51 protein-coding genes and 1 pseudogene (1 of these 52 running past the window's edge) are annotated in these 57,275 nt (G+C 67.9%); 29 read left to right on the top strand and 23 right to left on the bottom strand.

The features are described from left to right. Positions 1-596: the 3' portion of a class II fructose-bisphosphate aldolase gene (locus tag ACYVN4_RS28160; protein WP_460725032.1), read on the top strand. It extends 232 nt beyond the left edge of the window; only the last 596 of its 828 coding nucleotides appear in the window; its start codon lies off the left edge, out of view; the stop codon is at positions 594-596. 19 nt (positions 597-615) lie between these two features. Here the strand turns inward: ACYVN4_RS28160 and ACYVN4_RS28155 are convergent, their stop codons facing one another. Next, positions 616-1,404 carry a DeoR/GlpR family DNA-binding transcription regulator gene (locus tag ACYVN4_RS28155; protein WP_460725031.1) on the bottom strand — a complete coding sequence of 263 codons (789 nt, stop codon included), beginning with the start codon at positions 1,402-1,404 and terminating at the stop codon, positions 616-618. A 250-nt stretch (positions 1,405-1,654) separates the two neighbouring features. Between ACYVN4_RS28155 and ACYVN4_RS28150 the strand changes: the two genes are divergently transcribed. From ACYVN4_RS28150 to ACYVN4_RS28140, 3 genes are all read left to right on the top strand, one after another. Then, positions 1,655-2,494: a transglutaminase-like domain-containing protein gene (locus ACYVN4_RS28150; protein ID WP_460725030.1), complete on the top strand. Its 840-nt coding sequence runs from the start codon at positions 1,655-1,657 to the stop codon at positions 2,492-2,494. A 114-nt stretch (positions 2,495-2,608) separates the two neighbouring features. After that, positions 2,609-2,941 (top strand): hypothetical protein, encoded by a 333-nt coding sequence (locus ACYVN4_RS28145; protein WP_460725029.1) that lies wholly within the window; start codon positions 2,609-2,611, stop codon positions 2,939-2,941. Between the two features lie 77 nt (positions 2,942-3,018). Further along, on the top strand, positions 3,019-3,432 hold the full coding sequence (locus tag ACYVN4_RS28140; protein ID WP_460725028.1) for a hypothetical protein: 414 nt from the start codon (positions 3,019-3,021) through the stop codon (positions 3,430-3,432). 12 nt (positions 3,433-3,444) lie between these two features. On the opposite strand, the gene ACYVN4_RS28135 is transcribed toward ACYVN4_RS28140, so the two are convergent. From ACYVN4_RS28135 to ACYVN4_RS28085, 11 genes are all read right to left on the bottom strand, one after another. After that, the gene (locus ACYVN4_RS28135) at positions 3,445-4,068 is read right to left on the bottom strand and encodes a hypothetical protein (protein ID WP_460725027.1); all 624 of its coding nucleotides are present in this window, start codon (positions 4,066-4,068) and stop codon (positions 3,445-3,447) included. Between the two features lie 13 nt (positions 4,069-4,081). Continuing rightward, a complete protein-coding gene (locus ACYVN4_RS28130; protein ID WP_460725026.1) occupies positions 4,082-5,035 on the bottom strand; it encodes an MlaD family protein in 954 nt (317 codons plus the stop codon). A gap of 8 nt (positions 5,036-5,043) precedes the next feature. Next, the gene (locus tag ACYVN4_RS28125; protein ID WP_460725025.1) at positions 5,044-6,129 is read right to left on the bottom strand and encodes an MlaD family protein; all 1,086 of its coding nucleotides are present in this window, start codon (positions 6,127-6,129) and stop codon (positions 5,044-5,046) included. After that, positions 6,126-7,223 carry an MlaD family protein gene (locus ACYVN4_RS28120; RefSeq protein WP_460725024.1) on the bottom strand — a complete coding sequence of 366 codons (1,098 nt, stop codon included), beginning with the start codon at positions 7,221-7,223 and terminating at the stop codon, positions 6,126-6,128. The genes ACYVN4_RS28125 and ACYVN4_RS28120 overlap by 4 nt, the downstream gene beginning before the upstream one ends. Beyond that, the gene (locus tag ACYVN4_RS28115) at positions 7,223-8,281 is read right to left on the bottom strand and encodes an MlaD family protein (protein WP_460725023.1); all 1,059 of its coding nucleotides are present in this window, start codon (positions 8,279-8,281) and stop codon (positions 7,223-7,225) included. The genes ACYVN4_RS28120 and ACYVN4_RS28115 overlap by 1 nt, the downstream gene beginning before the upstream one ends. Further along, positions 8,266-9,285 carry an MlaD family protein gene (locus ACYVN4_RS28110; RefSeq protein ID WP_460725022.1) on the bottom strand — a complete coding sequence of 340 codons (1,020 nt, stop codon included), beginning with the start codon at positions 9,283-9,285 and terminating at the stop codon, positions 8,266-8,268. The genes ACYVN4_RS28115 and ACYVN4_RS28110 overlap by 16 nt, the downstream gene beginning before the upstream one ends. Next, a complete protein-coding gene (locus ACYVN4_RS28105; RefSeq protein ID WP_460725021.1) occupies positions 9,282-10,334 on the bottom strand; it encodes an MlaD family protein in 1,053 nt (350 codons plus the stop codon). The genes ACYVN4_RS28110 and ACYVN4_RS28105 overlap by 4 nt, the downstream gene beginning before the upstream one ends. A 4-nt stretch (positions 10,335-10,338) precedes the next feature. After that, positions 10,339-11,205 carry an ABC transporter permease gene (locus ACYVN4_RS28100; RefSeq protein WP_460726701.1) on the bottom strand — a complete coding sequence of 289 codons (867 nt, stop codon included), beginning with the start codon at positions 11,203-11,205 and terminating at the stop codon, positions 10,339-10,341. After that, positions 11,202-12,056, bottom strand: coding sequence for an MlaE family ABC transporter permease (locus ACYVN4_RS28095; protein ID WP_460725020.1), 855 nt, complete (start codon positions 12,054-12,056; stop codon positions 11,202-11,204). Before ACYVN4_RS28095 ends, ACYVN4_RS28100 begins: the two co-directional genes overlap by 4 nt. Before the next feature lie 63 nt (positions 12,057-12,119). Beyond that, on the bottom strand, positions 12,120-13,670 hold the full coding sequence (locus ACYVN4_RS28090; protein WP_460725019.1) for a flavin-containing monooxygenase: 1,551 nt from the start codon (positions 13,668-13,670) through the stop codon (positions 12,120-12,122). After that, positions 13,663-14,571 carry an SDR family NAD(P)-dependent oxidoreductase gene (locus ACYVN4_RS28085; protein WP_460725018.1) on the bottom strand — a complete coding sequence of 303 codons (909 nt, stop codon included), beginning with the start codon at positions 14,569-14,571 and terminating at the stop codon, positions 13,663-13,665. The genes ACYVN4_RS28090 and ACYVN4_RS28085 overlap by 8 nt, the downstream gene beginning before the upstream one ends. A 241-nt stretch (positions 14,572-14,812) precedes the next feature. Here ACYVN4_RS28085 and ACYVN4_RS28080 point away from each other — a divergent pair, with 241 nt between their 5' ends. The 6 genes from ACYVN4_RS28080 to ACYVN4_RS28055 are packed head-to-tail and all read left to right on the top strand — an operon-like array spanning position 14,813 to position 21,019. Further along, positions 14,813-15,862: an alpha/beta hydrolase gene (locus ACYVN4_RS28080; RefSeq protein ID WP_460725017.1), complete on the top strand. Its 1,050-nt coding sequence runs from the start codon at positions 14,813-14,815 to the stop codon at positions 15,860-15,862. A 22-nt stretch (positions 15,863-15,884) separates the two neighbouring features. Further along, the gene (locus ACYVN4_RS28075; RefSeq protein ID WP_460725016.1) at positions 15,885-16,877 is read left to right on the top strand and encodes an SDR family NAD(P)-dependent oxidoreductase; all 993 of its coding nucleotides are present in this window, start codon (positions 15,885-15,887) and stop codon (positions 16,875-16,877) included. After that, positions 16,874-17,851: an SDR family NAD(P)-dependent oxidoreductase gene (locus ACYVN4_RS28070; RefSeq protein ID WP_460725015.1), complete on the top strand. Its 978-nt coding sequence runs from the start codon at positions 16,874-16,876 to the stop codon at positions 17,849-17,851. The genes ACYVN4_RS28075 and ACYVN4_RS28070 overlap by 4 nt, the downstream gene beginning before the upstream one ends. After that, the gene (locus ACYVN4_RS28065) at positions 17,848-18,504 is read left to right on the top strand and encodes a class I SAM-dependent methyltransferase (protein WP_460725014.1); all 657 of its coding nucleotides are present in this window, start codon (positions 17,848-17,850) and stop codon (positions 18,502-18,504) included. The genes ACYVN4_RS28070 and ACYVN4_RS28065 overlap by 4 nt, the downstream gene beginning before the upstream one ends. A 34-nt stretch (positions 18,505-18,538) precedes the next feature. Further along, positions 18,539-20,140 carry a flavin-containing monooxygenase gene (locus ACYVN4_RS28060; protein WP_460725013.1) on the top strand — a complete coding sequence of 534 codons (1,602 nt, stop codon included), beginning with the start codon at positions 18,539-18,541 and terminating at the stop codon, positions 20,138-20,140. Between the two features lie 24 nt (positions 20,141-20,164). Beyond that, positions 20,165-21,019, top strand: a complete 855-nt coding sequence (locus tag ACYVN4_RS28055; protein WP_460725012.1) for a winged helix-turn-helix domain-containing protein — start codon at positions 20,165-20,167, stop codon at positions 21,017-21,019. A gap of 23 nt (positions 21,020-21,042) precedes the next feature. On the opposite strand, the gene ACYVN4_RS28050 is transcribed toward ACYVN4_RS28055, so the two are convergent. Continuing rightward, the gene (locus ACYVN4_RS28050; RefSeq protein WP_460725011.1) at positions 21,043-21,774 is read right to left on the bottom strand and encodes a spermidine synthase; all 732 of its coding nucleotides are present in this window, start codon (positions 21,772-21,774) and stop codon (positions 21,043-21,045) included. A gap of 119 nt (positions 21,775-21,893) precedes the next feature. On the opposite strand from ACYVN4_RS28050, the pseudogene ACYVN4_RS28045 reads away from it, so the two are divergent. Continuing rightward, positions 21,894-22,996, top strand: a pseudogene (locus ACYVN4_RS28045) (AMP-binding protein). On the opposite strand, the gene ACYVN4_RS28040 reads toward ACYVN4_RS28045, so the two are convergent. Next, complete coding sequence (locus tag ACYVN4_RS28040; RefSeq protein ID WP_460725010.1) at positions 22,985-23,728, bottom strand: helix-turn-helix transcriptional regulator; 744 nt, start codon at positions 23,726-23,728, stop codon at positions 22,985-22,987. The pseudogene ACYVN4_RS28045 and the gene ACYVN4_RS28040 sit on opposite strands and share 12 nt — an antisense overlap. Before the next feature lie 130 nt (positions 23,729-23,858). On the opposite strand from ACYVN4_RS28040, the gene ACYVN4_RS28035 reads away from it, so the two are divergent. The 3 genes from ACYVN4_RS28035 to ACYVN4_RS28025 all read left to right on the top strand — a co-directional run bounded on the left by ACYVN4_RS28035 (position 23,859) and on the right by ACYVN4_RS28025 (position 27,313). Beyond that, the gene (locus tag ACYVN4_RS28035; RefSeq protein WP_460725009.1) at positions 23,859-25,151 is read left to right on the top strand and encodes a transcriptional regulator; all 1,293 of its coding nucleotides are present in this window, start codon (positions 23,859-23,861) and stop codon (positions 25,149-25,151) included. 87 nt (positions 25,152-25,238) lie between these two features. Then, positions 25,239-26,762 (top strand): aldehyde dehydrogenase, encoded by a 1,524-nt coding sequence (gene adh, locus ACYVN4_RS28030; protein ID WP_460725008.1) that lies wholly within the window; start codon positions 25,239-25,241, stop codon positions 26,760-26,762. Beyond that, positions 26,762-27,313, top strand: a complete 552-nt coding sequence (locus ACYVN4_RS28025) for a DUF779 domain-containing protein (protein ID WP_460725007.1) — start codon at positions 26,762-26,764, stop codon at positions 27,311-27,313. The genes adh and ACYVN4_RS28025 overlap by 1 nt, the downstream gene beginning before the upstream one ends. Here the strand turns inward: ACYVN4_RS28025 and ACYVN4_RS28020 are convergent, their stop codons facing one another. Next, positions 27,314-27,799 (bottom strand): hypothetical protein, encoded by a 486-nt coding sequence (locus tag ACYVN4_RS28020; RefSeq protein ID WP_460725006.1) that lies wholly within the window; start codon positions 27,797-27,799, stop codon positions 27,314-27,316. 521 nt (positions 27,800-28,320) lie between these two features. On the opposite strand from ACYVN4_RS28020, the gene ACYVN4_RS28015 reads away from it, so the two are divergent. Continuing rightward, positions 28,321-29,796, top strand: a complete 1,476-nt coding sequence (locus tag ACYVN4_RS28015) for an FAD-binding oxidoreductase (protein ID WP_460725005.1) — start codon at positions 28,321-28,323, stop codon at positions 29,794-29,796. Between the two features lie 79 nt (positions 29,797-29,875). Next, positions 29,876-31,333, top strand: coding sequence for a flavin-containing monooxygenase (locus tag ACYVN4_RS28010; RefSeq protein ID WP_460725004.1), 1,458 nt, complete (start codon positions 29,876-29,878; stop codon positions 31,331-31,333). Here ACYVN4_RS28010 and efeB read toward each other — a convergent pair. From efeB to ACYVN4_RS27995, 3 genes are all read right to left on the bottom strand, one after another. Continuing rightward, positions 31,326-32,558: an iron uptake transporter deferrochelatase/peroxidase subunit gene (efeB, locus tag ACYVN4_RS28005; RefSeq protein WP_460725003.1), complete on the bottom strand. Its 1,233-nt coding sequence runs from the start codon at positions 32,556-32,558 to the stop codon at positions 31,326-31,328. The genes ACYVN4_RS28010 and efeB overlap by 8 nt on opposite strands. A gap of 22 nt (positions 32,559-32,580) precedes the next feature. Next, on the bottom strand, positions 32,581-34,659 hold the full coding sequence (gene efeU / locus ACYVN4_RS28000) for an iron uptake transporter permease EfeU (protein ID WP_460725002.1): 2,079 nt from the start codon (positions 34,657-34,659) through the stop codon (positions 32,581-32,583). A gap of 64 nt (positions 34,660-34,723) precedes the next feature. After that, on the bottom strand, positions 34,724-35,209 hold the full coding sequence (locus ACYVN4_RS27995) for a GtrA family protein (protein ID WP_460725001.1): 486 nt from the start codon (positions 35,207-35,209) through the stop codon (positions 34,724-34,726). Positions 35,210-35,426: 217 nt separating this feature from the next. Between ACYVN4_RS27995 and ACYVN4_RS27990 the strand changes: the two genes are divergently transcribed. Next, entirely contained in the window at positions 35,427-37,640 is a 2,214-nt protein-coding gene (locus tag ACYVN4_RS27990; protein ID WP_460726699.1) for a phosphocholine-specific phospholipase C, read from the top strand. A 4-nt stretch (positions 37,641-37,644) separates the two neighbouring features. On the opposite strand, the gene ACYVN4_RS27985 is transcribed toward ACYVN4_RS27990, so the two are convergent. After that, on the bottom strand, positions 37,645-38,397 hold the full coding sequence (locus ACYVN4_RS27985) for a hypothetical protein (protein WP_460725000.1): 753 nt from the start codon (positions 38,395-38,397) through the stop codon (positions 37,645-37,647). A gap of 475 nt (positions 38,398-38,872) precedes the next feature. On the opposite strand from ACYVN4_RS27985, the gene ACYVN4_RS27980 reads away from it, so the two are divergent. The 5 genes from ACYVN4_RS27980 (at position 38,873) to ACYVN4_RS27960 (ending at position 44,344) form a co-directional block, all read left to right on the top strand. After that, positions 38,873-41,137, top strand: coding sequence for a sensor histidine kinase (locus tag ACYVN4_RS27980; protein WP_460724999.1), 2,265 nt, complete (start codon positions 38,873-38,875; stop codon positions 41,135-41,137). Then, on the top strand, positions 41,134-41,781 hold the full coding sequence (locus tag ACYVN4_RS27975) for a response regulator (protein ID WP_460724998.1): 648 nt from the start codon (positions 41,134-41,136) through the stop codon (positions 41,779-41,781). The genes ACYVN4_RS27980 and ACYVN4_RS27975 overlap by 4 nt, the downstream gene beginning before the upstream one ends. 85 nt (positions 41,782-41,866) lie before the next feature. Then, the gene (locus ACYVN4_RS27970) at positions 41,867-42,232 is read left to right on the top strand and encodes a hypothetical protein (RefSeq protein ID WP_460724997.1); all 366 of its coding nucleotides are present in this window, start codon (positions 41,867-41,869) and stop codon (positions 42,230-42,232) included. A gap of 94 nt (positions 42,233-42,326) precedes the next feature. After that, a complete protein-coding gene (locus ACYVN4_RS27965) occupies positions 42,327-43,484 on the top strand; it encodes a radical SAM protein (protein WP_460724996.1) in 1,158 nt (385 codons plus the stop codon). Continuing rightward, positions 43,457-44,344: a hypothetical protein gene (locus tag ACYVN4_RS27960; RefSeq protein WP_460724995.1), complete on the top strand. Its 888-nt coding sequence runs from the start codon at positions 43,457-43,459 to the stop codon at positions 44,342-44,344. The genes ACYVN4_RS27965 and ACYVN4_RS27960 overlap by 28 nt, the downstream gene beginning before the upstream one ends. Here the strand turns inward: ACYVN4_RS27960 and ligD are convergent. Beyond that, on the bottom strand, positions 44,341-45,324 hold the full coding sequence (gene ligD, locus ACYVN4_RS27955) for a non-homologous end-joining DNA ligase (protein ID WP_460726697.1): 984 nt from the start codon (positions 45,322-45,324) through the stop codon (positions 44,341-44,343). The two genes, ACYVN4_RS27960 and ligD, sit on opposite strands and share 4 nt — an antisense overlap. A 91-nt stretch (positions 45,325-45,415) precedes the next feature. On the opposite strand from ligD, the gene ACYVN4_RS27950 reads away from it, so the two are divergent. The 5 genes from ACYVN4_RS27950 (at position 45,416) to ACYVN4_RS27930 (ending at position 52,614) form a co-directional block, all read left to right on the top strand. Further along, positions 45,416-47,020: an FAD-binding protein gene (locus ACYVN4_RS27950; RefSeq protein WP_460724994.1), complete on the top strand. Its 1,605-nt coding sequence runs from the start codon at positions 45,416-45,418 to the stop codon at positions 47,018-47,020. An 80-nt stretch (positions 47,021-47,100) separates the two neighbouring features. Beyond that, positions 47,101-48,720: an adenylate/guanylate cyclase domain-containing protein gene (locus ACYVN4_RS27945; RefSeq protein WP_460724993.1), complete on the top strand. Its 1,620-nt coding sequence runs from the start codon at positions 47,101-47,103 to the stop codon at positions 48,718-48,720. Positions 48,721-48,848: 128 nt separating this feature from the next. Further along, positions 48,849-50,264 (top strand): nucleobase:cation symporter-2 family protein, encoded by a 1,416-nt coding sequence (locus ACYVN4_RS27940; RefSeq protein WP_460724992.1) that lies wholly within the window; start codon positions 48,849-48,851, stop codon positions 50,262-50,264. 92 nt (positions 50,265-50,356) lie between these two features. Continuing rightward, a complete protein-coding gene (locus ACYVN4_RS27935; protein ID WP_460724991.1) occupies positions 50,357-51,850 on the top strand; it encodes a cytochrome P450 in 1,494 nt (497 codons plus the stop codon). Further along, positions 51,847-52,614, top strand: a complete 768-nt coding sequence (locus tag ACYVN4_RS27930; RefSeq protein WP_460724990.1) for a TetR/AcrR family transcriptional regulator — start codon at positions 51,847-51,849, stop codon at positions 52,612-52,614. Before ACYVN4_RS27935 ends, ACYVN4_RS27930 begins: the two co-directional genes overlap by 4 nt. Here ACYVN4_RS27930 and ACYVN4_RS27925 read toward each other — a convergent pair. After that, the gene (locus tag ACYVN4_RS27925; protein ID WP_460724989.1) at positions 52,512-53,567 is read right to left on the bottom strand and encodes a bile acid:sodium symporter family protein; all 1,056 of its coding nucleotides are present in this window, start codon (positions 53,565-53,567) and stop codon (positions 52,512-52,514) included. The two genes, ACYVN4_RS27930 and ACYVN4_RS27925, sit on opposite strands and share 103 nt — an antisense overlap. An 82-nt stretch (positions 53,568-53,649) precedes the next feature. On the opposite strand from ACYVN4_RS27925, the gene ACYVN4_RS27920 reads away from it, so the two are divergent. Both ACYVN4_RS27920 and ACYVN4_RS27915 read left to right on the top strand, forming a co-directional pair. Then, positions 53,650-54,519 carry a LysR family transcriptional regulator gene (locus ACYVN4_RS27920; protein ID WP_460724988.1) on the top strand — a complete coding sequence of 290 codons (870 nt, stop codon included), beginning with the start codon at positions 53,650-53,652 and terminating at the stop codon, positions 54,517-54,519. Positions 54,520-54,768: 249 nt separating this feature from the next. After that, complete coding sequence (locus ACYVN4_RS27915) at positions 54,769-55,992, top strand: glycosyltransferase 87 family protein (protein ID WP_460724987.1); 1,224 nt, start codon at positions 54,769-54,771, stop codon at positions 55,990-55,992. Here the strand turns inward: ACYVN4_RS27915 and ACYVN4_RS27910 are convergent. Then, positions 55,979-56,401: a tautomerase family protein gene (locus ACYVN4_RS27910; protein WP_460724986.1), complete on the bottom strand. Its 423-nt coding sequence runs from the start codon at positions 56,399-56,401 to the stop codon at positions 55,979-55,981. The genes ACYVN4_RS27915 and ACYVN4_RS27910 overlap by 14 nt on opposite strands. A 32-nt stretch (positions 56,402-56,433) precedes the next feature. Beyond that, positions 56,434-57,135 carry an SDR family oxidoreductase gene (locus ACYVN4_RS27905; protein WP_460724985.1) on the bottom strand — a complete coding sequence of 234 codons (702 nt, stop codon included), beginning with the start codon at positions 57,133-57,135 and terminating at the stop codon, positions 56,434-56,436. Positions 57,136-57,275 lie beyond the last annotated feature (140 nt).

Genomic DNA, 57,275 nt, shown 5'->3' with positions numbered 1-57,275 from the left:
TGCACCTCGACCACGCCACCGACCCGGAACTGATCCGGGTGGCCGTCGATACCGGCATCGCCTCGGTCATGTACGACGGTTCGACGCTCGACTACGCCGAAAATGTCGCCGCCACAGCCGAAATCGCGCAATGGTGCCGGGCGCGCGGGGTCTTCGTCGAGGCCGAGCTGGGTGAGGTGGGCGGCAAGGACGGTGCGCACGCCCCCGGTGCACGGACCGATCCAGCCGAAGCCGCCGCGTTCGTGGCCGCCACCGGCGTGGATGCCCTGGCCGTCGCGGTCGGCTCCGTGCACGCCATGCACTCCCGCGACGCGACCCTCGACGACGCGCTGATCGCCACGCTGGCCGAAACCCTGTCCGTGCCATTGGTTCTGCACGGCTCCTCAGGTGTCCCGGACGACGGCCTGCGCTCGGCGGTCCGGCACGGCATGACGAAGATCAATATCGGCACCCGCCTGAACATCGCGCTCACCGCCGCGGTCCGCACCGCCCTCGGCGACTCCCCCACCGTGTCCGATCCCCGGAAGTACCTGGGCCCCGGCCGAACCGGCATCGAACGCGATGTCGCGCACTCCCTCCGCGTGCTCGCCGGGTGAATCCGGTTGCGCCCGGGCGTCACACCAGATCGACCCGCACTCCCGCGGCACGGATGGCGGCGACCGCCTCGGCGTCGGCATCGACATCGGTGACGAGCCGGGAAACCTGGCCGATATCGCAGATTTTGGCCAGCGCCGCCCGGCCCACCTTGTCCGCGGCGGCCACCACGATGACCTCCTGGGAGCGGCGCACCATCTCGGAGCTGACCCCGGCCTCCCCGAGGTGGCGGCATTGCGCGCCGCCCTCGGCCGTGACCGCGTTGACGCCCAGAATCAGTGTGTCGAAGCGCAATTCGGCCAGCGACCGCTCGGCCAGCGGGCCGTACAGCTCGTAGGATTCGCGCCGCGCCGTGCCGCCCAGGCAGATGGTGCGCAGGTGCGGACGCAACACCAGCTCCGCCGCGATGTTCAGGGCATTGGTGACGATGGTCAGCTGGTCGTCCCCGGAGCCGGTCAGGTCGGAGCGTCCGGCCAGCGCCCGGGCCATGGCCGTGGTGGTCGTCCCGCCATTGATACCGACCACGCAGCCCGGTTTCACCAGTGCGGCCGTGTAATCCGCGATGCGCTGCTTGGCCTCGTCGCCGTGCCGGTAACGGACCGGCAGGTCGTAGGCGACGGCGCTGGCCACGATGCCGCCGTGGGTGCGGGTCGCCAACTGCTGTTCGGCGAGCGCGGTGAAGTCCCGCCGGACGGTCGCCAGGGAGACCCCGAGCTGCTCGGCGGCCTCCTCCACCGACAGCCGCCCGGTCTCGGCCAGCAACTCCAGCAACCGGTTCCAGCGCTGCGACCGGTCGATCGAGGCGGTCATCTCGGGGCCGCCGCGGTTGTTCCGGCAACCGGGCAGCGGCCGGTCAGGGTGAAGGAGAGGGCAACGGGCACGATCTCAACAGTAGAGCCGCCGGGCGATTTCACCGCCATCCGGTGGCCTCCCCGTCGCGTGGGCCGCACGCCGAGCCCGCCGGGTGCCGACCGTTATTTCATCGCGGCAGGTCAGGACGGCTGAGACACACCGTGATTCGGTGGTCGCGGACTAGACTGGAGGTGATGACGGAGTTCCGATGACCACCGACTGGGCGATGGATCGGATCCAGCCCGTACGGCGCGACGTGTCCGCGACGCTCGACATCACCGTCCATGCCGACACCGTGCTCGAATTCCAGATCGCGGTCGCCTACCAGCCGGGCATCGAGCTGATCGAATCCCTGGAATTCCTGCTGGACGGCCGGGTGCTGCAGGCCGAGGAGCTACTCGGGGCCCACCGCACCCGCATTCATGTGGTGCACTCACCCGCCGGTGCGCTGCGGGCGAGCTACCGCGCCACCGCGCTGGGGTCCGCGATCGCCGAACCGGTCTCCGCCTACGACCGCTCGATGTACCTGCGGCCCAGCCGATTCGCCGAATCCGACAAGTTGCTCGGCTTCGCCGCCACCGAATTCGGTTGTGGAATAGGCGATCCCGGCATGCCCGCCCGAGTCGTCGACTGGGTCGGCCGTCGCATCACCTACCTCGCGGGCAGTAGCCTCCCCATCGACGGGGCGGTGGAGACCATGCTGGCGGGTGCCGGGGTGTGCCGCGACTTCACCCATCTGGTCGTCGCTCTCCTGCGAGCCGTCGGCGTCCCCGCCCGGGTAGCCGCCGTCTACGCCCCCGGCTGCGTCCCGATGGACTTCCATTCCGTCGCGGAGGTCTACGTCGACGGCGCCTGGCAAACGTTCGACCCCACCCGCCTCGCCCCACGCTCCGCCATGCTGCGCATCGCCACCGGTCGCGATGCCTCCGACATCGCCTTTCTCACCAAGCACGGCGGCGACATCACCCTGCAGGGGCCCTATGTGACCGCCTTCATCGACGGCCCACTGCCCCTCGACGATTTCCATACGCCCAGCACAATCGGCTGACGGACCCGTCGACGGGTGTAGCGTGAGAGCCACGGTGATTGCTCCGGCGCCGCCGACCGGGCGGCTCCATCGCCGAGCATCCAGACCGCACGCGGTCGGACGGGAGCGTCCGACGTGACGCCTTTCCACCACAGCTCCACTGCCACCACCGATTTGACCGACGACGACCGCGGCGTGAACGCCTTCCTCACCCTCGGCGACGACCTGGTCCGCACCCTGGCCGACGCCCTGCAACGCCTCGACCTGCTCCGCGGCATCCTCGAGGACACCGAAGTGCCCCTACCCCAGCAACATTCGGCCAGATCGAAGGCCCGCGACCTGATCGCGGCCGTGGAACTCGACATCCGCTCCGCCAACAGCGCCATGCTCGACATCACCGGCGACTGGCTCATGTCCGCCCCGGGCCGCTCCGGCCCCCTCGCCCTCCGCTCCGCTCCCCTGCCTTGATCGGCCGGAAATGAAGGACGGGACAGGATATGACAGACTGTCCCAGACAAAGTATCCGGCAGCCAGGAGGAGCGACGATGGGTAGCAGGAAGCGCAAGCGGCAGGCGGCTCAGGCCCTGGTCGAGGGCAAGACACCCAAGAACCCCGTGGTGATCAATGCGCGCACGCCCGACAGCACCGCGGCGCGACTGTTCGGTCTGGGCCTGGCGGGCACCGGCGCGGCCCACTTCACCGCCCCGGCAGCCTTCGATCGCCTGACGGCCGTGGCCTTCCCGCGCTCGACGCGCAACTGGACCTACCGCAACGGGGCCTCCGAACTGCTGCTCGGCCTGGCCATCACGATTCGCCGCACCCGGGTGCTCGGCGTGATCGGGCTGGCCGCCTACGTGGCCTTCCTCGGCAGCCGCGTGGCCGGGGGCCGTGGGGCCACCGCCGAGACCCCGGATGCCGCGCCGAGCACGCCCGAGACGGCCGTCTCCTCGGGAGTCTGACCGGGCCGCAAGCTATTTCAGCGGCAGGGCCGCATTGGTGCCACCGACGTCGGTGATCTTCCAGTCCGCGTTCTTGTCGACGGTGATGCTGTAGGTGACGGTGGTCTGCGCGCCCTGCGGGTTCTGGGTGTTGGTCGAGTTGACGTTGAGGAAGACGTTCACCTTGTAGACGCCGCCGGTGGCCGTGTCGACCTTGGCGGCGATCGGGGTAGCTGTGGACGTCCACTGCAGCGGAACCATGAGTTCCTGCAGTTTCGGCGCGGTGGCGTCGAAGGTGCTCGACAGCTTCGGCACGGTGTCGGACTTCAGTTTCGCCAGCCAGGTGTTGAAGTCCTTGTAGTTGATGGTGGCCGCACCGACGGCGTAATCGGTCGCGACCTGTTCGGCGTGCTTGTCGTCGGCGGCCGCCGCCCGCGTATCGGCGAGATCCGAATGCGACTGCCACAGTAGGAATCCCAGTACACCGGCGACGAGCACCAGCACCACGCCCAGGGCCGAGGCGATGAGCGTGGACACCGGCAGCGACAGACTCACGGTCTGTTTGCCCGGCCGCGGGGACTCCTTTGCCGCGGTGACGGTTTCAGCGGTGGCGACGGTGTCGTCGTCGGTGGTTTCGGTCTTGGCGAGGGTGGTCATTGGTTCTCCCGAGCTATTTGACTTGGATCTGCAGCCGGATGCCACCATCCGGTTTCACCGACTGCAGTGCCTGTGCGATCAGTGCCGAAAGGTCGATGCCGGGCAGCGAATTGACGGCCTGGGTGAGCAAGGGCGCAACGACCGGATAGGCCGCGCCGAGATCAGGGCCGATGGTGCGGAGGTAGTCGGTGATCTTCGGCAGCACCACCAGGATGCCGTCGCCGGTGGTGTAGGCGTCCGGCACCGGGCGGGCGTTCATCACGACCTCCAGCGATTTCACCAATTCCTGTACCTTCACCCCGAATTCGCCCCACTTGGGTCCCGCCGCAGCCATATCCGCGCCGGCCTTGGCGACATCGGGTCCGGGCACCTGCATGTTCTGCAACAGGGTGTCGAGCTGAGGCGCCCGGCTGAGCAGAGTGGCGGCCAGCAGGTTCGACGCCCGGATCAGATCCGGCATGACCGCCTCGGTGCCCGACATGGACTGCGAGAAGGTGGTCACCAGCGAACCCAGCGACTGCGGGTCGAACTGCTCGAGCAGCCGGGTGACCGTACCGGCCATCTCCGGGATGGACACCGGCTGCCGGATCGACGTGGAGTCCACGTGCGCACCGTTCTTCAGATACGGTGCGCCCGCCCGCTGCGGCTGGAATTCGAGATACGGCTCCCCCAGCGCAGAGAGATATTCGATGGTGACGATGCTGTCCACCGGGATCCGGTATTCGCTGCGCACCCGGAAATTCACGTGCACCCCACCGGCCGAATTCTGTACCTCGGTGACCTCACCGACCCGTAAGCCGGACAACAGGATCGGCGAGCGCGGCACCAGGTTGAAGGCATCACTCATCTCCAGGGAGGCGGTGGTGTACTGCTGGAACCAGCCCACCCGCGCGATGCCGAAGGTGAGATACGCAGTACCGACTACGAAGATCGCCGCGATGGCGCTCAGCGAGAGCACCGAACTCATGCGGGCCCTCATCGCACCATTCCGATCATTCGCAGGGTCGCGATCATGGTGGCCACCTGTTGATCGGTCGAGACCGGCTCGCCCTCGACCGACAGACCGGTGACACCGATCTTCGGCCCTTGCTCGAAGAAAGGAATCAGCTTGTCGCGCAACAGATCCGTGAGCATGTTCAGGTTGGACGGGGCGCTCAGGTTCAGCGGGCGGGCCTGGTTGAACAGCAGCGGCACGAACGCCTCGGCGGCCGCGTCGCCGGCCTGGAGCAGCGGGGTGACCCACACCAGGGCGTGGGCGATGCCGCCGATCGCGCCGATGATGCCGATGGCATGGATCATCGTCTGCGCCAGCGCGGTGATGTCCTTGCCGCCCTGCGGCGTGAGCAGGACATCGAGGGCTTCCCGATTGTTCTGGATCGCGGCCAGGTTCGACTGCAGCCCGGCAATGAACGCATCGGACTGGTCCAGGTGCTGGGAGACGTCGATGACATCGTCTTTCAGCACCGAGGCAACCCGCGCGGTGTCGGCCGGATCCTGCGGCAGTGCGGAATTCAGCTTGTCGACGATGTCCTGCGCCGACCGCAATGCGCCGCCGGAGACGAAGGTGGCCAGACCCGAGATGACGTCCTCGATCTGCAACGCCGGCACCGTCTGCCCGACCGGAATGGTGGCGCCGGCCCGCAGTGTGCCGGACCCGGCGGGCACATTGGTGTCCAGCGCGATGTAGATGTCACCCAGGACGGTGTCCTGCCGCAGTTGGGCGCGGGTCGCGGTGGGCAGTGAGATCGCCTGCTGGATATCGACCTGCGCGGTCGCCGATCCCGGCCCGGAGGCGGTGGGATCGGCGACGACGACCTTGTTCAGCTGCCCGATCCGCGCACCGTTGACCACCACCTTCGCCCCCGACGGCAGGTTGAGCGCACTGCTGAACTGGATGTCGATCCGATACGTCGGCCCCGAGACGCCCGCACCCGGCAGGGTGAAGCGGGCGGGGTCCACCGCACATCCGGCCACGCCCAGCAGCGCCGCCTGCGCGACGGCCAGCGCGGCGACCGCGCGTCGTAATCCGCTGCCGCGCACTGTCTTCGAAGGGACTCTCATCGCACACCTAACGATCCGAGCACCAGTGGCACCAGGTCCACGGAGGTCATGCCGTCCGTCGCGTCCGCACAGCGGCCCGGCAGCACCGCGTTCAGTACCCCGCACACCTGCTGGGCCTGCTCCGGCGCAAGCGCCACCCGCGGCGGGGCGTAGCTCACCGCGACCGCACCGGTTTGCGGATCGGTGACGTTGCGGAACATCGAGGCGACCGCGGGGATCATGCCGACGAGCTGTTGCAGGCTGCCGACATTCGCGCCGAGCAGATGCAGCAGCGGCACCGAGGAGTCCAGCAGTCGCAGGATCGGGTCACCGTATTTGGTGGTGAAGTCGTTGAGCCACGGCAGGATGGTCACGATCGAATTCACCAGCTCGACCACCTCGTCCCACACGAAGTTGACGGTCTCGAGGATGGGCGCGAAGCCGTCGAGCATCTGGCGCAGATCACCCCAGTTGTTCGCGACACTGGCGACCAGTCCGTTGAGCTTGTCGATCAGCGATCCGATGTGGTCGACGGCCGCGTCGGGGCTGTGCAGGGCCGCGCCCAACTGCATGACGATGTCGTTCAGCTTCGGTCCGCTGCCCGCGGTCGCCTTGTCGAACAACGAAATCGCGTCCTTGACGCGGTTCTGCTCGGCCGGATCACCTCCGCCCTGGAGCTCGTCGGCGACCTTGGACATGGCGGTGAAGACCTGGGTGAGGCTCTTGGGCGTCACCGTTTCGGTGACGCAGGTCCCCGGGTTCCAGTCCGCCCCTGCGGTGCCGAAGATCGCCAGTGTGCGGTCGGCGACAATACTGTCCGACACGGTCGTGGCACTGGCCTTCCCACGCAACGGATGTGTGGCGTCGACCGCGAAATCCACGCGGATCCCGGTGCCCTCGGGTCGCAACGCGGTGACGGTCCCGACCTTCATGCCGCGCATTTTCACGTCATTGCCCTGGTAGAGGCCGATGGCGTCGGGCATGATCGCGCAATACCCGATCGCCTTTCGCATCGGCTGGAGGAAATACACCGCGGCGGCCGCGGCCACGATCACCGCGAGGACACCCGCCATGATCGAGACGAAGGCGCGGGAGGCGACGAGTCGGTGCAGCATCAGCAATCCCTCCCCGGCATCGGAAGGCAGAACGAGGTCGCGGAAAGCGCTGGAGCCGACAGGGTTCGGCCCGACTGGTCGATCGCGATCCCACCCTGCGGGCCGGTCATCCCCTGCAATTTGGCCCCCAGCTGCTGCAGCGAACCGATGACGTCGCCGAGGCGCTCCCCGAGCTTGTCCAGGGACGGCTTGGTTTCGACGAGCTTGTCCAGCAACGGTTCCAGATGCGTGCGGTACGCCGGTTCGATGGCGGCAATGCGCGAGACGAGCTCGACCACGACCCGCAGCGCGTCCAATACCTCGGCGCGCCTGTTGAGCACCGTGGTTTCCATGATGCCGATCTTGGTCAGCATGGCGCCGATCGCCGTCTTGTACTCGCCCAGTAGCCGGACGTACTCGTCGGCGACGTCGAGTGCCTTGTTGACCTCGCTGTTCTGCCGGTTCACCACATCCACGAAAGAGGCCATGGCATCGGTCATCTGGCCGATCGCGCCGGGGCTCTTCTCCAGTGCGCCGGTCAGGGCGTCGAGGTTGGCGCGCAGCGTGGTGCCGTCGATGGTCGCCAGCGGCCGGGCGGAATCCTGCATCGCCTTGGCGAGACTGTAGGGCAGCGTGACATGGTCGGGTGGAATTTTCTTCTCGCCCAACGGATTACTCCCCACCGTGTGGACCGCGACATAGTGACCGCCGATGGCGGTGAGCATGCGAATGTCCAGGGTGGTCTGGTCACCGACGAAGATCTGCTGCTCGACGGTGAAGGTCATGCGCACCGCATCGTCCAGCAGCGTCAGGCCGGTCACCGAGCCCACCGTGATCCCCGCGATGCGGACCTCGTCACCCACCCGAATACTGCCCGCCTCGGTGAGATCCGCTGTGTAGGTGGTCTTTCCGATCGGCAGGAAGAACACGACGGCGCTGGCGATCGCCAGCACGACGGTGACGGCCATCCCGCCGAGGCCGAGCAGCAGCTGCCGCCGCAGCGCGGTCGCCTCGTGCCGGTCGTTACCGAGGACGAAATCCGTGAACCCGCCGATCGCGCGCCTCAACCGTTGTTGCATACGGCGATCCTTTGCCCCGAGATCAGAATGTCCGCCACGGCCGGCAGCTGGGCCTGGCCGTGCGAGCAGGTGAAATTGACGCCCGCTCGCACCGGGACGGCCGCCGTCAGCGATTGGATGAAGGCGGGAAGCTTGCCGATCGTGTCCAACAGCGTCTGCGGATCCGGGAACAGCGACCGCAGGTCCGCGTCCAGATCCGGATTGCCGGGATGGGTGAAACCCAGCGCGGCCAGCAGATTATTGAGTGCACCCAGCACCGGCGGCGCGACATCGACGGCGTCCATCAGGCCGTCGAACTGCTTCTGCAGATTCACGAACACGGTCGAGATGCCGTCGATGAGCAGGCCCGCCTCCGGCGACTTCCCGCCGATCTGCTGCGCGATCTGATCGAAGTTGTGCAGCAGCGCCGAGATCACCGCCTGCCGGTCGGTCGCGTACGCGGACAGCACGCCGACGGCGTTCAGGGTCGCCCCGACCCGGCTGCCGTCGCCCTCGAGCACCGCGCGCGCGTTGACGGCCAGCTGGTTCACCGCCTCCGGGGAAAATTCCTTCAGCACCGGCTCCATGCCGTTGAAAAGCGTTGTGATATCGAAGGAGCCGCTGGTGTGCTCGAGCCCGATGGTGGTTCCCGATCGGGCAGGAGCACCCGCCCGGTCGGGCTGCTGAATGTCGATGTAGCGCTGTCCCGTCAGATTCTGGTACCGGATGGCCAACCGGCTGGCCTCGTACACCGGCCGATCGTTCTGCACACTGAAGCGGACCCGGGCATTGCCGCCGTCCAGGTCGATGTCGGACACCTTGCCGACGGCCACGCCGTACATGCGCACATCCGAGCCCGTGCGCAGACCGCTGACATCGGTGAACAGCGCGTCGAACGAACGCGCGCCGCCCGCGACCGGCCGCTGGATCGCGGCCACGATGCCCACCAGCAGCACGACCATGACCGTCGCGAAAATGCCGAAGCGCACGGCGATTCCGAGTAGCGACGCCTTCTGCCGTCTCATCGCGGTCCCTCCGCATTCGCCGGTGCCGCGGGCAGCGGTCGTCCGCCCAGCAGCGGTACCGCCACCGCGGGCACACCGCGCAGTACGACGTCGATACCCAGTTGGGGACCGTCGGGTGTGTCCTGGAAGGAATTGCCCAGGCGGGTCAGCAGTTCGGTGAGATCGGCGCTCGACTGCGCGGGCGTGGGCACCATTTTCGCCAGCTGGTTCACCACCACCGCCAGGCTGTCGGTCCAGCCGTTGAGTCCGTCCTTGGCCGTCCAGCCCAGGTTCGCGATCTGCGGCAGCAACTGGTCGACCACCAGCCCGACACCGATATCGAACCGCGGATCCCGCAACGCGTCCATGTGGTAGATCTCGTTGATCAATTTCACGGTGTTCTCGGCGAACAGACCCGTCCCGTTGAGGAACGATGCGATCTGTCCGATCAGGAACGACGACGGGTACCGCTGGGTGTCGGCGACCGAACGACTCACCGTGACCAGTGTCTGGATCAGCGGTGTGAACGCCGCGATATTCGAACCCGCCTGGGTGAGCAGCTTGGTCATTTCCGGGGTCAGGACATCGGTGGTGGTGGCCGCCAGCTGTCGCAGCAGACTGCCCATGGTCACGTCGTGCACCCGGCCCGCGGTGGTGAGGTCGATCAATTCGCCGCCGCGCAGCGCGTTTCCGCCGCCACGCCGCTTCAGGGTCACCTCACTGATCCCGAACAGGTTCGACGGCGAGTAGTCCACATCGAAACTGTCGGTGAGACCGAATAATTCGGACGCTCGCAGCGACAGCGTGACCAGCTGCTGGCCATTGGGCTGACCGGCGATCTCGTCGATCCGGCCGACCCGTACCCCGTTCAGCCGCACCTCGGCCCCCGGGATCACGCCGTCCCCGATCCCATTGGTGCGCAGCTGAATTCGCATGTCATCCGGGGTGCGCAGGCTGCCGGATGCCTGCCACGCGACGACCAGCACGACCGCAAGCAGCGCCGCGATCAATCCCGCTATCCGAGAATGGCGTGCGGACGTGGTGACACCGGGCATTCCATAAGACGGCATCGGTCTACCCCGTGACCACGATCGGCGAATTCAGACCCCACAGCAGGATCGTCAGCACCATGTCGAGGGTGATGATCGAGATGAAGCTGGCGCGTACCGCGCGACCGGACGCGATCCCCACTCCTTCGGGACCACCGGTGGCGAAAAAGCCTTGATAGCAATGGATCAGAATGACCGCGGTACTGAACACCAGCACCTTGATCACCGCCGCGACGATGTCCCAGCCGCTCACGAATTGAAAGAAATAGTGGTCGTACACGCCGCTGGACTGACCGTGCACCACCAGCGTCACCGCCGAACACGACAGGTAGCTGAGCAGCAGCGCCACCAGGAAGGTCGGTACCACCGTGACCGCCCCGGCGATGAGCCGCGTGGTCACCACGAACGGCACCGATTTCAGGCCCAGGGACTCGATCGCATCGATTTCCTCCGAGATGCGCATCGAACCGATCTCGGCGGTCATGCGGCATCCGGCCTGCGCGGCGAATCCGATCGCCGCCGCGATCGGCGCGAGCTCACGGGTATTGGCGAAGGCCGAGACCACACCGACCATCGGCCCCATGCCCAGCATGTTCAGCACCGGCACCGCACCGATCGCGACGCCACCGCCCATGGCGATGCCGAGCACCACCAGCACCGGCACCGTGCCGCCACCCACGATCACCGAGCCCCGACCCCAGGTCAGGTCGGTGATCGCGCGCATGGTCTGCCCGCGATAGCGCCTCAACGTCAAGGGAATCGAGGAGAACACCTGCCAGACGAAACCGAGGATGAAACCCAGATTGTCGATCGGGCCGAAGAGCACGTTCTTGCTCCGGACGACACGGTAGGCCCGCCCCAGGCCCAGTGGCACATACGGCGCGGCCATCAGGCGATCCTCACCGGTAGGAACATCATGGTCAGCTGGGTGATGCCGACATTCACCACGGCGATGGCCAGCACCGACAGCACCACCGAGGCATTGACGCCATCGGCCACACCGCGCGGGCCGCCCTTGGCCTCGAGGCCGCGCTGACAGGCCACGATCACCACGATGAAGCCGAAGAGCATCGCCTTGAACATGGAGATGTAGACGTCGTTCATGGACGCGAAGGCGCCGAAGCTACCCCAGTAGCTGCCCGGGGTCACCCCCTGCACGCCGGTGGCCATCGCATACCCGGCGACCACGCCGGTGAACATGATCAGGATATTGAGCAAGGGCGCGACGATGAGCATGGCCGTCATGCGCGGAATCACCAAGCGGTGCAACGGCGAGATGCCCATGGTGTCGAGCGCGTCGATCTCCTCGCGGATCTTGCGCGCCCCCAGGTCGGCGGCGATGGTCGCGGTTCCCGCGCCGCCCAGCAGCAGCCCGGTCGCCATCGGCGCGCCCTGCTGGATGACACCCATCCCGCCGGCCGCGCCGAGCAGCGAATCCGCACCCACCTGGTGGATGAGATTGCCGACCTGCACCGACACCACCACCCCGAAGGGCACCGCCATCAGCACCGCAGGGATGGCGGTGACGGTGACGAGATACCAGCACTGACGCAGCATTTCGCGCCACTGGAAGCGGCCGGTCACCACATCGGTGACCGCACCGATGACCGACTCCAGCGCCATGGCGACGACCCGGCCGAAGGTGCGCAGTGACGACAGCACGGTGTCGGACACATTGCGTCGCGCGAGCCGCACCAAAGTTCCACTACCGGAAACCCTTTCGGGCACCTCTGTCACCGCCATGTCGATCTCCGTGTAACTGGTCCCACTCCGAGCCCCCCGATAGGTACTGCGTCACAACTGATTTCAGGCAAACGAAGGGATCCCGGCCGTTGCCAGCGCAGGACGTGTGGTGAAGGCGTAGTGGCGGAACGGGAAGTGCCGGTTGCCCCACCACTGGTTGAGTCCGGTGGTGGGCCGGATCGCCAGTTCACCTTGGTAATTCACGTAGTACGTGTTCGAGCCCGCACAGGGCGCGGTGACCCACATCGAACCCTCGGTGCGGTCGGTGCAGAATTTCGCCCAGTCGTCGTAGGCCGCCCGGTTCACATCCACCTTGGTGGCGCCCCGGCGGCGCGTCTCGACGATCGCGCGCCGGGCATGCGCGGCGGTGTTCTCGATGGTCACCAGGATCGAGCTGGGGATGATCGAGTTCGGGCCGCAGCCGACCATGAACAGATTCGGCCAGTTCGGCACGCTCACGCCCTGATAGGCGTGGTAGCGATGCTCGTGCCAGTAGTCGCCGAGTTCCTCGCCGGTCTCGCCGTAGAGGTGGAAGGCGGGCGCGAAGCCGCGCTCGCAGACCCGGAACCCGGTGGCGCACACCAGGACATCGATCTCGTGCTCGACACCGTCGGCGGTCAGCACACCCTGCTCGGTGATCCGCACGATCTTCTCGGTGATCAGTGCGACCCGGTCCTTCTGCTTGAAGGTGCTGAAGTACTCGTTCGACATGGACGGGCGCTTGCAGCCGGGAGCGTAGGTGGGCGTGAGCTTTTCGGCGAGCTCGGCATCGCGCAGCCACAGCTTGTACAGGGCCCCGCCCGCCTTGGTGACGTACGGCATGGCCCTGGGCATCCGCCGCAGCGACAGCAGCCCGCCGATGAGGCCCATGTCGATACCGCTGGCGATCGCGCCGCGCACCGCCGCGCGCACCGGCTTCACCCCGCTGAGCACCTTGTCCAAGCCCCAGTCGATGCGGAAGTCGGGCTTGGGGGCCAGCCAGATCGGGGTGCGCTGGAAAACCGTCAGATGCGAGGCAACCTTGGCCAGCTCCGGAATCAATTGCAGCGCGGTGGCTCCGGTGCCGATGATGGCGATCCGTTTGCCGTCGTAGTCGTAGCCGTGGTCCCACCGGGCGGTGTGCACCTTGTGCCCGGCGAAGGTGTCGATGCCCGGAATATCGGGCAGCTTGGCCACTTCCAGCAGTCCGAGCGCGCCGATGACGAAGCGTGCGGTGACCTCTTCACCGCCGTTGACGGTGACCCGCCACAGGTGGTTGTCCTCGTCCCAGCGCGCGCCGTCCACGGTGGTGTTCAGCCGGATGCGGCGGCGCAGGCCGTAGGCGTCGACGACGCGCTCGATGTACTGCTGAATCTCGTGGCCCGGCGGGAAGAACCGCGAGGAAGAGGTGAACGGCATGCGCGAAAGGCTGTAGAACACCGCCGGAATGTCCACGGCAATACCGGGATACGTGTTCACGTACCAGGTGCCGCCGATGCCGTCGTGCTTGTCGATCAGCACGAAGTCGTGAATCCCGGCCTCGCGCAGTTCGATCGCGGCGGCGATGCCACCGAAACCCGCGCCGACGATGAGGACCTCATGGTCGGGCCGAATCACCGTGTCGCTCTCAGGCATTGGACACCGCCCGGGCCGCGGCTTCGTCGAGCCTGCGGACGACGGCGGCGGGCAGCACCCGGTCGACCAGACCGACCAGGCCGTCGATGTCCATCATGCGCGCCGCCATCCGCGCCCCCGCCGGCGACAGCCGACCGCTGGTGCAGGCGATCCGCGATTCGAACGGTGTCGGCGCAATAGCCGGATTGCGCGCGGCAATGCGAACGATATTGCGCGCCACGGTTTCCGGGCTGCGCGCGATGAGCTGCGCGGCCAGCACCGAGATGTTCTTGCCGCGCCCGACCGACTTCCCCTCGGTCTCCACCACCTGGGCATTGGGGTAGAAGCCGGTATTGATGAAGGCGGGCAGCACGGCCGTGACCCCGACCCCGGTACCCGCGAACTCGAGCCGCAGGCATTCGGTGAACATCTGTGCCGCAGCCTTACTCGTGCAGTAGGCGGTCGAGAGCGGGATCGGCAGCACCGCCGCCGGTGAGGTGACATTCAGGATGCGCCCGCCGTGACCGGCCTCGATCATCTGCCGGCCGAACAGGCGGCTGCCGTGCACGACGCCCCAGAAGTTGACGCCCATGATCCGGTCCCAGTCCTCGACGGTATGCCCGAGGAACGGACCGGCGGTGGTGTAACCGGCGTTGTTGACGACAACCGTTGGTGCGCCGTGTGTTTCGTGGACGCCCGCGGCGAAGGTCTGCATCGCGGTCACGTCCGAGACGTTCACCGCGTACGGGAACGCCTGTCCGCCCAGCGCGGTGATCTGGTCGACGGTAGCCGTGGCCGTGTCGCCGTTGAGGTCGCTCACGATGACCCGCGCGCCCTGCACCGCGAAGCGTTTGGCGGTCGCCCGGCCGATACCGCTGCCCGCACCGGTCACGACAACCAGCTTGTTCTCGAATGTGGCCATGTCTACCTCAGTTCGATTTCACACATCTTCGTGCAACTGTCTCAGTCAAAGTACACTGTGCAACACAGTGCCGACAACAGATATCTGAACTGGCCATAACGGAGATTTCTACCAGAGTCGAGCCCTCTCGGAGCCGCAAATGAAGCTTTCGAGAGATTTCTCTTGCTGTTGTCTCAGACAACCATATACTGTGTTGCACAGCGTAGACAACGGCAAGGACGCCGTTGCAGAAGGAGTCGCCATGTCCAGCGAGTCGCCGACCCCCGTCCCGCCTCGATCCGCCTCCGTCACCGTGGAATTCCCCCGCCGCGCCAGCTGGGTCCAGCGCGCCGCGCATCCCGTTTCCTACGCCGTGCTGCGGCGGGGCATGAACGTGATCGTCGACCTGGCCTGGCGGGGCATCCCGGTGCGCGGGGTCCGCATCTTCCACCTCACCAACGCCCTCGATCCGCTGGCCGGATTCCTGGTGCCGATTCGCGGAACCAGCCTGCAGCCCATCGCGTTTCCGCGCTTCCGCGCCGAATGGGTCTGGCATCGAGGCACTTCCGACCCGACCCAAGTCGCTGACGCCGCGATCCTCTACTTCCACGGCGGCGGCCTGGTCTCCTGCGGGCTGAACACCCACCGCCGCATCGTGTCCCGCATCGCCCGCGACAGCGGCGTGCCGGTCTTCCAGGTCGACTACCGACAGCTACCCAAGGCGCACGTCACCGAGACCATCGAGGACTGCGTCGAGGCCTACGAACACCTGCTCGCCCAGGGCTTTCCGGCCGACCGGATCATCATGGCGGGTGACTCCGCCGGTGGCGGGCTGGCCTTCCGGACCGCGCTGGCGGCCCGCGACCGCGGGTTGCCGGTGCCCGCGGGCATCGTCGGCATCGCGCCTTGGGCGAACTATGACTCGACCCTGCGCTATGCCCACCCCAATGACCCGATCGACCCGATGCTCGGCGCCAAGGCCCTCGACACCCCGGCCCGGTTCGGCCTGCTACGCGACGGCGAGCTCGACCCTTCCTGGTCGGCGGTCAATCACGAATTCACCGGCCTGCCACCGGTATTGCTCCAGGTCGGCTCCACCGAGGTCCTCCTCGCCGACGCCTACCAACTGGCCGAGCGCTGCGCGGAGGCGGGAGTGCCGTGCCGAATGCAGATCTGGGACAAGGCCGTCCACGTCTTCCATGCCGGGGCGGACCTGCTGCCCGACGCCCGCCAGGCCATCGCCGTGATCGGAGAGTTCGTCCGGCAACGCCTCGCCGACACCGCCCCGGCCCGCCGCTCCAGCGCCGCCTGATCGTCCTTCGAAGGGAAAACCCATGGCCAAGAGGCCCTTTTATCCGGAGCTGGCCGTCGTCACCGGCGCAGGCAGCGGCATCGGCCGCGGCACCGCGAAGGCGTTCGCCGCCATCGGCACGAAAGTCGTTGTCGCCGATATCGATCGGGCGCACGCGGACGAGACCGTCGCGATCATCGAGGCGGCGGGCGGCGAGGCGGTCGCCTACACCGTCGACGTCTCCGACACGGCGGCGCTGGACGATTTCGGCGCACGGGTCCAGGCCGAGCAGGGCGTGCCCGACGCGGTGCTCAACAATGCCGGCATCTTCGTGGGCGGGCCGTTCCTCGACACCCCGGACGCCGATTTCCAACGCATCATCGACATCAACATGATGGCGATGATCCACGGCTGCCGGATCTTCGGCGCGCAGATGGTGGAACGCGGGCGCGGCGGGCAGCTCGCCAATGTCGCCTCGCTGGCAGCCTTCGGACCGGCCCGGTTCACCAGCGGTTACAGCATCGGCAAGTACGCGATCAAGCACTTCGGTGATTGCATCCGGGCCGAATTCGCGCACCACGACATCGGTGTCACGACCATCTGTCCGGGGCTGATCGCCACCAATCTGGCCGATACCGCCACCGTGTCGAGCATCGCCGACGAGCAGGTCGGGCTCGGCAAGGTCGCGACCCGGCGGCTGATGGCGAAGTTCGGGATGCATCCGGACAAGGCCGGGCAGATCGTGGTCGACGCCATGAGCCGGAACCTGCCGATCCGCCCGATCCGGCCGGAAGCGTATGCCTTTCAGGCCGTCGGCCGGGTCGCGCCGGGACTCTGGCGCGGCATCGCGCGGGTGGCCATGGGGCCGGAGCTGGAGGGGGTGGGCCGCGGCTTCCTGGCCCGGCCCGACAGCACCGAGCGGGTCGCCGCCATGGTCGGCCGCATCGGCGCCAAGGACGTCGGCAATCCGGCCGAAACCCCGGATGTCGCAGCGGTTCTGAGCGCCGGTTCGGCGCACGGAAAGGCACGATCATGAGAAATCTGCGTGCGGCCGTAGCCGTGGTGACGGGGGCGGGCAGCGGCATCGGTCGCGGCACCGCCAAGGCGCTCGCCGCCGAAGGGGCGAAAGTCGTGGTGGCCGATCTCGATACGGCCGGTGCGGAGCGGACCGTCGAGCTCATCCAAGCCGCGGGCGGCACGGCCGTCGCCTACCGGGTGGACGTGTCCGACACCGCGGCGCTGGAGCAGCTCGCCGACGATATCGAAGCCGTGCTCGGTCCGGTGAGCATTGTGGTCAACAATGCGGGCATCCTGGTCGGCGGGCCGATCCTGGATGTTCCGCTCACGGACTTCGAGCGCATCATGGCCGTCAACACCATGGCGATGATCCACGGCTGCCGCATCTTCGGCGGCCGGATGGTCGCGCGCGGGCAGGGCGGGCACCTGGTGAACATCGCCTCCATGGGGGCGTTCGCGCCCTACCGGCTCGGTACGCCGTACTGCGTTTCCAAGGCCGCGGTGAAGCACTTCAGCGATTGTGTCCGAGCCGAATTCGCACCGCACGGCATCGGTGTCACGGCGGTGTGCCCCGGGCTGATCGCCACCAATCTCGCCGAGACCGCGGAGATGGCGACCATGTCCGACGGCCAATCCGATGTCATCAAGGAGGCGGTGGCCCGGGCGATGGCCCTGGTCGCCATGGATCCGGACAAGGCGGGTCGCCTCATTGTGTCGGCGATCAAGAGGAACCAGGCGATCAAGCCCATTCGCGCCGAGGCGTGGCTTTCCTATGGGCTGTCACGGCTTTCGCCGACCGCGCACCGGGCGATCATGCGGGTGGCCACCGGTCCCGAGATCGAGCGGCTCGGACGCGGGCTGAGCGCTTCCGAGCGCAGTGGAGCGGTGCTGCGGGCGGTCCCCGCACGCCGCGGCCTCCGCAATGCCCCCACCCGCGCCGCTCACCGTTCACGGCCGAACCTGGCCCTCGTCACCGAACAGGAACACCCATGAGCACCTCGACGGCACTCGACACGCGGCGCGGGCTCAACCGCACCGTGGCCTCCTTCTTCTCGGTGGCCGCCCGCGCCTACGACCAGCGCACCCTGCAACGGGTGGTGTATCAGCCCCCGCAGGACGAGATGATCGAACTGCTGCGGCGCTACGGGTCCCGCAGGATCGTCGATATCGGTTGCGGCACCGGCATTCTCACTTCCCGCATTGCCGAGGAACTGGTTCCCGACGAGGTGTACGGGATCGATATGTCGCCCGGGATGCTGGCGCGGGCGCGGCAGCGCGGCCCGCTGGTGAACTGGCGCAACGAGCCCGCCGAGCAGCTGGGGCTGGCCGACGAGTCGGTGGACGCGATCGTCACCACCACGGCGTTCCATTTCTTCAATCAGCGTGCGGCGCTGGCGGAATTCCATCGGGTGCTGAGGCCCGGCGGGCTGCTGGCCATCGACGCGTTGAACCTGCGGGCCCGCTGGGCGACACCGGTGCAGCGGCTCACCGGGACCCGGCTCAGCCCGGCCGCGACACCGTCACCGCAGCAGATGGTGGATCTGATCACCATTGCCGGATTCGAACTGGTCGAGCAGCGCCCGATCCGGCGGCCCTGGTACAGCCGCCCCGTGCCCGACATCCTCACCGTCGCAGTCCGCCGCTGACCGCAATTCCATTACCTGTAAAGGATTTTCGATCATGACCACTCCGAAGCCCCGAGGCCGCGCGGCGAAGAAGCCCGCCGCGAAGGCCGAGCCCGACTTCCAGACCGCCGTCATCGGCGCGGGCCCGGGTGGGCTCGCCGCCGCAGTGAAGCTGAAGCAAGCCGGGCTGCGCGATTTCGTCGTCATCGAACGCGCCGACGATGTCGGCGGCAGTTGGCACGAGAACACCTATCCCGTTCTGGGCGTGGACATTCCGGCCATCGCGTACCAATACTCGTTCGCGCGCAAGGCCGACTGGAGCCGGATGTTCCCCTACGGCGCGGAGGTGAAGCAGTACCACCAGGACGTCGCGACCCGGTTCGGGCTGTACCCGCACATCAAGTTCAACACCACTGTGGTGCGCGAGGAGTGGGACGACACCCACAAGTATTGGAAGCTGATCACCGATTCCGGTGCGGTCATCACCGCGCGCTTCTTGATCAGCGCGGTCGGCGCGTTCGTGCGGCCCAAGGAAGAGGCGGGCATTCCCGGCCGCACCGACTACCGGGGCAAGTATCAGCGGCCATCGAGCTGGGACCACAGCTGGGATCACACCGGTAAGCGAGTCGCCATCATCGGCACCGGAGCCAGTGCGGTGCAGATCATTCCGGCCATCGCGCCGGAGGTCGAATCGCTGACGGTGTTCCAGCGCACGCCCGTCTGGTCGATCCCCAAGCCCGACTTCGTCATGCCGGAGTTCGGCAAGCGCGTCATGGCGGTGCCCGGATTGCAGGCCGCCGTGCACGCTCTCGCGCTGGTGTTCGTCGATCTCGCGCTGCGGCTGGCCGTGGGCGCGCCGGTGGAGCCGACCAAGAAGGTGATGACCCGGTTCGACGCCATCACCATCAAGGCATACGAGAAATACCTGCGGCTGATCGTCGACGACTCGGAGACCCGCAAGAAGCTCACTCCGAACTTCGGGGTGATTGCCAAGCGCCCCACCATGTCCAACGGCTACATCAAGGCCTACAACCGCGAGAACGTCACGCTGGTCACCGATCCGATCGAGACCATCACCGCCCAGGGCATCAAGACCCGCACCGACGGTGAGCGCGAATTCGACATGATCATCCTGGCCACCGGCTACGAGGTGTTCTCCGATCCGGAGACCTATCGACCCGGAACCATCGTGGGCAGCAACGGATTCGACCTCGGCAAGTTCTACAACGAGGAAGGCCTACAGGCCTACGAGAGCGTGTCGGTGCACGGTCTGCCCAACCGGTGGACCCTGGTCGGCCCGTACTCCTGGACCGGATCCGGCTGGCATGCTTTCGTCGAGATGACCGCCGATCATGCCGTGCGCGCCATCACCGAGGGACTGCGCCGGGGTGCGAAGGTCGTCGAGATCCGCAAGGACGCCCAGGATGCGTATCACCGCAAGGTCTACCAGCGCAACGAACCGGTGCGGTTCTACTTCAACGAACTCAACGGGCACGTGCCGACCTACTACCGGAACTCCCAGGGCGACAGCACGTATCTGCGCCCCTCGGGCTTCTACGAGGCGCAGCGCGGCAACCGGAAGTTCCCGCTGGACGACTACAGCTACGAGACGCCGCGAGCGGTGACCCCCGCAACCCCGCTGGCCGCCAACGCCTGAACACGACGAGCATCGGAGATCACCGTGACAGCCCGCCGGACGGGAATGGCGGTGGCGACCGCCCGCCCGGCGAGCGGTCGCGATGCCGTCGTGCACGACAGCACCTGGGACAATCGTGCGGTGTCAAAGCCGACAGTCGTGGATGCGATCACCGAGCAGCTGGCCTACCGCATCGCGGCGGGCATCTACCAGCCGGGCGAGTTGCTGCCCTCGGTTCGCCAACTGGCCACCGAGTTCGGGGCCAGCACCCCCAGCGCCAACAGTGCGCTGGGGCGGCTGGCGGCGCTCGGCTTCGCGGAAGTCCGCCGCGGCCTCGGCTATACGGTGCGCGACATCCGGGTGTTCGGCGGCATCGACACCTGGCGCTACCTCTTCCGTTTCGCGCACCGCGTGCCGGACCAGGCCGCCCGGTTGTTCTCCGACGTCATCGACATCGATCACATGCTCATCATGGATGCCCTGCGAACCTTCGCGGCCGACCCCCGGCGCTACGACCTCACCCAGACCACCCACGCCGCGGATCGCATGGAGTTGCTGATCGCCGACAAGAAGTCCTCGCTCAACGACATCATGGCCGCGGAACTGCACCTGCTGCGCTGCGCCTTCGCCGCCCTCGGCAAGCCCGGCGTGCTGAGCCTGTTCAACACCGTCGGCGAGATCCTGCTCTCCATTCCCGAAGCGGCCCAAGCCTTCTACGAGCCGCTCGAACCCGCCGGCCACGTGCTGATCGGCCGCAAACTGAAAGAGATCCGCGACCTGGACGCCGATTTCGAAACCCCCGACCTCTCGGTGGTCGACCTGGTGATGCGCGAATACCACAACCAGGTCATCGCCACCTTCCGCGACCTGATCACCGCCCGCGCCGCCGCCACCGCCTGAGCCGCACCCGCCCTCGGGAGCCGCTAGCCTTCGGATGCGATGCGGACCGGGGGCATCTCGCCGTCCACTCGGCGGTGCAAGGCATCGAGCGGGAGGGGGGCGCGGCTGACGGCCAGGACCTGGTTGCCGATGTAACCGGCGAAGACGTCGCCGTCCAGAAGTACACGCTGGGGGAAGACCGCGCGGATGTCCTCCAGGTGATGGCGGGTGCCAACCAGATTCAGCAGGTAGATGCCTTCGGGGCGGAGGACTCGGGCCGCCTGGGCGGTGAATTCGGGGCCGGTGATGCCCGCGGCGATGCGCAGGCCCTCGAAGGCGTCGGCTACCAGCAGGTCGGCGGACGCGTCGGGCAGCGTCGCGAGTTCGGTCAAGCCCTCGCCGATCCGCAGCTCGACGCCGGGCACCGAGCGCAGGCCCAGGCGCTCGTCGACGAATTCGGCCAGGGCCTCGTCGGCCTCGATGATCAGATGCCGGGAACCCGGCCGGACGGCGGAGAGGTAGCGGGGGAACGTGGCACCGCCGCCACCGACATGCACCACATCCAGGGGTACATCCGCCGGTTCCATCGAGTCGACGACATACCCCATGTACCGCAGGTATTCGAGCTCGAGATACGACGGATCATCCAAATCCACGTACGACTGCGCGATCCCGTCGACCGTCAACAACCACCCACCCGGTCGCTCCGGATCCGCCGACAACTCGGCATTCCCGAATCGCACCCGCCGCACCCCGGCCACCGGCTCGCTACCCATCCGTCCATGATCCCAGGACAGCTCCCGGGGCTTCCGGCGGTGTGGTGCTGGCAGGTTTTTGCCAATTGTCGGCCGGGACTTTCGTTGTTGTGGGTCGGGGGCGAATCTAGTTTTGCCGCATGGCTTTCAATGTTGCGGATCTGTTCGAGCATGCGGTGGATGCGGTGCCGGAGCGCACCGCGGTGATCTGTGAGGGGCGGCGGGTCACCTATCGGGAGCTCGATGCACGGGCCAACCAGCTGGCGCATTATCTGGCCGCGCGGGGAATCGGCCGCGGCGATCATGTCGGAGTCTTCTCGCGGAACTCGATCGAGGCGCTCGAGGCCATGATCGCCGCGTACAAACTGCGGCGGTGTCGGTGTCGGTGAACTATCGGTACGTGGCCGAGGTCGTCGCTGCCCCATGAACGTCACCCACTGCGGTCGGCGATGCCATGGCCAAGCCGCTGCTGGATGCCTACCGGGACAACGACTATGACGCCTCCTCGCTGTGGGCCTTCTGCAGTCATGCGGCGCTGTTCTCGCAGGGACTCGAGCAGCAGTATGTGGAGCTGTTCCCGAACCTGTTCATCACCGACGTGATCGGGTCCTCGGAGAGCGGCAGCACTGGACTCGCGGTGGTGGGCAAGGATTCCGACCATTCACAGGGCCCGCGGGTGAACTACAGCGCGCAGGCGGCGCTCATCGATGATCACGGAAAGCTGGTGGAGCCCACGCCCGGTGCGGTCGGGCGGATGGCGCGGCGCGGGCATGTGCCGTTGGGCTACTACAAGGATCCGGTGAAGTCCGCGAGCATCTTCGTCGAGATCGACGGGGTGCGGTACGTGGTGCCGGGCGACTACGCGCGGTATGAGGAGGACGGCACCGTGACCCTGCTCGGACGCGGCTCCGAATGCATCAACACCGGCGGTGAGAAGGTGTTCCCGGAGGAGGTCGAGGGGGCGCTCAAGTCGCATCCGAAGGTGTTCGACGCCTTGGTGATCGGCGTCGCGCACGAGCGATTCGGCAACTCGGTCGCGGCTCTCGTGCAACCCCGCGAGCACACCGAACTCGACCTGGCCGATCTCGACGCGCACGTGCGCACCAAGGTCGCGGGTTACAAAGCGCCGCGCGGCTATTGGATCGTCGACCAGATGATGCGCCAGCCCAGCGGTAAAGCCAACTATCCGGCGGCCAAGAAGCACGCGGCCGAGCATCCCGAGCTGGTCCGCTCACCGCGCTGAAGAATCCTTCAACAGGCCGAGTTCCGCTGCACGCGAGCCCAATTGGAACCGGGTCGAGACGTTCAACCGCACCATGAGATCGGCGATGCAGCGCCGGTAGGTGCGGGTCGAGACCGAAAGATGGCGGGCCGCAACCTCATCGGTCGGCCCCTCGTTGAGCAGCCGTAACACCTCGACGGCCAGACTGTCGAACTCTCGCCGGCGCAGGGCGACGTAATCGCGCAGTGGCAGCGCGGTCGCCCAGGTCTGGGTGACGAACTGGTAGATGGCCCCCATCAGGGTGTAGTCACTGGCGAAGTACGCGCGCGGCCGCCCCTCGACCGTGGTCCACAGCACGGCCAAGCGGCGGTCGATCACCATGGTGTTGTGAAATTCGGCCTCGGCGACCCGGATTCGATCACCCAGCGCGCGGTTGTGCAGCAGTGACTCGAGGCCATAGTCGTCGACGTAGCGAGCCGACATCAGCACCTGCACCTGCTTGCCGTCCTCGATGAGCGCGCTGATCAGCTGCTCCCCCGCCGGATACCGCGAGCGCGAGTGAATCGGACCGGAGATCGCCAGCACCACTCCCTCGCGCACCTCGCGCAGCCGCTGCTCCAGGGTTGCACCCCAGTTCTGCTCGGGCGTCACGCGCGTCGCCTGCCGGCCACCGTCGGTGCCGCCGAGTTGTTCCAGCGCCGAATCCAGCAATTCCCGTGACCGAACCAGCAACTCCGCGATCTCGGTGACCATCGCGCCCCTCCACCAGAAAATAGAACAGATTCTACTTTTGCGCCGGGCCCGCGAGCGTGGACCGCGAGAATCTCGAACCGGCCGTCCGGTCGCGGGGCTACAGTGGCGGAAAGAGATCCCGAGGGCACCGATGAGCACCGCAGCGCAGCACAATCCATGGGTGGCCGTGCGGCCGGGCGAGGATGTCGCACGGCTGGCCAAGCGCGTGTCCTCGGCGCATCGGTCCTTCCTCGACAGCGCCGGGGAGGGTTTCGGCTGGCCGGTGCGATCGGTGGTGCTGGATTCCTGGCGGCGCAGCCGCGGCAGCGGCATCGATCCGGACGGGTGCGATCCGGCCGTCGAACTCGATACCCGTGAGCTGCGCAGTTATCGTGCGGCGCAACCGATCTCGCTGATCCGTCCGGTGGTGCGGAAACTCCTCGTCGAGGATGCCGCCGACGCCGGGCTGGTGGTCGCGATCAGCGACGCGGCCGGGCGGCTGCTGTGGGTCGAGGGCGATCCACAGGTCAAGGCCCGCGCGGACCGGATCGGCTTCACCGAGGGCACGAACTGGAGCGAGGACCGGGTCGGCACCAATGCCCCGGGCACCGCGCTCGCCCTCGATCACCCGGTACAGATCTTCGCGGCCGAGCATTTCAGCCGCGTCGTGCACGAGTGGAGTTGTTCGGCTGCGCCCGTGCATGATCCGGGCAGCGGGCAGATCATCGGCGCGATCGACATCACCGGCGGACCCAGCGTCGCCGCGCCCGAGGCGCTGACGCTCATCCGAGCCACGGTCAGTGCCGCCGAGGCCGAACTCCGGCTGCACCTGCTGAACCCGGCCGTGCCGCACCCCGGCGAGCCGATCCGGCTCGAGGCGCTGGGCGCGCGCCGCCCCGTCCTGATCCGGGACGGCGAGCGAATTCCCCTGTCGCAGCGGCACGCCGAGATCCTCGTGCTGTTGCGCGAATACCCGGACGGGTTGAGCGCGGACCATCTCGCCCTGCTGCTCGACGAGGCCGAACTCGATCCGGTGACGGTGCGCGCCGAACTGTCGCGGCTGCGGAAACTCCTGGGCGCGAACACCATCGGCTCACGCCCGTACCGACTGCTGGCCGACCTCGACACCGACGCGGCCGACGTGGTGGGCGCGCTCGACCGCGGCGACCTGCGTGCCGCGCTGCGCGCGTACCCCGGCGCGCTGCTGCCACGTTCGACCGCGCCGGGGATCACCGAACTGCGTGCCGAGGTGCGCGGCCGCCTGCGTGCCACACTGCTGCGGTCTCGCGACTGGCGACTGCTGTCGCGCTGGACGGGCTCCCCCGACGGGCGTGACGACACCGCCGCCTGGACCGCCTACCTCAACGCAGTCGACACCGGTTCGGCACTGTATGCCCAAGTGCGGGAACAGATTCGGCTCCACAATCAACGACTGGGCATCTGACCAGTTTCTTGCAACCGTGCTGCAACAGGCGCGCTCGTAGTGTCGTGGATCACACCAGCCGCATATCCGCCGTCACGAGGAGCTCCCGTGCCCGTCTTCGCCCGCCCCGGCACCCCGGATGCCGTCATGTCCTACCGATCCCGCTATGAGAACTGGATCGGCGGCCAGTGGGTCGCACCCGTCAAGGGGCAGTACTTCGAGAACCCCACCCCGGTCACCGGGCAGACCTTCTGCGAAATCGCCCGCGGCACCGCCGAAGACATCGAACTGGCCCTCGACGCGGCGCACGCCGCCGCACCGGCCTGGGGCAAGACCGCGGTCGCCGAGCGCGCGAACATCCTCAACAAGGTCGCCGACCGGATCGAACAGAACCTCGAGGCCCTCGCGCTCGCCGAGACCTGGGACAACGGCAAACCGATCCGCGAATCGCTCGCCGCCGACATCCCGTTGGCCGTCGACCACCTGCGCTACTTCGCGGGAGCCGTGCGCGCACAGGAGGGTTCGCTCTCGGAGATCGACGCCGACACCGTCGCCTACCACTTCCACGAGCCGCTCGGCGTGGTCGGGCAGATCATTCCATGGAACTTCCCCATCCTGATGGCCATCTGGAAGCTGGCCCCCGCGCTGGCGGCCGGAAACGCGGTGGTGCTCAAGCCCGCCGAGCAGACGCCCGCCTCCATCCTGTTCCTGATGGAGTTGATCGCGGACCTGCTGCCGCCCGGCGTCGTCAATATCGTCAACGGCTTCGGCGTCGAAGCGGGCAAGCCGCTGGCCTCCAGCCCGCGCATCCGCAAGATCGCCTTCACCGGTGAGACCACCACCGGGCGGCTGATCATGCAGTACGCCTCGCAGAACCTGATCCCGGTCACCCTGGAACTCGGCGGCAAGAGCCCCAATATCTTCTTCTCCGATGTCCTTGCGGCCGAGGACGGTTTCACCGACAAGGCCCTGGAAGGCTTCACCATGTTCGCGCTCAACCAGGGCGAGGTCTGCACCTGCCCGTCGCGCGCGCTCATCCAGGCCGACATCTACGACGAATTCCTCGCCCGCGCGGTGGCCCGCACCGAGCTGGTGCGCCAGGGCAATCCGCTCGACACCGACACCATGATCGGCGCGCAGGCCAGCAACGACCAGTTCGAGAAGATCCTGTCCTACCTCGAGATCGGCAAGGGCGAGGGCGCGAAGCTGCTCACCGGCGGCGAGCCCGTGGACCTCGGCGGCGACCTGTCCGGCGGCTACTACGTGGCGCCGACCATCTTCACCGGCGACAACTCCATGCGCATCTTCCAGGAGGAGATCTTCGGCCCGGTGGTCTCGGTGACCTCGTTCGACGACTACGCCGACGCCATCAAGATCGCCAACGACACCCTCTACGGGCTCGGCGCGGGCGTCTGGTCGCGCGACGGCGAAACCGCCTATCGCGCAGGCCGTGACATCCAGGCCGGGCGGGTCTGGACCAACACCTACCACCAGTACCCCGCGCACGCGGCGTTCGGCGGTTACAAGCAGTCCGGCATCGGCCGCGAGAACCACCGCATGATGCTCGACCACTACCAGCAGACCAAGAACCTGCTGGTCGGCTACGCCCAGAAGGCCCAGGGCTTCTTCTGATGTCGCCCACGCCCGCTGTCCCGCGGCGCGTGCGCATCACCGCGGAGGCGATGGACCTGCTCCGTCGCCTCCGCGCCACGCACGGCCCGCTGCTGCTGCACCAGTCCGGCGGCTGTTGCGACGGCTCCGCCCCGATGTGTTACCCGGCAGGCGATTTCATCATCGGCGACCGCGACATCCTGCTCGGCGTCCTCGACCTGCGACTGACCCCGGGCGAATTCGCCACCACCGCCCCGACCCCCGACGACCAGGTCCCCGTCTGGATCTCCGGCCCGCAGTTCACGGCCTGGCGGCACACCCAACTCGTCCTGGACGCCGTCCCCGGCCGCGGCTCCGGCTTCAGCCTCGAGGCCCCCGAGGGTCTGCGCTTCCTCAGCAGGGCACGGGTTTTCGATCCAGTCGAACAGTCCCGTCTCGAAAGCGCGACACCCCTCACCGGCGCCGAATGGCACCCGGACCTACCCCTCGCCGACACTTTCGCCGAACCCCAAACCGTCACGCATGCCGTCGACGCCTGCCCGGTACCCACGCGACGGCAGCCGCCGGGCTGATCACGCCACCGGCAGCTGGGTCAGGTCTGCGGCGTGGCCCGGTCCGTCCAGAATCGCCAGTCGGACCGCGGCCAGCACCACCGAGCGATGCGGCAGGCACAGGCTGCCGGGTTCGGGTTCGCTGACCCAGCGCCAGCCGGGCGCGCGATCGGTGGTCGGCAACATGATCCGACCGCCGCGCTCCGGCACGGTCACGTCGTGTGCGCGCAGGAAGGTGCGAAGCCGCTGGGGCACCGGGTGATACGGCAGGGGCGGGGCGAGCAGGAAGGTCCAGCAGCGGTTGCGCGGGTCGGCGATGACCGGGGTGGACGGTACCCAGGACAGGCGGGTGCGCACCTGCGCGCCCAGCGCTTGCGGTAGCTGCAGCGCCTCGATCGCGGCGCCGACGGTGACCAGGGGGCGATCGGCGTACATCTCCACCGGCAGGCCGTAGCGCGACCGCAGCACATGGGCCGATTCGTGAGGGGAACAACAGGATTCGTACATCGGAACCTCCGGGCACGCGGCGTGGGGCGCACCCGGCGCCGGAGGTGTCCGCGGATCCCGTGGCCGACGCGAGGCATGAACGGAGGTGACGCGTCGAAGGCGGACACCGGGCGAAGGGAGGCTCGTCGTCCGGCACCGGGTGCGACAACAGTCTCGCCCACCGACCGTGCCACGCCGGTGACACCCGGATGGCATTCGGATGACCGGCTGTAAAGGTGTTTCCCCCGACGGCGCACCGATAGCGGTGAGGAGGCTCACCGACGAAAGTTACTGCCGCGTAGACACTTTCACTATACCAATCGGTCTGATTGCTCCGCCCCCGCTTCCCTCCGGCCGCCGAGCGCGCCCGACGCGGGCCGCGACTCGCCGCCGGTTCGGTCACGGTTGCCTGTGAGTTGCCTTAGGCGACGCTCGAAGCGGGGTATCACCACAGGAAGATCGGCACAATTGCAAGACCCGGGCAAGCAGGCATCCCTTGCCCGACATGGTTTTTCCAGCGAGAACACCAGACTGGAGGGGACATGCGCGCACAGAGATCGAGCCCGGGCAGGTCGGGGCTCACGCGCGGCGAATTCCTCGGTGGCGCACTGGGACTCGCCTTGACACTGTGGGGACTGGACGGCACGTCCGGTGCGGATCCGGTCTCCATCTCCTCCGGTCCGGGTCGGGGCAAACCCAATTGGAGCGCGCTGGAACGCATCGTCAAGGGCGCGGTGGTGCAGCCCGGAGACACCGAATACGCCGCGGCCAAACAGGTTTTCAACACCCGATTCGACGCGGCGACCCCCCTTGCCGTCGTGCAGGCCGCCGATGCCCAGGACGTGGTCGCGGCCATGACGTTCGCGGCCGAGAACCGGCTACCGGTGGCCGCCCGCTCCGGCGGGCACTCCTACGCCGGGGTCTCGACGACGACCGGTGCGGTGATCATCGACGTCCGCGCGCTCACCGGGGTCAGCGTCCAGGACGGCCGCGCGGTGGTCGGACCGGGCCACACCCTCTACGAGGTGTATCGCGAACTCGATCAATACGACCTGACCATCCCCACCGGCATGTGCCCGGACGTCGGCATCTCCGGGCTCACCCTGGGTGGCGGGCTCGGCTTCGAATCCCGCGCCTACGGCATGACCTGCGACCGGCTCACCGGGGCCACCCTGGTGCTGCCCGACGGCACCCTCACCGAGGTGTCCGCGACCTCGCGGCCGGATCTGTTCTGGGCCGTCCGCGGCGGCGGCCCGCTGTTCGGTGTGGTCACCTCCCTCACCTTCGACACCTTCCCGGCCACCGCGAAAGACGTTGTGCGACTGACCTTCACCGGGGACAGCGCGGCGAAGGTGATCACCGGCTGGCTGGCCTGGCTGACCACCGCCGACCGCGAGCAATGGGCGGATGTCAGCGTGGACGCCGACGGCAACGGCGCACTGGACTGCTGGATGCAGCTGATCTGCCCCGCGGGCACCGGCGGCGGCGCGGTCGCGGCCCTCACCGATGCCATCGGCATCCAGCCGTTGACGGTCGAAACCCAGACCCTCGACCACATGGACACCGTCACCTACCTCGCCGGCGGCAGCCCCACCTCCCCGCGCGCGAGCTTCACCAATGGTTCCGACGTCGTCACCGATCTCAGCGCCGACGCCATCGAGCGCATCATCCAGTCCCTCACCACCTTCTCGCAGGCGGGCGGTACCGGCTGGGTGCAGATCAACACCCTCGACGGCGCGATCCGCGACACCGCGCCGGATGCCACCGCCTTCCCGTGGCGACGCCACGCCGCCCTGGTGGAATGGGGCGCCTACCAACCGATCTCGCACGAGGTCGCGCAGGCCTGGGTCGCGGCCTCGCACCAGCTCTTCGCCCCGGTCTCGGCGGGCGCCTACGCCAACTACCTCGAGCCCGGCGACCCGCTCTCGCGCTACTACGCCCAGAACTACCCCCGCCTGGCGGCCCTGCGCCGCACCCTCGACCCCGGCTATCGCATCCAGACCGTACTGACCGCCTGACCCGCCCCGATTGACATACCCCTCGGTTCCAAATACCGTCAGTATTTGAGTTCTAGGGGTATCCAACGAGGAGGTTGGGATGGGTGCTGCGATGCGGCGGCCTCGCATTGTGATCATCGGGGCCGGGGTGTCCGGCATCGCCAGTGCCATCACCTTGCAGCGCAACGGTTTCGACGACTTCGTGATCCTGGAGAAGGGATCCGACGTCGGCGGCGTCTGGCATTGGAACCACTACCCGGGCCTGACCTGCGATGTGCCGTCGCAGGTGTACCAGTTCGGGTTCGCACCCAAGCCGGACTGGTCGCACGTGTTCGCGCCCGGACCCGAGATCCAGCGGTATCTGTCCGACGTGGTCGAACAGTACGGGCTGCGGCCGCACGTGCGGGTGAACTCCGAGGTGGTGGCCACCACCTTCACCGGAACCGGCTGGACGGTCGAGACCGTCGACGGCAGCCGCTACGAGGCCGACTTCGTGATCGCCGCCACCGGCGTGCTGCATCATCCGGCCGTGCCCGACCTGCCCGGACTCTCCGAGTTCACCGGCCCGGTGGTGCACACCGCGCGCTGGGACGACACGGTCGCCACCGACGGCAAGCGGATCGCCGTCATCGGCACGGGATCGACCGGCGTACAGGTGGTTTCGGCGCTGCAGCGCAAGGCCGAGCACATCACGCACTTCGTGCGCAGCCCGCAGTGGGTGATCTGGGCGCCCATGCAGATTCCGCAGCCCGCGGTCGTGGGCGCGGTGCTGAACCGGCTGCCGCAGGTCAACCGCGCGCTGTACCAGGCCGGAATGACCGGGGCCAAGCTGTTCACCGACGTGGTCACCCGGCCCAGCTGGCGGCGGCGCGTGGTCCAGGGATACGCCCGGCTGAGCCTGCGGGCGCAGATCCTCGAACCGGGCCTGCGCGAGCAGCTCACGCCCGACTACGAGCCGCTGTGCAAGCGGCAGGTGCTCTCGGGCACCTACTATCGCGCGCTGCGCGCCCGCAATGCCGAACTGGTCACCACCGACATCGAAGCGGTGACGCCGACCGGCATCCGCACCACCGACGGCCGCCACCACGAGGTCGACCTGATCGTGCTGGCCACCGGCTTCCGCGCACACGACTACATGCGACCGATGAATCTGGTGGGCCGCGACGGCCGCTCGATCGACGACGCCTGGGTCAAGGGCCCGCGCGCCTACCGCATGACCGCGATCCCGGGCTTCCCCAACCTGTTCACGGTGCTGGGGCCGCACTCCCCCACCGGATCCATTCCGCTGCATCACGCGGCGGAGGTGACCGCGCGCTACATCACCCGCTGGATCCAGCGTTGGAGCGCGGGCGAATTCGACACCGTCGAGGTCACCGAGGAGGCCACGACCCGCTTCGAGTCCGAGGTCGCCGACGCTATGGGACCCACGGTGTGGAATACCGGCTGCAACTCCTGGTACTTCACCGAGGGCGGGTCCATCGACCTGCTCCCGTTCGACCGCGCGCACATGGAATCCATGCTCGCCGAACCGGATCCGGCGGACTTCACGCTCAGCTGAGCAGGGTCCGTGCGTACCAATCCTTCTCGTCGGCGACGCCGGGCAGGACGAAGAAGTAGCCGCCACCGAAAGGCTGCACGTAATCGGTGAGCGGCTCACCGGCCAGTCGTTCCTGGATGGTCTCGAACTGACGCTGGATGTCCTGCTGGAAACAGGTGAAGATGTGGCCGGTCGCGAGATTGCCGTTCGGGTCGACACCGAGGTCGTAGTTGTAGGACCGGCGCAGCAGCTGCTGATTCGCGGTCTCGGGCGTGCGCGGGTTGGCCAACCGAATGTGGGCGTTCTTCAGAATGACGGTGGCGTCCGGGTCGGCCGCGTAGTTGGGGGTGTCGAATTCCTTGCTGCCGTCCAGGGGCGCACCGGATTCGCGGCGCCGGCCGAACATGTTCTCCTGCTCGGCGATCGAGACCCGGTCCCAGAATTCCACCAGCATGCGGATGAGCCGGACCACCTGGTAGGTGCCGCCCTTCGTCCAAGCCGGTTCGTCGCCGCCGTCGACCCAGATCAGGTCGGAGGCGCTCGAACCGGTCGGATTGGCGGTGCCGTCCTTGAACCCGAGCAGATTGCGGCCGGTGCCCGACGGCCGCGGCGGCGAGTTGTAACCCTGGATCTTCCAGCGCAATTGGAGCCCGCCGCGGGTATGGCGGGTGATGTCGCGGATGGCGTGATGCACCGTGTCCTGATTGTGGCCGCACAGCTGCAGCAGCACATCGCCGTGCATCCAGGCCGGATCCGGGGAATCGTCGGGGAAGATCCGCATCGGGGTCAGGTGCGCGGGCTTGCGATCGGCCAGCCCGAAACGCTGATCGAACAGGCTCGCGCCGACACCGGTGGTGATGGTCAGGCCGTCGGCCGGGATGTCGGGACCGAGCACCGCGCTGTCGGCGGGCGGATAGCTCGGGCCCAGATCCTGCGGCGGCCCACCGGCACTCAGTGCGCGGGCGCGCTCGGTGAGCGTCTTCATCAGCTCGGTGAACTCCGCCTTGTTCGCGGCGGTCACGTCGAAAGCGGCGAAGCAGGAGGCGTTCTGGCGATCGGCCGGGGCGGGCGTGAGGATGCCCGCCTGGTGCTCCCCGTGGAACGGGTAGGACGAGCGCAGGGTGGGTCCGGTGCTCGCGGCGGCGGCGTCCACGCGTGCGCCCTCGGCGAGTACGCCTGCGGTCAGGGCGGTCCCGGCCGCGCCCGCGGCGGCACCGGAGAGGAAACGGCGGCGGCTGACAGTCATGGTGTCGATTCCTTTTCGAGAGTCAGTTCGCTTTGGTTTCCAGCAGGCGCGGCACCCGGGACAGCGACTCCAGGGCGGCGCCGAGCGCGGCGGCCACCGCCTGCCGGGCCTGCGGCGGCGTCTGCGCGGGCGCGCGCCAGCGGCCGTTGTCCTGGGTGGCGAGCAGCGCGGTGCGCAGCCGGTCGAGCTTGGCCGAGAGTTGCGGGCGCAGTTGCGGATCGCGGTCGTCCAGCGGCACGGCCAGCTGGTCGAGGACCGCGCGGGTGACGTCGATATCGGCCAGCGTCATCGGATAGGCCGCGCCCGCGCCCTGATCGTCGAGGCCCGAAAGATGATCGCGCAGCGCGTCTTCCAGGATCTCGTGCGCTCGAATCGGCAGTGCGGTGGGATCACCGGCGATATCGGTGGTGGTCAGGTTGTCGCCGATGGCGGCGATATCGGTGCCCAGCTTGTCCAGCACGGGCAGCAACTGCTCGGGGGTCTGGCCGTGCCAGAGGCCGTACTCGAGGCGGTGCATACCGATGAAGGCCGGATCGTTCACGCCCTCGGGCAGGCCGTTGGGCAGTCCGTCCACGGCGGTGCCCGCGTCGCCGAAGCTGTTGTAGGACGCGCCGACCCGCTCCCATTCCTGCTGCGCGAGCAGCCAGTCGGCCTGCGCGGCCGGAATATTGCGGGCCCGCACATCCCGGCCGACCGCGGCGAGCGCCGTGGTGAGCCGGGGCAGCACCTGCCGCACGTACGCCTGATAGGCGTCGTTGGGGGCGTGAAGTTCGCTGGCGCGCGCCGGTTTGAAGACCTGGGGCGCTTCGCCCTGTGGACCGGTCACCTGCACGCGCGCCGAGGACAGCGAGGGACGGCCGGACATGAGGCAGACGAAGGTGTAGGTGCCCGGATTCAAGGTGGCGGTCAGCTCGGCGGTGGTGGCCGGACCGATGCTCTCGATCTCACCGGCGATCGCGCCGTCCGCGTTGACCAGATCGATCTCACCGGACTTGCCGGAGGTGTTGTGGACCGAGATGGTCTGGGTGCCGGTGTGCGCGGAAGTCCATTCGGGGGCACAGGCATCGGCGGTGACCGTCACGGTGCGGGTGGAGTTCGCGTCGCCCGACGGCAGCAGCGCGATGGCCGTGGCGGCCGCGAGGACCGGCACCAGCACCAGCACCGCGCCGACCAGGACCGGGCGCGGACCGGCGATGCGCTCCCACCAGTCCGCGTGCGCGGACTCGGTTTCCGGTTCGGTCTTCTCCGGCTCGGCTTTGGCTTCCGGTGCGGTCGCCGGGCTGCGGCCCGCGCGGATGAACAGCGGAATCACCGTGGCCAGGTAGGCGATCCACGCGACCACCTGCAACACCGTCATCTTGGGCGACAGCTCGGTGATGCCGGTGACCAGCGACACCCACCACGAATTGGGATCGATGTGCGCGGTCAGATCGAACGCGATCCAGCGTGCCCCGGGCAGCCAGCCCGCTTCTTGCAGGTCACCGAGGCCGTAGGCGAGCACGCCCGCCGCGATGATGATCAGCAGAATCGCGGTGCGGTTGAAGAACACTCCGAGGTTGAGTCGCACCGACTGCCGGAACAGCAACCAGCACAGCGCGATCGCGATGGCCAGTCCCAGGGCCGCACCGATCAGCGGCGCGGCGGTCGACCCGGCCGCCTTCACAGCGGTCCACACGAACAGCGTGGTCTCGAGCCCCTCGCGCCCGACGGCCAGGAAGGCCGTCACGGCGAGCACGCCCGCACCCAGTCCGGCGGCCCGCGCGACCTCTCCGCGCAGCTGCCCCGAGAGTGTGGCCCCGGTGCGTCGCATCCAGAAGATCATGGCGGTCACCAAGGCCACCGCGAGCACGCTGAGCACTCCCGCGACCGCGGCCCGCGCGGAACTGGTCAGCACGGCAGTCGAGTAGGTCAGCACGGCGGCGAAGCTGCCCGCCACCGACACGGCCCCGAGCACGCCCAGCCAGACCGGGGTGGTCGACACCGGTCGTTCGGGTGTGGCGAGCCTTCTGACCGCGGCCAGCAGGATGGTCACCACGAGTCCGGCCTCGAGGCCCTCCCGCAGGCAGATCAGGAGATTGGGCACGGCATCGGCAACACTCACGGGTGCCAAGGTAAGCCATACCTATATGCCAGTCCAGCCGACCCCTGTTCAGCCCACTGACTCGTTATCGCTGGTTACGCGTCCGGAAGACGAGCAAGCGCATGGACGCGTACATGAACAAGCCCTCACCGGCGCCGCCGAGAATGCGGGCAATGCGGTAGTCGAGGCCGAGGGCGGCCACGCCGCTGGTGACGCCGAGGATGAACACCAGGTAATTCACCAGCACCACAACCACATACACGGCGAGCTGCGGGCCGACCGCTCCGTGCGATTCGAAGTTGAGGACCCGGTTGAGTAGATAACTCAGGGCGAAGGCGCAGCAATAGGCGACGGTCACCGCGATCGGCAACGCCACCCCGAGCGTCCCGTGCAACAGGGTGAGCACCACCAGATCTGTGGCGAAGGTGAATCCGCTGACCAGCAGATATCCGACGAAGGTGGGCGCGACGAACCGACCCAGCCCGAACGGCAGCAGCGCGACCACGCGGTCGCACACCAGGTGAAACCAGCGAATCGCGCGTACCGGCCGCGCTACCGTCTCGGTCTGCACGCGACCACCGTCGCACCGCGAGATGACCTCTAGGTGATCAATTGACCAACTTCATCCGCCGAGTACCGGTAGCCTCTCCCGCGTCGCGAGGCTGGGGACAGAGACGACGGATCGGAGATTTCTGATGGGACGTGGATTCGCCAGGACCAACCGGCGAACCGTACTCGGCTCGATGCTGGCCGCCGGTGCGGCCGGCGTGGCCGGGTTACCCGAGGGCATGGCGGAGGCACTGGCGGAACCCGGACGCTCGGGCTCGCTGGATCAGGTACAGCACGTGGTGATCCTGATGCAGGAGAACCGCTCCTTCGACCACTACTTCGGAACCATGAGCGGCGTCCGCGGTTTCGGCGACAAGCGGGCGGTGCGGCTGCCCGCGGGCGGCTACGACCCGATCCTGCAGGCGGCCATGGACACCGCGCTGGCGGGCGGGCCGGGCACCGATCTGGGCAGCGGGTCGGCGGGCACCGGCAGTGCCAGCGGATCGGCGAGCGGCAGTGCCAGCGGCTCCGGCAGCGGGAGTGGTTCGGGCAGCGGCTCCGGTAGCGGCAGCGGTTCGTCGGGCGGCGACCGGGACGCGTTCCATCAGCCGGATGCGTTCAGCAGCACCGGATTCCTGCTGCCCTGGCATATCGACACGGCCCGGATGGACGGTCAGGACACCGGCGATCTGGCCCACGACTGGAACACCACGCACATGGCCTGGGCGGACGGCGCGTACCACTCGTGGATCGCGGCCAAATCCAAGATGACCATGGGGTACTTCACCGAGGCCGATATTCCGTTCCATCGCGCCCTGGCCTCCGCGTTCACCATCTGCGACCACTACTTCTGCTCGATCCAGGGACCCACCACCCCGAATCGGCTGTACCACTGGACCGGAACCATCGATCCCGCCGGGCGCGCGGGCGGACCGGCGGTGTCCAATCCCCCGGACTACCGGGCCTCCTACAGCTGGACCACCTACCCCGAACGACTGCAGCAGGCGGGCATCTCCTGGCAGGTGTACGCCGACAACCACAGCGGCGGTGACTTTCTCGCGGACTTCGGCGACAACCCGCTGTGGCTGTTCCGCGCCTACCACGATGCGGCGAGCTCGCCCGATCCCGCCGTCCGGCAGCTGGCCGACCGCGCCGCTGTCACCTCCGCCGGAATGTCCCCCGCCCCGGCGGGAGTCGACGGCACGAACGTGGATTACGTCCTGCAGCAGTTCATTTCCGATTGCGCGGCGGGCACGCTGCCGCAGGTGTCGTGGGTGGTCGCCCCCGCCGGATACTCCGAGCATCCGGCCTATCGGCCCGCTGACGGCGCCGCCTACATCCAGCGGGTGCTACAGGCCCTGTGGGCCAACCCGAAACTGTGGGAATCGACTGTGCTGCTGGTCAATTACGACGAGAACGACGGCTTCTTCGATCACGTGGTGCCGCCGACCGCGCCGCCCGGCACCCCCGACGAGACCCTGGCGTCGCTCTCGATCGGCGGTGACCTGAGCTCCGGCTCGGCCACGCTCGGACTGGGCACGGGTTCGGCCGCGATGAACACGCTCATCGATCGGGCCGGTGCGCTGCTGGGCGGGCAGTCGCCGATCGGGCTGGGACCGCGGGTGCCGATGCTGGTGATCTCCCCGTGGAGCCGCGGCGGCTGGGTGAATTCCCAAGTGTTCGACCATACTTCGGTGCTGCGCTTCCTGGAACAGTGGACCGGCGTGATGGAACCGAACATCTCGGCATGGCGGCGCGCGGTGTGCGGCGATCTCACCGGCTGCTTCGATTTCGGCCGACGCGACACCAGCATTCCGACGCTACCGGATGCGAACGCCTTGCGGGCGCAGGCCGCCGGGAACAAGAATCTGCCCAAGCCTGTGCCGCCCAGCCCGGCCGGACAGCAGATGCCGCTGCAGGACGGCGGCCGGGTCAAGGCGCGCCCGCTGCCGTATCAGCCGGTCGCCTGGATCGAGATCACCGGATCGACCGCGACCGTGCGGTTCGGCAATCAAGGCACCGAGGCCGTGGCGTTCCAAACCTTTGCCTACCAGGACAATTCGATCCGTCAGACGGTGGTGGCGCCCGGCGGTGGCGGGCAGGAGCGCTTCCAGATCGGCGGCTCCTACGATTTCGCGATCCACGCGGCCAACGGCTTCCTGGTCGAAGCGGCGGGCGGCGCGGACTCCGCGGCACTCACCGCCACCGCCGCGATCGGCGGCAGTGCCGGATCACCGACTTTCGTTGTGACGGTGGCGAACTCGGGCACCGCCGCGATGACCATCGACGTGGGCGGCTCGCACACCACGATCGATGCCGGTGGCCGCCACGACTTCACCGCACCGTTGGACGAGGGCTGGTACGACCTGACGATCACCATGACCGGAAACTCGAACTGGCGCAGGCATTTCGCGGGCCACCTGGAGAACGGGAGTGCCAGCAGTACGGTCTGATCGGTCAGGATCCGAAAGCGGCGGAATGCCATTCGGGTAGCGCGTCGGGGTTGGCGCGCAGATATTTGAGCGACTGTTTCATGTAGACGCGGGGATTCGTGTCCAGGTGGCGTGCCCACGCCGGTGTCGAATCCCCGCGCATGACCGTCCAGCAGGCCAGCGCGTACCCGTACATCGGCTGCGACAGATAGCCCAGGCGCTGCGAGCGCCACCCCCGACTGCTCTGTGAGAACTGAAAGGCGGCATTGGCATTGAAGACGCCCAGCCCGAGGTAGACGGTGGCCAGATCGGTCAGCTGTTCCCCGTCGTGCCGCTCGGCGACGATGCGCCGCTCCCCCAGCAGCCGCTCGTGGGCCAGCTCGTGGGCGATGGTCGCCACCAGCGTCACCGGTGTGCGCAGTCGGTCCAGATCCAGCGACACCACGGCCCGTCCGTGCTCGAGCCGATAGTGCCCGGCCTCCCCGCTCCCGGATCGCTCCAGGAAACCGGGCAGGTCCGGCGGCGGGGAGCCCTCCGAATCGAATTCCACCACAATGCGATCCCGGCTCACGCCCATGTATCCGGCGACCCGCTCGACCACCGACAGCACATCCAGCTCGGACCCGTCGTAGGTGCCGGGAAAGAAATCCGAGTTCGGCAGGATCACCGGACTGCGCAGGGTGCGGGTGCCGAATTCCGCCGCGCACCACCGCAGCATCTCCTCGACCCAGATCCGCTCCAGCTCGTCCACCGGAGGGCGCGGCCGAAAAAATCCCATGCCGCATTATGTCCGTCGCACGACCGAAGCGCGCCCCGAGAATATCGGTGGCGGGGACTCGGGGATCAGAGCGGAATGAACGCCCGCAGGATGCCGACGACATTCGACACGATGCCGGTGACGGTGCTCGTCAAGTCCAGCGCGGACGAGCCCAGGTTCAGGATTTCGCTACTCATCGAGGCCTCTTCCTTAGACAGCGTTGTACTAGGGAGGGACTACCTGATCGAAATCACTGGATAGCGTATGTCGCCGAGAGCACGGAAGCCGGGAGGCCCGGCGGTGCGGCCGGGCGCGGCCGTTGACTCCCCGCCCGCCAACGGCCGCAGGCGCAAGGGCGGACGGCCGGACCTGCACACCCTTGCGCACCGTCCAAGGTGCCGCAATTGCGGGGGTTTGTCTGTCGGATGTTCGACGGACAGTGCACCGGCAGGCCGGATGCCATGCTGGTTCGGATTCCGTTCGGTACCGTGTCCGGGTGCCGCGCGACCCCGACCCGACCCATGCCGCGGTCGCGCAAGAAGCCACCTGGCTGGCCATCCGCTTCCGGCATGCGGCCTACCTGCTGCTCACCCTCGTGCACCTGGCGAGCGGCGTTGCGGATCCGGGGCCCGGGCGGGCGGTCACCATCGGGCTGGCGGTGTGGTCGGCGGGCCGGTTGTGGTGGCGGCGGATCGGGCCGTGGTGGACCGCCGCCGACATCGCGGTGGTCGCCGTCTACCTGCTGGGCACGGTCTCGGTGGCCGCGGAAGCCACTACGACGAAGGACCTCATCGATGTGAAAGTCGTGGCGGCGACGGTGATCTCGGTGGGCATCGCGGAGCGGGCGCGGATCTCCGCGGCGGTGACCGGACTGGTGCTGGTGCTGCTCTACTACGCCAACTCCGGGCTGCCCGGGCTCACCCCGTGGCGCTTCCTGTCGGATCTGGCCATCGCCTATCTGCTGGTGGAATGGCTGCTGGCCATGGGTGTGCGCCGAGTGGTGTTGCGGGCGGCCACCGTTCACGATCAGACCGTGACCGCCGCCGCGGACGCCCGCGTCGCCAGCGAGGTGGCGGCCGCACGACGGCGCTACGAGCACGAGCAGTGGGCGGTCATGCACGACACCGCCGCCGCCACCCTGCTGATGGTCGGCCAGGGCGCGGCCGCGGATCCCGAGCGCATCGCGCGGCAGGCCGCCCGCGATCTCACCGTGCTCGAGTCCGGCATCCCGCTGCCGGGTGACGATTCCGAGGCCGACCTGTCGGAGTTGTTGCGGGAGTTGAGCACCGCCTGCACGACACCGGTCACCCTGCGCGTCACCGGCCCGCTGCCGCTGCCGCGCGGACTGGCCTGGACCATTACCGCCGCCGCCCGCGAGGCGCTGACCAATATCGACCGGCACGCGCACGCGAGCCGGGTGGTTGTCGACGCCGGGGCGGGGCGGCTGTCCATCAACGACGACGGTATCGGCTTCGACGGGCCGCCCCCGGCCGATCGCTATGGCATCCGGCATTCCATCGTGGAGCGGATGCGGGCGGTGGGCGGGGACGCGGTGATCATCAGTGCCCGCGGCCGCGGCACCGAGATCCGGCTGGGCTGGCCGCAGCCGGAAACCGTTGCCGCCCCCGGTGATCCCGCCGATCCGGCTGCTCCGGTCGACGAACCGGAGACCGTCACCGGAATCGACAGGATCGGACGCAGTTTCGGCTACGGCATGGTCGGCATCGCCGTCGCCGACACGCTGTTGCAGTCCACGCTCACCGCCCACCCGGCGACACCCCCGGTCGCCGTCGACGCGCTGCTGGTCGCGGTGAACATCGGTGGCGCGCTGGCCGCGCTGATCCCGCGCCGCCGCGAATCGGTCACCCTCGCCCTGATGGTCGCGGCCATCGCGGGCGCGCTGGTGCTCACCGCCTGGCTGCCCGCGGATGCCGTGCTGGCGGGCCCGAACTGGTCGATCGGCGCGTCCGGATGGACCGTGGTGGCACTCGGCTTCCGGCTCTCGCCGCGGCTGTCGCTGTCGGCGCTGACGGCCTGGTGGCTGCTGGTGTGCGCGGTGGTGCTGCTGCGCGCGCCCAGCGCCGAAAGCCTCACGGTGCTCGGATATCACACGGCGGCCATCTTCTTCCTCCAGGTTTTCACCGCCTGGTTCGCGGCCACCCTGGACCGCGCGGCCCGGCAGGCCGCGGCCCTGCACGCCGAACGGCTGCGGCATCGCACCACCGACGCGGTCGCGGTGCTGCACGAGCAGGAGTGCCTGCGCCGCTATCGGGAGTTGCTGACCGAGTTCACCCCGCTGTTGCGCGGCCTCGCCGACGGCACTCGCGATCCGCAGGATCCGGCGGTGCGCGCGGCCGCCCGCACCGAATACGCCCGGCTGCGACGGCTTTTCACGCAGCAGGACGGGGTCGGGCATCCGCTGCTCACCGATCTGCGCACCGGCATCGACGCCGCCGAGCGGCGCGGGGTATCGGTCACCGTGGAGGCCGCACCCACCGGCCGCGACCTGCCCGACGCCGTGCGCGGGCACCTGGTGGCCGCGACCCGGATCATGCTGGACGCCAGTCGTTCCCGCGCCCGCGTGGTGGTGACCGCGGACGCGGACGGCTGCACGGTCAGCGCGCTCGGCGACTGCCCGGTCGAGACGCTGGACCGGCTGTCCACGCTGACCGACGCCGCCGTGCACACCGAAGTGGTGACCGCGGGCGAATTGCTCTGGGCGCGACTGCATCACCGCTTCGAGTTGGAGGAAGCCCGATGATCCGCATCGCCATCGTCGATGATCACCCCTTGATCCGCGACGGGGTGCGCGGCTGGTGCGCCGCCGCCGAACCGCACATCCTGGTGGCCGCCGACCATCCGGATCCAGCCGCCTTCCTGGCCTCGACCGGCCCCGATCGCGGCGATCTGGATGCGGTGGTGCTGGATCTGCAATTCGACCAGCGCGCACCGGATCTCGACGCGCTGACCACGATCTGCACGCGCGGGCATCGGGTGGTCGTCTACTCCCAGTACACCGAACCGCATTTGGTGCGGGACTGCCTGGATCTGGGCGCGGTCACCTATCTGTCGAAAACCGAAGGCCGCGAACACCTCATCGCAGCCTTGCACGCGGCCGCCGAGGTGCGGCCGTATCTGAGCCCGACCATGGCCCGCGCCATGAGCACCGACGGCGACGATCGGCCCAAACTCTCGCAGCGTGAACGCGAGGTGCTGCTGGCCTGGTTCCAGACCGAGTCCAAAGCGCTGGTGGCCCAACAGCTCTACATCACCGTCGGCACGGTCAACACCTACCTGGAGCGCATCCGCGCCAAGTACGCCTCGGTCGGCCGCTCGGCCCCGACGAAGGCGGCCCTGGTGGCCCGCGCCATCCGCGACGGCCTGATCACCACCGACGAGCTCTAGTCGGCCCCTGTGTAACCCGCGGCCGTATCCGTAGATACCCGCCGAATCCACAGGTCTCGGCGGGGCTCGATCGGAAGGAAGCCGAATGTCAACTCCGAGTAGCAGAGCGGCGGCGATAGCGCGACTGGCCGCCATCGCCGCGACCATGGCCGCCGTGCCGGCGATCGCGGCCAGCATCGCCGGTCCCGCCGAAGCGGCGGCACCGCCGCAACCCATCCCCGTCGGGACGGCGGCACTGACTCATCTGTCGACGCTGTTCGACCAGGGAGTCGCCGTAGCGCCCGCCGCCCACGGCGTGCAGAAGGACACCAACGAGCCGAATCCGTTCCACCAGTTCCACCAGAGTCCGTTCCATCAAGGCGGCGGGTTCAACCAGCTACCCCCGTTCCACGAGGCGCCCCCGCCGCACAATCCGCCGCCCGACCCCTTCGAACAGCTCGTCGATCCCTGATCCGCACCACGCACATGTCGCGCCCGTCGGCCGGGTGTGCGCCCGGCGACGGGCGCGACCCCCATTCGCGAACGCAAGAAAGAGTGTGCCCCAGGTGAATTCGATCGAACGAAGCATGCAGATCGTGGTGAAGGTCTCGAAGTTCTGCAATCTGCGCTGCCGATACTGTTATGAATATCCCGAGCTCGGCAATCGTGCGGCGATGTCCAACGCGCAGATCGCCGCCATGTACCGCAATCTGCGCGACTACGTCCGATTCGCCGATCGACGAGACGATGCACGCACGACGCTGCAATTCATTTGGCACGGTGGCGAACCGCTGCTGCAACCCGTGGAGTTCTATCGGCAGACCTGGGCCGACCAGCGGGAGATCTTCGGCGCGGAGATCGCGACGAGCAACAGCGTGCAGACGAATCTGGTTGTGCTGGACGATGATCGCCGTCAGCTGCTCCGTGAAGGTTTCGATTCCGTGGGTGTATCCATCGACGTGGCAAGCGGATTGCGGGTGAATGCGGCGGGCCGGGACTCGCAGGACCGCGTGGCAGGCAACCTGGACTCGCTGCTGGCGGACGGCATCCGCGTCGGATGCATCTCGGTATTGACCGCGCAGAACATCCACGCCGTCGACCGGGTGTTCCAGTACTTCGAGGACCGAAATCTGCACTTTCGAGTGTTGCCGCTCTTCGATACCGGTGAGCCCGGGCAGACCACGCCGTTCGAGGTGAGCCGGGAACAGGAACTGTCCGCGCTCGCGCGACTGGTCGACCTGTGGCTGGCAAGCGAGACGCTGGAGCGGCCCCCGGCCCCGCTCGACGGCTACGTGCAGATGGCGGCCCGTCATCTCGCCGGAAACCGGCCGACCGACTACCGCGACCGCCGGGAATGGCTGCCGCTGGTGCTGGTCAACACCGACGGCTCGTGCTTCACCTACGGTGAGCCCTACGGCGAGCCCGAATGGTCGATCGGCAATATCTTCACCGACGATTACGCCGAGATGCTGGCGGGCCCGGTCTTCGAACGCTGCGCCGTCGAGGCCGAACGCCGAGTCGCTCGAAACTGCCTGTCCTGCCCGTTCTTCGACGTCTGCGGCGGGTCACTGGTCGCCGAGATCGAAACCCGGGATCGCGACCAGGACGGCCACGGCACCCTGCTGTGCACCGCCCGGCCGATGATCGCCTACATCGTCGAACAATTGCGCGGCCGGGTACCCGAGACCGTCGCGCAGTGGCATCGACAGGACACCCCGGCATGATCACCGACATCGACCACCCGGGCCTCCTCGACGGGCTGACCCTGCTCCTCCCCTCCGGTGCACCGGCCGCCGGCAGAGTCGAATTGAGTGCGGGCTTCCTACCGGCGACCGAGGCACCCTGCTCCACAACGTATTCCGAGCGAGCATTCGTGCCCCGCGGGCCGTGGCGGCCGCCGACCTGTCACGAACGCACGCTGCTGTACGGCCGGACCGCCTCCGGGGCCCGCCCCGGCGACTGGATCGCCGTCATTCCCGTACCCGCCCAGGTGCTTACGGCGTTCACCGCCTTGCGTACCGCAGCGGCCGGCGGCAATGAACAGACGATGCGGTCCCTGATCGACGGGCCTTGCGGCCGTACGGCATTGGTCGAGGCGATCCGCTGGGCTATGACGCTGAGCGATCCAGCACGACTGAGTGTCGAGAACCCGATGTTCTATAGCAGAACGCCCGCGGGAAATCTGACGATGACCACGGGCAGCCACGGGCAACGGGTCGGACTGCACGTCGACAGTTGGCACGACAGCCCGCTCGCCGAACGCGCGACAGCACCGAACCGCTTGTCGGTCAACCTCGGCCACCGCGACCGGTGGCTGCTGTGCGTCAACGCTCCCCTGCCGGTCATGCGGCGAGCGCTTCGCGAACGCGGTCTGCTCGACGGTGCGGACAGCCCGCGCAGTGCACTGGGCGAACGCTTCATGGAGGTATTCCCGCGCTATCCGGTCACCAAGATCGCCATACATCCGGGCGAGGCCTACATCGCACCCACCGAGAACATGCTCCACGACGGCTACGCCGAACCCCACGGGCAGCTGGACTTCCAGTTCTGCTGCCGCGGCTATTTCCTTGCGGGCGAGCGTTAGTCGGTGTCCTCGTCGAGATCGACGTCGATCTTGTCGCGGTCGGCCCACTCCAGCAACGGTTCGATATCGAAGACAGCCTCGTCGATGCCCGCGTGCAAGTCACCCAGTTCGGCGAAGCGGGCGGGCACGGTCTTCATGGTGAAGTCGGCGGGCGCGATATCGGGAATCTCGTTCCAGCGCACGGGCGTCGACACCGTTGCTTCCGGGACGCCGCGCACCGAGTACGCCGCCGCGATGGTGTGGTCACGCGCGTTCTGGTTGTAATCGACGAACAGTTGTGCCGGATCGCGGTCCTTGCGCCACCACGCGGTGGTGACGTCCGCCGGGGCGCGCCGCTCGACCTCGCGGGCGAAGGCGAGCGCGGCCCGGCGCACCTCCTGGAAGCCGTAGTCTGGCGCGATGCGCACGTAGATGTGTAATCCCTTGCCGCCGGAGGTTTTCGGCCAGCCGACCGCGCCGAGATCGTCGAGCACCTCGTGCGCGACCTCCGCCACCCGCTGCACCCGCGACCACGGGCAGTCCGGCATGGGGTCCAGGTCGATGCGCCATTCGTCGGGGCGTTCGGTGTCGAAACGCCGTGAGTTCCACGGGTGGAACTCGACGGTGGACATCTGCACGGCCCAGATCACGTCGGCGAGTTTCTCCACGCAGACCTCGTCGGCGGTGCGGCCGTAGCGCGGGAAGTAGAGCTGCACGGTCGGGATCCAGTCGGGTGCGCCGCCCGGGATCCGTTTCTGGTGCACCTTGCCGCCGGGCAGGCCCTTGGGGAATCGATGCAGCATGCAGGGGCGGTCGCGCAGGGCGTTGACGATGCCGTCGCCCACGCTCAGGTAGTACCGGACAAGGTCGAGCTTGGTCGCCCCGGTGTCCGGGAAGTACACCCGGTCCGGATTGGACACGCGCACAGTGTGCTCACCGACGGGTAGCTCGACCGCCGGGGCAGCTGACTTGCTGGCCACCCGTCCGACGGTAACCGGCATTGCGGTCCCGCGCATGGCACAACACCCCGTTTTAGAACACGTTATAGTTCTCGGCAACTGGCTTTGTTCGTTCGGGAAGGCGGTCGCAACGGTGCGGACCTGGGACTCTTCGGCCGATGTGGTGGTCGTCGGATACGGCGGCGCGGGTGTCGCGGCGGCATTGGCCGCGCGGGAATCCGGGGCGGACGTGCTCGCGCTGGACCGGTATCTCGGCGGCGGAGCGACCGCACTGTCCGGCGGGATCGTCTACGCGGGCGGCGGCACCTGGGTGCAACGGGCGGCCGGGGTCGAGGACGACACCGAGAACATGCTGGCCTACCTGCGGGCCGAGGTCGGCGACACGGTGAGCGAGCGGACGCTGCGGCGGTTCTGCGAGGAATCACCGGCCATGATCGACTGGCTGACCCGGCACGGGGTGCCGTTCCAGCCGTCGCTGTGCCCGTTCAAGACCTCCTACCCGACCGACGACTACTACCTCTACTACTCGGGCAGCGAAAACTCCGGCGGCTTCCGGGAATTGGCGACGCCGCGACAGCGGGGACATCGCGCGCACGGGCGCGGGGTGTCCGGCAAGAAGCTCTTCGGGCCGCTCGCCGCGTCCGCCGCACAGCACGGCGTGCGGGTGCAGATCGGTACCCACGCAACACGACTCATTGTCGAGGACGGACGGGTGACCGGCGTCGAGGCCACCACGATCAGTCGTGCGCCCCTCGCGGTCCAGCGGCGGTTCGCCGCGCTGTCGAAGATCTCGGCGAAACCCGGTGTGTACCACCAGGGTTTGCGCAATGCCGTGCAGGCGCTGCTGGCCCGCATCGAACGCCGCTACGGTGCGCCGGTGCGGATCCAGGCCCGCTCGGGCGTCATTCTCACCACCGGCGGGTTCATCGCCAACGGCGAGATGGTGAAACAGCATGCGCCCGAGTACCCGTGGGCCGAGGGGTTGCCGCTGGGTACCGCCGGTGACGACGGCAGCGGGATCGCCATGGCGCAAGCGCTGGGCGCCGCGACCGGCCGCATGGACGTGCTGTCCACCTGGCGGTTCATCGCCCCGCCGAGCGCGTTCTTCGGCTCGATCGCGGTGGATGCCAACGGAAATCGCATGATCGACGAGTCCCGCTACGGCGCGGCGCTGGGCCAGGCCATCGCCGCCGCCCCGGGCCACCGGGCCTGGCTGCTCATCGATGCCGGGCTAGCCGCCGAGGCCCGCCGCCAACTGGGCAAGCAGTCGGTGTGGTTCCAGCGCATGCAGGCCGAACGGCTCCTGCGCATGGGCAGCACGTCCGGTCGGACCGTCGAAGAGGTGGCCGCCCGCGCGGGCATCGAACCGGCCGCCCTCCGCAAAACCGTGGACGCCCACAACCGCGCCATCGAACACAACCTCCCCGACCCGATGGGCAAACCCGACGATCTGCGCCGCCCCCTGCACTCGGGCCCCTTTGCCCTGCTGGACATCTCGTTCACATCCCACCTCACCTACCCCATGCCCATGCTCACCCTCGGCGGCCTCCTGGTCGACGAGGAAACCGGCGCGGTCCGCACCGAATCCGGCTCCCCCATCCCCGGCCTCTTCGCCGCCGGCCGAGCCGCCGTCGGGATCTGTTCCAACTCCTACGTCAGCGGCCTCTCCCTCGCCGACTGCGTCTACTCCGGCCGCCGCGCAGGCACCCACGCCGTGGAGCTGGCCGCCACCCACTGACGGTTTGATCTTCGGCGCGGCCGCCCGGGATCGGCCGGGCGGTGCGCGGGATCGGGGCGCGTACCGCCTACGCTGCGAGGATGGCCGATGACGATGTCACGACCGACGCGCTGGGGCCCTCGCCGTGGGGGTCGAGACTGCTGGGTCCGGCCGAGGAGAAGGCCGGGATGCAGCGGGTGCGGGTGCAGGTGCTGCTCACCGTCGGGTTGACGGTGGCGAATCTGACGGGGATGGCGGTGGCGATCGCGTTGATCGCGTTCGTGCTGCCCGGGCCGCCGATCCTCACCCGGCAGCTGGTGCTGCTGAATTTCGTGGCCGCGCCGGTGTACTCCGTCGCAGCGCTGGTGGGTGGACTGTGGTGGGGCACGGCCTACGGGTTGGGGACCTTGCGCTGGTCGCGCGAACCCGATCAGGTGCCGACCTCGGACGAGCGGGCGGCTGCGGGCGCGCTGCCGCGCCAACTGGTGTTCTCCCAGGCACTGCTGTGGCTCGGCGGGCTGGCGGTGTTGACCCCCCTGTACGCGTTCGTGGATCCGGCGCTGGCGCCGAAAATCCTGCTGGGTTTCGGGTTCAGCGCAATCGTGGTGTGCGCCAACAGCTATCTGATCACCGAGTTCGCGCTGCGGCCCATCACCGCCCGGGTACTGGATGCCGCCACCTCCCGGCAGCGCCGTGGGCTGGGCGTTTTCGGCCGCACGGTGGTGGTGTGGGTGCTCGGCACGGGAGTGCCGGTGGCGCTGCTCATGTCGGTGGCGGTGCTGGTCCTGGCCGGTTGGCACGCCAGCAGCGAACGCCTGGCGGTGGTGGTGCTGGCGCTGGGCGGGGCGACATTGTTCTTCGGTCTGCTGCTCATGGTGTTCACGCTGTCGGCGGCGGTGGCGCCGATCCGCGCGGTGCGCACCGCCATGCGCCGGGTCGAGGACGGCGATCTCCGGGTGGCCGTCACCGTCTACGACGGCACCGAATTGGGGGAATTGCAAAGCGGTTTCAACCACATGGTGGCGGGACTGCGGGAACGCGAGAAGATGCGCGATCTGTTCGGCCGTCATGTCGGGCACGACGTCGCCGAGGTGGCATTGACCCGCGATCCCGAATTGGGCGGTACCGAAACCGAAGCCGCCGCACTGTTCATCGACATCATCGGTTCCACCACCTTGACCGCGACCCGCCCTGCCGCCGAAGTCGTCGCCATTCTCAATGATTTCTTCACCATCGTGGTCGACGAGGTAGAACGCTGCGGCGGCCTGCTCAACAAATTCGAGGGCGATGCCGCGCTCGCCGTATTCGGCGCTCCCGCACCGCATTCCGATGCCGCGGGCGCAGCGCTGGCGGCGGCCCGCAATATTCGCCGCCGATTGTCCTCGGCGGCCATCGAATTCGACGCGGGCATCGGCGTGGCGTCGGGCCGGGTGATCGCGGGCAATGTCGGATCGGATCGCCGTTACGAATTCACCGTCATCGGCGACGCCGTCAATGAGGCCGCCCGGCTGTGCGAATTGGCGAAGAACGACGAACTGCGGGTCCTGACCTCGGCGACCACCATTGCCGCGGCCGCCACGCGTGAGCAGATGCATTGGCGGCTGGGTGAATCGGTGACATTGCGCGGCCGCACCCGGCCCACCCGATTGGCGCGGCCGGGCCCCGCGGAACGCAGAAATGGTCGGGGCGAGCGAGCCGATTCTGTAGGAAAATACGAGTAGGGCCGGCAGCCACGCCGACCCGGCTGGACAATCGAACAATCTGCTGCGGGACAGGTATTTCCTGCGCCATTATTCGGGTCGTGGTCACGGCCTCCCGGTCGTTGTTCACGCGTTCCAGGAGGCTTCTCATGCAAATGCGCTTTTCGCGCCCCTCCCGCAGACCCGAGATCGGCGACGTCGCGCCGACCGGTCCGACACCACGGCATCCCGTCGACGAAATCCCCAAGCCGCCACGCCTGGCCCTGCTGGGCCTGCAGCACCTGGCGATCATGTACGCCGGTGCGGTCGCGGTGCCACTGCTCGTCGGCGGGGCGCTGAAACTCTCGCCCCACACCATCGGTCTACTGGTCAATGCCGACCTGCTGGTTTCCGGCATTGTCACCATCATTCAGTCGGTCGGTATCGGCCGGATCCTCGGTGTCCGACTACCCGTGGTGGCGGGCGCGACCTTCACCGTGGTCTCGCCGATGATCCTGATCGCGCAGGAATTCGGCGGCGGTGAGGCCGGACTGCCCACGGTGTACGGCGCGATCCTCGTATCCGGCGTGTTCGGTCTGATCATCGCGCGCTTCTTCGCCAAGGTGGTGCGGTTCTTCCCGCCGCTGGTGTCGGGCTGCGTGATCTGCGTGATCGGGTTGTCGCTGATCGGCGCGGACGCCGGGCTGATCGCCGGGGACGACCCGAAATCCGCCGACTACGGCCAGATCTCACACATCGGCCTGGCCGGACTGGTGATCGCGCTGATCGTGGTGATCCACCGATTCACTCGCGGGCTGGTCAGCCAGCTGGCCGTGCTGCTCAGCATGGCCATCGGCACGCTGGTGGCCTGGCCCATGCACCTGGTCGACATGTCGAATGTCGGGCCGTCCGCGTGGTTCGGCATCTCCAAGCCGTTCATCTTCGGCGCGCCCCAATTCCATATCGGCGCAATCATTTCCATGTGCGTGGTCATGCTGGTGACCTTCACCGAGTCCACCGCCGACATGGTCGCCGTCGCGGAGATGGTCGACAAGGAACTGGAACCCGGCGATCTGGGGCGCGGCCTGGCCGCCGACGGCCTGTCCGCGGTGCTGGCCGGATTCATGAACTCCTTCCCCGACACCGCCTTCGCCGAGAACGTCGGCCTGGTGGGTTTGACGGGTGTGCGCAGCCGCTATGTGGTCGCGGCCTGTGGCGGCATGCTGGTGGCACTGGGCCTGGTGCCCAAGGTCGGCAGTGTCGTTGCCGCGCTGCCGGGTCCGGTGGTCGGCGGCGCGGCCACGGTCATGTTCGCCATGGTGACCGCGGTCGGGCTGCGGGTGCTGCACAAGGTCCAGTTCGAGGGCACCAGCAACATGCTGATCATCGCGGTCACGCTGTCGGTGGCGCTGCTGCCCGCGGTGGCCCCGAACATCTACACCAAGTTCCCGACCAACTTCCAGATGATCGCGAGCAGTCCGATCACCTCGGCGGTGATCGTGGTGTTCGTGCTGAATCTGGTGTTCAACCACTGGGGTGCGGGCAAGCGAAAGGACATCGAGGAAGTCGCGGCCGCGCCGCACTGATCCGCACGCGGTTCCCATTGACTGGGGCATGCTGTCTCACTACTTTTAGTGGGACAGCATGTCTCATAGTCGTTCGGCAAGGGAGCCGCGATATGACCGATTCCGCCAAGAAGCTGTATCCGCCCAAGTGGGCCCCGACCTTCATCCGCTGGCACGAGACCCCGGTCGGCTGGTGGCAATCCTGGCGACTCGCCCTCGGCGTGCTTCCCCGGGTCCGCGATCACACGCTCCTGGATTACGCGGCGGCCCTGCCCGGCGCGGACGATGTGATCGTCGCCCGCGTCCCCTTCGCCAAGTTCGTCGTGGTGCGCAGCCCCGAACTGGTCCGGCACGTGCTGGTCACCAATCAGAACAACTACTCCAAGAGCCCCGAATACAACATGCTCGCGGTGGCCTTCGGGCGCGGGCTCGTCACCGACTTCGACGAGCAACAGTGGCAACGCAATCGGCGACTGGTGCAGCCGATCTTCGCCAAGCGCAATGTGGATGGCTTCGCGCCGGTGATGGTGGCGGCCGCCCAGGACGCGGTCGCCCGGATCCGGACCCTGGCGGCCGCCGACGGCACCGTCGATGTGGGCGCCGAAATGAACCGGCTCACCCTGGATGTCACCTCGCGCACCATGTTCGGCACCGATATCACCGGGCCCATGTCCGAGGTGGTGCTGGCGCGGCTGCTGCGGTTCTTCGGGCGCGGGTTCATGACCAATCTGAGCCATCCGCTTTATCACGCGTCCACCTGGTTCCTGCGGCGGCGCGGGCACGGTGATGCCGCCAATTCCCGTCTGCCCCTGCGCATCATGCGGTCGGCGGGCTGGGGGATCGAGCCGCGCGCCATGCGGGATCTGCGCCATGCCGAGCAGGTGGTGGACGGGCTCATCGCCGACCATCGCAGCGGGCGGATCGCGCGCGGCGACAATCTGCTGTCACTGCTGATGGACGCCGAGGACCCCGAGACCGGCTACCGCTACAGCGATCAGGAGATCCACGACGAGCTGATGACCTTCATCGGTGCCGGAATGGAAACCACCGCAACGGCTTTGAGCTGGGTGTGGCAGCTCCTCTCCGAAAATCCGGACGCCCGTGAGCGATTGCGGCAGGAGGTGCGCACGGTGCTGGGCGACCGGCCCGCGACCGCCGCCGATCTCGAGCAGCTGCCGTGGACCCAGGCCGTCGTCGCCGAGACCATGCGGCTGTTGCCGCCGGTGATCGGATTGGCCAGGACCGCACGCGATCACGACGATCTGGGCGGGTATCGGATCGAGCCCGGCACGACGGTCGCCGTCATCCTGCACGCACTGCATCACCATCGACGCATCTGGGAGCGGCCCGAGGAGTTCGATCCGAGCCGGTTCCTGCCGGAAAACCTGGCCCGCGAGCAGAAGCGGGCCGCCATCCCGTTCGGTGCGGGCAAACGCATGTGCGTGGCCTCGGGTTTCGCGAGCATGGAGGCGAGCCTGGTGGTCGCGACCTTCGCCCAGCACCTGGAGTTCGACGCGGTCTCCCCCGTGCGGGTGCGCCGCCAGATCTCCTTCACCGGCGGACCCGACGGTCCCCTGCCCATGCGGCCGTATAGTCGAATCCCGTGAAACCGCCGCCGCATCTGCGCCCGCACCGCAGGCGTTCGGGCGGTCAACGATGGGATGAGCACAACACCGCGCGCCGCACCGCCATTCTCGAGGCGGCGCTGGCCCTCATCGAGGAGCACGCGCCCGGCGCGGAGATCTCCACCCAGCAGATCGCGGACCGGGCGGGCCTGGCGCGCTCGGTTGTCTACCGCCAGTTCCAGAATCGCGAGGATCTGGACGCCCGCGCCCGCGAATTCGTCTTCGACGGCTACCTGACCGAATTCGAGGGGATCCTGGTCCTGGACCCCGCGAAAACGGCCGAGGACATCATCTTCGACGTCATGCTCACCGTGGTGCGCTGGACCACCGACCACCCCAACCTCTATCACTTCGCCCAGCTCGGCCCGCTGCCCGGCCATCCCACGGCTGACACCCTGACCACCTTCCGCCAGCGCGTCGCAGATACGCTCTGGCACCGATTCGCCTCGTGGACAGCGGTTCTCGGCATCGACGTCACCCCCTTCCACCCGATGATCTACGGTGTGGTCGGCATGGTCGAAGGCGTGATCTCCCAATACCTCACTGCGACAGGCGATTCCCCCCGCCCCGATCAGGAGGCCCTGGCCCGCCTGCTGACGTCCTCCACCTGGTATCTCTTCGACGGCCATGCCCGCGACCTCGGCTACACCTTCGACCGCGCCTCCACCGTCGCCACCACGCTCGGCGCACTCTTCGCCACCGCCGCCGATCGCTCCGGGTCCGGGATTTCCTCCGATTCGGACTGACGGGCATAGCGCTGGGCCAAGGCGGCGCAGGTGAACAGCTGGATCTGATGGAAGAGCATGAGGGGCAACACGATCAGGCCGATCGGGTGGCCGGCGAACAGGACCGAGGCCATGGGGAGGCCGGTGGCCAAGCTCTTCTTGGAACCGCAGAAGGTCACGACGATGCGATCGGCGCGGGAGAAGCCCAGCAGGCGGCTGCCCAGGGAGGTCAGGGTGAGGACCAAGGCCAGCAGGGCGGCGCACACCAGGGCGGTGGAGATCAGGGTGCGGGCCGACAGCCCGTGCCAGATGCCTTCTGTCACACCGGCACTGAACGCGGAGTAGACGACCAGGTAGACCGAGCCGCGGTCCACCGTCTTGGTGGCGGCCGGGTGGCCGAGGATCCAGCCGAGGTAGGGGCGCAGCAGCTGTCCGGCCAGGAACGGCAGCAGCAACTGCACCACGATCGACAGCACCGCCGAGGGCGAGATGTGCACGCCCGCAGTGGTACTCATGCACGCCATCACCAGCAGCGGGGTGGCGAAGACGCCGATCAGGTTGGACAGCGAGGCGCTGACCACCGCGCCCGCCACATTGCCGCGGGCCAGCGCGGTGAAGGCGATGGAGGACTGCACGGTCGAGGGGACCAGGCACAGGAACAGGACGCCGGTGTAGAGGTCGGGGGTGAGCACCGACGGCACCAGCAGGCGCAGGGCCAGGCCCAGCAGCGGGAAGAGCACGAAGGTGGCGGTCAGCACCGAGGCGTGCAATCGCCAGTGGCGCAGTCCGGCCAGCGCCTCGCGGGGTTCCAGGCGGGCGCCGTAGAGCAGGAACAGCACCGCGATGGCGATCTTGACGGCCCAGTCCAGCACGTCGGCCGCGGTCCCGCGCGCGGGCAGCAGGGCGGCCAGCGCCACGGTGGCGAGGATGCCCAGCATGAACGAGTCGATCCGGAATTTGGCGAGGAGCTGCACTCTTTCGACGGTAGGATCCGGGCATCGATCGCGATAGTCGTTCGATCCGTTATCTCTGATCGCGAAGCGTGATAATTACTCCATGTTCGAACCCGAGCTGCTACGTACTTTCCTCGCCGTCGAGCAGGCCGGTGGCTTCACCGCCGCGGGCCGGCAACTGGGTCTGCGGCAATCCACGGTGAGCGGTCATATCGCCCGCCTCGAACAGGCCGCCGGTCGCGAACTGTTCCGCCGCGACACCCGCAATCTGGCGCTGACGGCCGACGGCGCGGCCATGATCGGTTTCGCCCGTGCCATCCTCGACGCGCAGGCCCAGGCGCAGGCCTACTTCTCCGGGTCCACCCTCACCGGCCTGGTCCGTCTCGGCGCGTCCGACGATGTAATGGCCAGTGAGCTGCCGGACATCCTGAGGGAGTTCCAGCACTCGCATCCCGGCGTGGATCTGGAACTCACCGTCGGCCTGAGCGAGACGCTCAAGTCCCGCATGGCCGCGGGCGAACTGGACCTGGTCTTCGGCAAGCGGCTGCCCGGCGAGCGGCACGGCACCCTGCTGTGGCGGGATCGGCTGGTGTGGGCGGGCCGTTCGGCCACAACGGAATTCGACGATCCAGTGCCGTTCGTCACCTACCCGAAGCCGAGCCTGACCCGGCAGCTGGCCTTGCGCGCGCTCAAGCACGCGGGCCGCACCTGCCGGGTCACCTGTGTCAGCGACAGCCTGCTCGGGCTGCGAGCGGCCGCGCTGGCCGGGCTCGGCGTCATCGTGCACGCGGAAGGCGTGCTGCCCGAGGGGCTGGTGCCGCTCACCGACCCGCGGCTGCCCGAGTTGGGGGATCTCGACTTCGTCCTGATGCACCGCCGCACCCGCCTGTCGGACCCGCAGCAGGCGCTGGCCGATGCCATCGGCACCAATGCCCGCCGCCTAATAGGCGCTGCCGCTGGAGGCGTCCTCTAGCCGCGCACGGCCGGAGCGAATGCGTAGGTATCGCCTATCAGTCCAGACCACGCGGTCGGGCATGTGACCGGAGTGCCCGCCGGGAGCGGTAGGGTGCTTGAAAATCCGACGTCGCGCCTCGGGGTGCGCGGGTCGAGCGGCAAGGCGGGCGGGCTGAAGCGTTCGTGTTCAGCGTCTATCGAGCTCTGCAGGGTGTTTCACACATCTGAGGTGGGTTTGGTGTTGATCGGTGCAAGAACGAAAGATCGTGTGGCCGTTGCGGATTCCCGCACGATAGAACCGGCGCGCGATGCCAGGACCTGGTGGGTGCTGGGTTTCGGCGCGGTGCTGTCGCTGGTCCTGATCTTCCTGACGGTGGATCCGTGGCTCGACGAGGTGGGGTTCCTGGCGGGCGGCTTCGACGTCCACGTCTATCGCGACGGCGCGTGGAAGATCTATCACGAGCACCCGCTCTATACCGAGACGACGCATCGCGGACTGTCCTACACCTACACACCGTTCTCCACGCTGGTCTTCCTGCCGATCCTGGCGGTGCCGTGGGCCATGGTCACGAATTCCTGGCTGGCACTGAACATTTGCGTGCTCTACGGGTGCGTGCTGTTGTGTTGGCGGGTCCTCGGCTACCGGCTCACCTGTCGGCTGGCCGGGCTCAGCGCGCTGCTGACGGCGACCTGCATGTTCCTGGAGCCGGTCCGCACGACGCTGTACTACGGGCAGATCAATCTGGTGCTGATGGCGTTGATCCTGTGGGATTTCGCGCGCCCGGAACGCAGCCGATTGCGCGGTATCGGTGTCGGATTGGCCGCGGGCATCAAGCTGGTGCCGCTGTATTTCGTGGCCCAGTTCCTGGTGCTGCGACAGTGGCGGGCAGCCGTGACGGCGTCGTCGGTCTTCGTGCTGACCATCCTGATCGCCGGTGCGGTCCTACCGTCGGATTCCAAGCAGTACTGGACCAAGACGTTCTTCGAGTCCGACCGGATCGCCCCGGATACCCAGCCCGCCAACCAATCCCTGCGCGGGGCGATCGCGCATCTCACGGGTCATCAAGTGCCACAATGGTTGTGGCTGCTTATCGCGGTGCCGGTTGCGGCCGGCGGGCTGCTGCTCGCCGCGGCCCTGTACAACCGCGGCGAGAAGCTGCTCACCGTCACCCTCGCGGGCTTGACCTCGTGCGCGGTCTCGCCGTTCTCCTGGAACCACCACTGGGTCTGGTTCCTGCCGCTGTTCGTGTATCTGGTCCATCGCGCGCAAGCCGATCCGCGCTGGTGGTCGGCCGCCGGTTTCCTGTATCTGGCCACCGGCGCGTGGGCGTATCACTGGACCGACACCTGGGTGGTGGTGGGCTGGTTCCTGTTCCCGCCGTCCTGGCCGATCTCGCAGATCCTGTTGAACTGCTACGTGATCGTGTACGCGATCATCGTGGGCTGCGTGGTCTACCGGCTGCGACGAGCACGAGCGGTCAGTACGGCATAGCCCGATTCGCCTGCGCCCAGGCCTTTTCGGCGTCGCTGCCCTCGCCCGGCGGCCACAGCCCAGCGATCATCCATTGATCGCGCGGCGTGTCCTCGACATGGAATTCCATGTGCAGGCCGCGGTCGTGCGTATACGGACGCATGACGCCGTCGAGATGCTCGGTCATGCGTTTGCGCCGCCCCGCATCGTCGAGGTGGCGGGCGAGGTGTTTGACGACGACACGGACGATGTCGCCGGATGGCTTGCCGCCCACGAAGACCGAGGTCGCGGGCATCTCGTGGAACTGCACCACCACGTAGAACGCGGGCAGGCCGAAGCGGGTGTAGATCTCGGTGATATCGGCCGCGAAATCCTGCTTGTCCTGCTCGGTGTAGGTATCGACGGGATGGTAGATGTGCCACAGCGGCATGAGAGTGTCTCCGTCTCTTCGAGTATCAGCGTTCAGCGCCCGATGCGGATGGTGAGGTTCTCGACGGGCCCCGACAGCGCCGCCTTCACGTGCCGCGTCAGGTCGTCGACGAGAACCTCGTTCTCACCCTTCTCCAGCCCGTCGAGGACGGCGGTGGCAACCTGTGCGGGACTGACCTTTTCGGCGGTGATGGCCTTGACCATGTCGGTGTCGGCGAAGCCGAGGTGCACGCCGACCACCTGCGTGCCCTGCCCGGCCAGCTCCGTGCGCAGCGAGTTGGTGAGCGACCAGAACGCCGCCTTGGACGCGCCGTAGGCTCCGCCACCGGCGATCCACGAGAGCACCGAGTGGATATCCACCAGTGCCCCACCGCCGTTCGCGGCCAGGACGGGCGCGAAGGTCTGCGCGATGCGCAGCGGGCCGATCACATTGGTCTCGAAAGTGGCTCGCACATGGTCGATATCGGCCGTCAGCAGCGGTGACGGGTAGAGCACGCCCGCATTGTTGATCACGATGCCGACATCGGTGGCGCGCGCCGCGACCGCCGCGATGGACTCCGGATCGGTGACCTCCAGCGCCAGCGGCACCACGCGCGGGTCCTCGCTCGGCTCCGGATTGCGCGCCGTGGCGTAGACCTTGCTCGCGCCGCGCCGCAGCAGTTCGTCCACGAATGCCCGCCCGAGTCCGCGCTGTCCGCCGGTGACCAGGGCTACCGCGCCGTCGATATCGGTCATGTCGATGCCTCCCAGTTTTTAGATTATGAGCATCATCTATCGATTAGATTATGAGCATCATCTAAGCTGGGAGGCAAGCCCCGAAAGGAGTCTCAATGATGCTGTCAAGCCGCTCGGGCGGTTGTGGTCGGCTTAGTGGG

It is taken from the genome of Nocardia heshunensis (assembly GCF_054782115.1).
The sequence above is the reverse complement of the archived record's forward strand: the minus strand, read 5'-3'. Positions and strand labels throughout refer to the sequence as shown.

What these genes read in the sequence shown, in the direction of transcription:
- ACYVN4_RS28155 (WP_460725031.1), bottom strand. Translation starts at nt 1,404, where the DNA reads ATGACCGCCTCGATCGACCGGTCGCAGCGCTGGAACCGGTTGCTGGAG.
- ACYVN4_RS28150 (WP_460725030.1), top strand. Translation starts at nt 1,655, where the DNA reads ATGACCACCGACTGGGCGATGGATCGGATCCAGCCCGTACGGCGCGAC.
- ACYVN4_RS28140 (WP_460725028.1), top strand. Translation starts at nt 3,019, where the DNA reads ATGGGTAGCAGGAAGCGCAAGCGGCAGGCGGCTCAGGCCCTGGTCGAG.
- ACYVN4_RS28135 (WP_460725027.1), bottom strand. Translation starts at nt 4,068, where the DNA reads ATGACCACCCTCGCCAAGACCGAAACCACCGACGACGACACCGTCGCC.
- ACYVN4_RS28130 (WP_460725026.1), bottom strand. Translation starts at nt 5,035, where the DNA reads ATGAGTTCGGTGCTCTCGCTGAGCGCCATCGCGGCGATCTTCGTAGTC.
- ACYVN4_RS28125 (WP_460725025.1), bottom strand. Translation starts at nt 6,129, where the DNA reads ATGAGAGTCCCTTCGAAGACAGTGCGCGGCAGCGGATTACGACGCGCG.
- ACYVN4_RS28120 (WP_460725024.1), bottom strand. Translation starts at nt 7,223, where the DNA reads ATGCTGCACCGACTCGTCGCCTCCCGCGCCTTCGTCTCGATCATGGCG.
- ACYVN4_RS28115 (WP_460725023.1), bottom strand. Translation starts at nt 8,281, where the DNA reads ATGCAACAACGGTTGAGGCGCGCGATCGGCGGGTTCACGGATTTCGTC.
- ACYVN4_RS28110 (WP_460725022.1), bottom strand. Translation starts at nt 9,285, where the DNA reads ATGAGACGGCAGAAGGCGTCGCTACTCGGAATCGCCGTGCGCTTCGGC.
- ACYVN4_RS28105 (WP_460725021.1), bottom strand. Translation starts at nt 10,334, where the DNA reads ATGCCGTCTTATGGAATGCCCGGTGTCACCACGTCCGCACGCCATTCT.
- ACYVN4_RS28095 (WP_460725020.1), bottom strand. Translation starts at nt 12,056, where the DNA reads ATGGCGGTGACAGAGGTGCCCGAAAGGGTTTCCGGTAGTGGAACTTTG.
- ACYVN4_RS28090 (WP_460725019.1), bottom strand. Translation starts at nt 13,670, where the DNA reads ATGCCTGAGAGCGACACGGTGATTCGGCCCGACCATGAGGTCCTCATC.
- ACYVN4_RS28085 (WP_460725018.1), bottom strand. Translation starts at nt 14,571, where the DNA reads ATGGCCACATTCGAGAACAAGCTGGTTGTCGTGACCGGTGCGGGCAGC.
- ACYVN4_RS28080 (WP_460725017.1), top strand. Translation starts at nt 14,813, where the DNA reads ATGTCCAGCGAGTCGCCGACCCCCGTCCCGCCTCGATCCGCCTCCGTC.
- ACYVN4_RS28075 (WP_460725016.1), top strand. Translation starts at nt 15,885, where the DNA reads ATGGCCAAGAGGCCCTTTTATCCGGAGCTGGCCGTCGTCACCGGCGCA.
- ACYVN4_RS28070 (WP_460725015.1), top strand. Translation starts at nt 16,874, where the DNA reads ATGAGAAATCTGCGTGCGGCCGTAGCCGTGGTGACGGGGGCGGGCAGC.
- ACYVN4_RS28065 (WP_460725014.1), top strand. Translation starts at nt 17,848, where the DNA reads ATGAGCACCTCGACGGCACTCGACACGCGGCGCGGGCTCAACCGCACC.
- ACYVN4_RS28060 (WP_460725013.1), top strand. Translation starts at nt 18,539, where the DNA reads ATGACCACTCCGAAGCCCCGAGGCCGCGCGGCGAAGAAGCCCGCCGCG.
- ACYVN4_RS28050 (WP_460725011.1), bottom strand. Translation starts at nt 21,774, where the DNA reads ATGGGTAGCGAGCCGGTGGCCGGGGTGCGGCGGGTGCGATTCGGGAAT.
- ACYVN4_RS28040 (WP_460725010.1), bottom strand. Translation starts at nt 23,728, where the DNA reads ATGGTCACCGAGATCGCGGAGTTGCTGGTTCGGTCACGGGAATTGCTG.
- ACYVN4_RS28035 (WP_460725009.1), top strand. Translation starts at nt 23,859, where the DNA reads ATGAGCACCGCAGCGCAGCACAATCCATGGGTGGCCGTGCGGCCGGGC.
- ACYVN4_RS28025 (WP_460725007.1), top strand. Translation starts at nt 26,762, where the DNA reads ATGTCGCCCACGCCCGCTGTCCCGCGGCGCGTGCGCATCACCGCGGAG.
- ACYVN4_RS28020 (WP_460725006.1), bottom strand. Translation starts at nt 27,799, where the DNA reads ATGTACGAATCCTGTTGTTCCCCTCACGAATCGGCCCATGTGCTGCGG.
- ACYVN4_RS28015 (WP_460725005.1), top strand. Translation starts at nt 28,321, where the DNA reads ATGCGCGCACAGAGATCGAGCCCGGGCAGGTCGGGGCTCACGCGCGGC.
- ACYVN4_RS28010 (WP_460725004.1), top strand. Translation starts at nt 29,876, where the DNA reads ATGGGTGCTGCGATGCGGCGGCCTCGCATTGTGATCATCGGGGCCGGG.
- efeB (WP_460725003.1), bottom strand. Translation starts at nt 32,558, where the DNA reads ATGACTGTCAGCCGCCGCCGTTTCCTCTCCGGTGCCGCCGCGGGCGCG.
- ACYVN4_RS27990 (WP_460726699.1), top strand. Translation starts at nt 35,427, where the DNA reads ATGGCGGAGGCACTGGCGGAACCCGGACGCTCGGGCTCGCTGGATCAG.
- ACYVN4_RS27985 (WP_460725000.1), bottom strand. Translation starts at nt 38,397, where the DNA reads ATGGGATTTTTTCGGCCGCGCCCTCCGGTGGACGAGCTGGAGCGGATC.
- ACYVN4_RS27975 (WP_460724998.1), top strand. Translation starts at nt 41,134, where the DNA reads ATGATCCGCATCGCCATCGTCGATGATCACCCCTTGATCCGCGACGGG.
- ACYVN4_RS27970 (WP_460724997.1), top strand. Translation starts at nt 41,867, where the DNA reads ATGTCAACTCCGAGTAGCAGAGCGGCGGCGATAGCGCGACTGGCCGCC.
- ligD (WP_460726697.1), bottom strand. Translation starts at nt 45,324, where the DNA reads ATGCCGGTTACCGTCGGACGGGTGGCCAGCAAGTCAGCTGCCCCGGCG.
- ACYVN4_RS27945 (WP_460724993.1), top strand. Translation starts at nt 47,101, where the DNA reads ATGGCCGATGACGATGTCACGACCGACGCGCTGGGGCCCTCGCCGTGG.
- ACYVN4_RS27940 (WP_460724992.1), top strand. Translation starts at nt 48,849, where the DNA reads ATGCAAATGCGCTTTTCGCGCCCCTCCCGCAGACCCGAGATCGGCGAC.
- ACYVN4_RS27935 (WP_460724991.1), top strand. Translation starts at nt 50,357, where the DNA reads ATGACCGATTCCGCCAAGAAGCTGTATCCGCCCAAGTGGGCCCCGACC.
- ACYVN4_RS27920 (WP_460724988.1), top strand. Translation starts at nt 53,650, where the DNA reads ATGTTCGAACCCGAGCTGCTACGTACTTTCCTCGCCGTCGAGCAGGCC.
- ACYVN4_RS27910 (WP_460724986.1), bottom strand. Translation starts at nt 56,401, where the DNA reads ATGCCGCTGTGGCACATCTACCATCCCGTCGATACCTACACCGAGCAG.
- ACYVN4_RS27905 (WP_460724985.1), bottom strand. Translation starts at nt 57,135, where the DNA reads ATGACCGATATCGACGGCGCGGTAGCCCTGGTCACCGGCGGACAGCGC.